The sequence below is a fragment of the Candidatus Thiodiazotropha sp. AKAK2 genome (assembly GCF_058244685.1).
The window spans coordinates 57,672-101,969 of record NZ_JBSYOP010000010.1 but is presented as its reverse complement, the minus strand read 5'-3'; the positions used below and the strand labels follow the sequence as shown (position 1 = coordinate 101,969).

The 44,298-nt window shown below is 54.5% G+C and carries 49 protein-coding genes (1 of these 49 cut by a window edge); 18 read left to right on the top strand and 31 right to left on the bottom strand.

Annotated features, from left to right (window positions below; translation table 11 throughout):
* Positions 1 to 137: 137 nt before the first annotated feature.
* From AC4IE8_RS03320 to AC4IE8_RS03300, 5 genes are all read left to right on the top strand, one after another.
* Entirely contained in the window at positions 138 to 842 is a 705-nt protein-coding gene (locus tag AC4IE8_RS03320; RefSeq protein ID WP_490790312.1) for a cytochrome D1 domain-containing protein, read from the top strand.
* Positions 843 to 985: 143 nt separating this feature from the next.
* Positions 986 to 3,778 carry a NapC/NirT family cytochrome c gene (locus AC4IE8_RS03315; protein ID WP_490790311.1) on the top strand — a complete coding sequence of 931 codons (2,793 nt, stop codon included), beginning with the start codon at positions 986 to 988 and terminating at the stop codon, positions 3,776 to 3,778.
* Between the two features lie 60 nt (positions 3,779 to 3,838).
* Positions 3,839 to 4,174 (top strand): cupredoxin domain-containing protein, encoded by a 336-nt coding sequence (locus AC4IE8_RS03310; protein WP_068987659.1) that lies wholly within the window; start codon positions 3,839 to 3,841, stop codon positions 4,172 to 4,174.
* 100 nt (positions 4,175 to 4,274) lie between these two features.
* Positions 4,275 to 5,120, top strand: a complete 846-nt coding sequence (locus AC4IE8_RS03305) for a cytochrome c (protein ID WP_083225880.1) — start codon at positions 4,275 to 4,277, stop codon at positions 5,118 to 5,120.
* Positions 5,121 to 5,165: 45 nt separating this feature from the next.
* Positions 5,166 to 6,167: a cytochrome-c peroxidase gene (locus AC4IE8_RS03300; protein WP_490790310.1), complete on the top strand. Its 1,002-nt coding sequence runs from the start codon at positions 5,166 to 5,168 to the stop codon at positions 6,165 to 6,167.
* 82 nt (positions 6,168 to 6,249) lie between these two features.
* Here the strand turns inward: AC4IE8_RS03300 and AC4IE8_RS03295 are convergent, their stop codons facing one another.
* The 10 genes from AC4IE8_RS03295 to cobA all read right to left on the bottom strand — a co-directional run bounded on the left by AC4IE8_RS03295 (position 6,250) and on the right by cobA (position 14,129).
* Positions 6,250 to 6,720, bottom strand: a complete 471-nt coding sequence (locus tag AC4IE8_RS03295; protein ID WP_490790309.1) for a thermonuclease family protein — start codon at positions 6,718 to 6,720, stop codon at positions 6,250 to 6,252.
* Positions 6,721 to 6,814: 94 nt separating this feature from the next.
* Positions 6,815 to 8,407 (bottom strand): cytochrome D1 domain-containing protein, encoded by a 1,593-nt coding sequence (locus tag AC4IE8_RS03290; protein ID WP_490790308.1) that lies wholly within the window; start codon positions 8,405 to 8,407, stop codon positions 6,815 to 6,817.
* 4 nt (positions 8,408 to 8,411) lie between these two features.
* Positions 8,412 to 8,597: a hypothetical protein gene (locus AC4IE8_RS03285; protein ID WP_490790307.1), complete on the bottom strand. Its 186-nt coding sequence runs from the start codon at positions 8,595 to 8,597 to the stop codon at positions 8,412 to 8,414.
* Between the two features lie 74 nt (positions 8,598 to 8,671).
* Positions 8,672 to 9,850 carry a heme d1 biosynthesis radical SAM protein NirJ gene (gene nirJ / locus AC4IE8_RS03280; RefSeq protein ID WP_068987661.1) on the bottom strand — a complete coding sequence of 393 codons (1,179 nt, stop codon included), beginning with the start codon at positions 9,848 to 9,850 and terminating at the stop codon, positions 8,672 to 8,674.
* Between the two features lie 9 nt (positions 9,851 to 9,859).
* Positions 9,860 to 10,846 carry a siroheme decarboxylase subunit beta gene (gene ahbB, locus AC4IE8_RS03275; RefSeq protein WP_068987662.1) on the bottom strand — a complete coding sequence of 329 codons (987 nt, stop codon included), beginning with the start codon at positions 10,844 to 10,846 and terminating at the stop codon, positions 9,860 to 9,862.
* A 4-nt stretch (positions 10,847 to 10,850) separates the two neighbouring features.
* Positions 10,851 to 11,402, bottom strand: coding sequence for a siroheme decarboxylase subunit beta (ahbB, locus tag AC4IE8_RS03270; RefSeq protein WP_068988538.1), 552 nt, complete (start codon positions 11,400 to 11,402; stop codon positions 10,851 to 10,853).
* Positions 11,399 to 11,881, bottom strand: coding sequence for an Lrp/AsnC family transcriptional regulator (locus AC4IE8_RS03265; protein WP_490790306.1), 483 nt, complete (start codon positions 11,879 to 11,881; stop codon positions 11,399 to 11,401). Before AC4IE8_RS03265 ends, ahbB (AC4IE8_RS03270) begins: the two co-directional genes overlap by 4 nt.
* 1 nt (position 11,882) lies before the next feature.
* On the bottom strand, positions 11,883 to 13,055 hold the full coding sequence (locus tag AC4IE8_RS03260; protein ID WP_490790305.1) for a cytochrome D1 domain-containing protein: 1,173 nt from the start codon (positions 13,053 to 13,055) through the stop codon (positions 11,883 to 11,885).
* On the bottom strand, positions 13,052 to 13,369 hold the full coding sequence (locus AC4IE8_RS03255; protein WP_068987665.1) for a c-type cytochrome: 318 nt from the start codon (positions 13,367 to 13,369) through the stop codon (positions 13,052 to 13,054). The genes AC4IE8_RS03260 and AC4IE8_RS03255 overlap by 4 nt, the downstream gene beginning before the upstream one ends.
* Positions 13,341 to 14,129 (bottom strand): uroporphyrinogen-III C-methyltransferase, encoded by a 789-nt coding sequence (cobA, locus tag AC4IE8_RS03250; RefSeq protein WP_068987666.1) that lies wholly within the window; start codon positions 14,127 to 14,129, stop codon positions 13,341 to 13,343. The genes AC4IE8_RS03255 and cobA overlap by 29 nt, the downstream gene beginning before the upstream one ends.
* Before the next feature lie 314 nt (positions 14,130 to 14,443).
* Between cobA and AC4IE8_RS03245 the strand changes: the two genes are divergently transcribed.
* Positions 14,444 to 15,163 (top strand): Crp/Fnr family transcriptional regulator, encoded by a 720-nt coding sequence (locus tag AC4IE8_RS03245; RefSeq protein ID WP_068987667.1) that lies wholly within the window; start codon positions 14,444 to 14,446, stop codon positions 15,161 to 15,163.
* Between the two features lie 183 nt (positions 15,164 to 15,346).
* Positions 15,347 to 15,613: an ammonium transporter gene (locus tag AC4IE8_RS03240; protein WP_068987668.1), complete on the top strand. Its 267-nt coding sequence runs from the start codon at positions 15,347 to 15,349 to the stop codon at positions 15,611 to 15,613.
* Between the two features lie 78 nt (positions 15,614 to 15,691).
* Here the strand turns inward: AC4IE8_RS03240 and AC4IE8_RS03235 are convergent, their stop codons facing one another.
* A complete protein-coding gene (locus AC4IE8_RS03235) occupies positions 15,692 to 16,096 on the bottom strand; it encodes a 6-pyruvoyl trahydropterin synthase family protein (protein ID WP_068987669.1) in 405 nt (134 codons plus the stop codon).
* Between the two features lie 151 nt (positions 16,097 to 16,247).
* On the opposite strand from AC4IE8_RS03235, the gene AC4IE8_RS03230 reads away from it, so the two are divergent.
* Positions 16,248 to 16,721 (top strand): hypothetical protein, encoded by a 474-nt coding sequence (locus tag AC4IE8_RS03230; RefSeq protein WP_068987670.1) that lies wholly within the window; start codon positions 16,248 to 16,250, stop codon positions 16,719 to 16,721.
* A gap of 15 nt (positions 16,722 to 16,736) precedes the next feature.
* On the opposite strand, the gene AC4IE8_RS03225 is transcribed toward AC4IE8_RS03230, so the two are convergent.
* Positions 16,737 to 17,387: a 4'-phosphopantetheinyl transferase family protein gene (locus AC4IE8_RS03225; RefSeq protein WP_068987671.1), complete on the bottom strand. Its 651-nt coding sequence runs from the start codon at positions 17,385 to 17,387 to the stop codon at positions 16,737 to 16,739.
* A 595-nt stretch (positions 17,388 to 17,982) separates the two neighbouring features.
* On the opposite strand from AC4IE8_RS03225, the gene AC4IE8_RS03220 reads away from it, so the two are divergent.
* Positions 17,983 to 18,891: a DMT family transporter gene (locus tag AC4IE8_RS03220; protein ID WP_490790304.1), complete on the top strand. Its 909-nt coding sequence runs from the start codon at positions 17,983 to 17,985 to the stop codon at positions 18,889 to 18,891.
* On the opposite strand, the gene AC4IE8_RS03215 is transcribed toward AC4IE8_RS03220, so the two are convergent.
* The 6 genes from AC4IE8_RS03215 to AC4IE8_RS03190 all read right to left on the bottom strand — a co-directional run bounded on the left by AC4IE8_RS03215 (position 18,849) and on the right by AC4IE8_RS03190 (position 23,905).
* Complete coding sequence (locus AC4IE8_RS03215) at positions 18,849 to 20,123, bottom strand: TRAP transporter large permease (RefSeq protein ID WP_068987673.1); 1,275 nt, start codon at positions 20,121 to 20,123, stop codon at positions 18,849 to 18,851. The two genes, AC4IE8_RS03220 and AC4IE8_RS03215, sit on opposite strands and share 43 nt — an antisense overlap.
* Positions 20,120 to 20,611, bottom strand: coding sequence for a TRAP transporter small permease (locus AC4IE8_RS03210; protein WP_068987674.1), 492 nt, complete (start codon positions 20,609 to 20,611; stop codon positions 20,120 to 20,122). Before AC4IE8_RS03210 ends, AC4IE8_RS03215 begins: the two co-directional genes overlap by 4 nt.
* 195 nt (positions 20,612 to 20,806) lie before the next feature.
* Positions 20,807 to 21,118 (bottom strand): cupin domain-containing protein, encoded by a 312-nt coding sequence (locus tag AC4IE8_RS03205; protein ID WP_068987675.1) that lies wholly within the window; start codon positions 21,116 to 21,118, stop codon positions 20,807 to 20,809.
* 246 nt (positions 21,119 to 21,364) lie between these two features.
* The gene (locus tag AC4IE8_RS03200; protein WP_068987676.1) at positions 21,365 to 22,444 is read right to left on the bottom strand and encodes a TRAP transporter substrate-binding protein; all 1,080 of its coding nucleotides are present in this window, start codon (positions 22,442 to 22,444) and stop codon (positions 21,365 to 21,367) included.
* Between the two features lie 221 nt (positions 22,445 to 22,665).
* The gene (locus AC4IE8_RS03195) at positions 22,666 to 23,523 is read right to left on the bottom strand and encodes a TRAP transporter TatT component family protein (RefSeq protein WP_490790303.1); all 858 of its coding nucleotides are present in this window, start codon (positions 23,521 to 23,523) and stop codon (positions 22,666 to 22,668) included.
* 19 nt (positions 23,524 to 23,542) lie between these two features.
* A complete protein-coding gene (locus tag AC4IE8_RS03190; protein WP_068987678.1) occupies positions 23,543 to 23,905 on the bottom strand; it encodes a cell division protein BolA in 363 nt (120 codons plus the stop codon).
* A 225-nt stretch (positions 23,906 to 24,130) separates the two neighbouring features.
* Here AC4IE8_RS03190 and AC4IE8_RS03185 point away from each other — a divergent pair, with 225 nt between their 5' ends.
* A complete protein-coding gene (locus tag AC4IE8_RS03185) occupies positions 24,131 to 25,489 on the top strand; it encodes an alanine/glycine:cation symporter family protein (protein ID WP_068987679.1) in 1,359 nt (452 codons plus the stop codon).
* Between the two features lie 165 nt (positions 25,490 to 25,654).
* Here AC4IE8_RS03185 and AC4IE8_RS03180 read toward each other — a convergent pair whose 3' ends face one another.
* The 5 genes from AC4IE8_RS03180 to arsC are packed head-to-tail and all read right to left on the bottom strand — an operon-like array spanning position 25,655 to position 28,079.
* Positions 25,655 to 26,017, bottom strand: coding sequence for a glutathione S-transferase N-terminal domain-containing protein (locus AC4IE8_RS03180; RefSeq protein WP_068987680.1), 363 nt, complete (start codon positions 26,015 to 26,017; stop codon positions 25,655 to 25,657).
* A gap of 3 nt (positions 26,018 to 26,020) precedes the next feature.
* On the bottom strand, positions 26,021 to 26,344 hold the full coding sequence (locus AC4IE8_RS03175) for a BolA/IbaG family iron-sulfur metabolism protein (RefSeq protein WP_068987681.1): 324 nt from the start codon (positions 26,342 to 26,344) through the stop codon (positions 26,021 to 26,023).
* A 49-nt stretch (positions 26,345 to 26,393) separates the two neighbouring features.
* Positions 26,394 to 27,074 carry a DnaA regulatory inactivator Hda gene (hda, locus tag AC4IE8_RS03170; protein WP_490790302.1) on the bottom strand — a complete coding sequence of 227 codons (681 nt, stop codon included), beginning with the start codon at positions 27,072 to 27,074 and terminating at the stop codon, positions 26,394 to 26,396.
* A 4-nt stretch (positions 27,075 to 27,078) separates the two neighbouring features.
* Positions 27,079 to 27,678, bottom strand: a complete 600-nt coding sequence (gene wrbA / locus AC4IE8_RS03165; RefSeq protein WP_068988540.1) for an NAD(P)H:quinone oxidoreductase — start codon at positions 27,676 to 27,678, stop codon at positions 27,079 to 27,081.
* 53 nt (positions 27,679 to 27,731) lie between these two features.
* The gene (gene arsC / locus AC4IE8_RS03160; RefSeq protein WP_068987683.1) at positions 27,732 to 28,079 is read right to left on the bottom strand and encodes an arsenate reductase (glutaredoxin); all 348 of its coding nucleotides are present in this window, start codon (positions 28,077 to 28,079) and stop codon (positions 27,732 to 27,734) included.
* Positions 28,080 to 28,417: 338 nt separating this feature from the next.
* On the opposite strand from arsC, the gene AC4IE8_RS03155 reads away from it, so the two are divergent.
* Positions 28,418 to 29,674, top strand: coding sequence for a virulence factor BrkB family protein (locus AC4IE8_RS03155; protein ID WP_490790301.1), 1,257 nt, complete (start codon positions 28,418 to 28,420; stop codon positions 29,672 to 29,674).
* Positions 29,675 to 29,696: 22 nt separating this feature from the next.
* On the opposite strand, the gene AC4IE8_RS03150 is transcribed toward AC4IE8_RS03155, so the two are convergent.
* Entirely contained in the window at positions 29,697 to 31,310 is a 1,614-nt protein-coding gene (locus tag AC4IE8_RS03150; RefSeq protein ID WP_068987685.1) for a cyclic-di-GMP receptor FimW-related protein, read from the bottom strand.
* A gap of 456 nt (positions 31,311 to 31,766) precedes the next feature.
* On the opposite strand from AC4IE8_RS03150, the gene AC4IE8_RS03145 reads away from it, so the two are divergent.
* The 5 genes from AC4IE8_RS03145 (at position 31,767) to AC4IE8_RS03125 (ending at position 35,365) form a co-directional block, all read left to right on the top strand.
* On the top strand, positions 31,767 to 32,249 hold the full coding sequence (locus AC4IE8_RS03145; protein ID WP_068987686.1) for a peroxiredoxin family protein: 483 nt from the start codon (positions 31,767 to 31,769) through the stop codon (positions 32,247 to 32,249).
* A gap of 34 nt (positions 32,250 to 32,283) precedes the next feature.
* Complete coding sequence (locus AC4IE8_RS03140; protein WP_068987687.1) at positions 32,284 to 32,817, top strand: thioredoxin family protein; 534 nt, start codon at positions 32,284 to 32,286, stop codon at positions 32,815 to 32,817.
* Positions 32,818 to 32,825: 8 nt separating this feature from the next.
* A complete protein-coding gene (locus AC4IE8_RS03135) occupies positions 32,826 to 34,127 on the top strand; it encodes a TolC family protein (RefSeq protein WP_490790300.1) in 1,302 nt (433 codons plus the stop codon).
* Positions 34,128 to 34,329: 202 nt separating this feature from the next.
* The gene (locus AC4IE8_RS03130; RefSeq protein ID WP_490790299.1) at positions 34,330 to 35,082 is read left to right on the top strand and encodes an efflux RND transporter periplasmic adaptor subunit; all 753 of its coding nucleotides are present in this window, start codon (positions 34,330 to 34,332) and stop codon (positions 35,080 to 35,082) included.
* Positions 35,075 to 35,365, top strand: a complete 291-nt coding sequence (locus AC4IE8_RS03125; protein ID WP_068987690.1) for an acylphosphatase — start codon at positions 35,075 to 35,077, stop codon at positions 35,363 to 35,365. The genes AC4IE8_RS03130 and AC4IE8_RS03125 overlap by 8 nt, the downstream gene beginning before the upstream one ends.
* Positions 35,366 to 35,553: 188 nt before the next feature.
* Here AC4IE8_RS03125 and AC4IE8_RS03120 read toward each other — a convergent pair whose 3' ends face one another.
* Entirely contained in the window at positions 35,554 to 36,219 is a 666-nt protein-coding gene (locus tag AC4IE8_RS03120) for a hypothetical protein (RefSeq protein WP_068987691.1), read from the bottom strand.
* A 157-nt stretch (positions 36,220 to 36,376) separates the two neighbouring features.
* Here AC4IE8_RS03120 and sfsA point away from each other — a divergent pair, with 157 nt between their 5' ends.
* A complete protein-coding gene (gene sfsA / locus AC4IE8_RS03115; protein WP_068987692.1) occupies positions 36,377 to 37,087 on the top strand; it encodes a DNA/RNA nuclease SfsA in 711 nt (236 codons plus the stop codon).
* A 7-nt stretch (positions 37,088 to 37,094) separates the two neighbouring features.
* On the opposite strand, the gene cpdA is transcribed toward sfsA, so the two are convergent.
* Positions 37,095 to 37,934 (bottom strand): 3',5'-cyclic-AMP phosphodiesterase, encoded by an 840-nt coding sequence (gene cpdA, locus AC4IE8_RS03110; RefSeq protein WP_490790298.1) that lies wholly within the window; start codon positions 37,932 to 37,934, stop codon positions 37,095 to 37,097.
* Positions 37,935 to 38,173: 239 nt separating this feature from the next.
* On the opposite strand from cpdA, the gene AC4IE8_RS03105 reads away from it, so the two are divergent.
* The gene (locus AC4IE8_RS03105; protein ID WP_490790297.1) at positions 38,174 to 39,130 is read left to right on the top strand and encodes a hydrogen peroxide-inducible genes activator; all 957 of its coding nucleotides are present in this window, start codon (positions 38,174 to 38,176) and stop codon (positions 39,128 to 39,130) included.
* Between the two features lie 42 nt (positions 39,131 to 39,172).
* Here AC4IE8_RS03105 and AC4IE8_RS03100 read toward each other — a convergent pair whose 3' ends face one another.
* From AC4IE8_RS03100 to AC4IE8_RS03080, 5 genes are all read right to left on the bottom strand, one after another.
* Positions 39,173 to 41,140 carry a bifunctional aldolase/short-chain dehydrogenase gene (locus tag AC4IE8_RS03100; RefSeq protein ID WP_068987695.1) on the bottom strand — a complete coding sequence of 656 codons (1,968 nt, stop codon included), beginning with the start codon at positions 41,138 to 41,140 and terminating at the stop codon, positions 39,173 to 39,175.
* A gap of 125 nt (positions 41,141 to 41,265) precedes the next feature.
* Positions 41,266 to 41,781, bottom strand: a complete 516-nt coding sequence (fabA, locus tag AC4IE8_RS03095; protein WP_068987696.1) for a 3-hydroxyacyl-[acyl-carrier-protein] dehydratase FabA — start codon at positions 41,779 to 41,781, stop codon at positions 41,266 to 41,268.
* Positions 41,782 to 41,892: 111 nt separating this feature from the next.
* Positions 41,893 to 43,617, bottom strand: coding sequence for a proline--tRNA ligase (locus tag AC4IE8_RS03090; protein WP_068988545.1), 1,725 nt, complete (start codon positions 43,615 to 43,617; stop codon positions 41,893 to 41,895).
* Between the two features lie 38 nt (positions 43,618 to 43,655).
* The gene (locus tag AC4IE8_RS03085; RefSeq protein ID WP_490790296.1) at positions 43,656 to 43,904 is read right to left on the bottom strand and encodes a hypothetical protein; all 249 of its coding nucleotides are present in this window, start codon (positions 43,902 to 43,904) and stop codon (positions 43,656 to 43,658) included.
* 76 nt (positions 43,905 to 43,980) lie between these two features.
* Positions 43,981 to 44,298: the final stretch of a cytochrome b/b6 domain-containing protein gene (locus AC4IE8_RS03080; protein ID WP_068987697.1), read on the bottom strand. The gene runs 393 nt beyond the window's last position; only the last 318 of its 711 coding nucleotides appear in the window; its start codon lies beyond the right edge, outside the window; its stop codon occupies positions 43,981 to 43,983.

Genomic DNA, 44,298 nt, shown 5'->3' with positions numbered 1-44,298 from the left:
GTTAGCGCTACGACCTTTGCTTTGAATTCAGTTGTATATTCTACAACTCTTTCTCTACTTAATATCTTTGCCATTTCACACCTACTCTATTGTTCAAGTAGGCGTCTACCTAATGGGGGAAGGTTTCGCTGGGGCAGATGTGGCAGGTCGACTACAGCGACATCGACAATCTGAAGATCACCAAGATGGATACCGCCAAGTTCCTGCATGACGGCTTCTACGATCCGACTGGTCGTTATTTCCAGATTGCTGCCAATGCCTCCAACAAGATGGTTGTTGTGGACACCGAAACCCAGAAGCTCACCAAGCTTATTGACGTAGACAAGCTGCCGCATCCCGGCCCGGGCGCCAACTGGATCGATCCTAAGTGTGGTCCGGTCGGTGGCACCGTGCATCTTGGCGTCGGCAAGGTCACTGCCTGGGGTAACGATCCCAAGGGTCATCCCGATCAGGCATGGAAAGTCTGCTACGAGACCGAGACCGATGGCCCAGGTGTATTCATCCGGACTCATCCCAAGAGCGATTACGTCTGGGCTGATCAGACCAAGCATCCTGAACCTGAAGTTCAGCAGTCGGTCCAGGTCATCGATAAGAAGACCCGCGAGATCATCAAGACCATCCGTTTGACCGATAAGCCCGGCTATGCCGCGGTCCATATGGAGTTCAACGCAGATGGTACTGAGGTCTGGACCTCTGTCTGGAACCGTAAGGACTCGAAGGAGCCAAACGGTGAGATCATCATCTTTGATGCAAAAACTCTCGAAGAGAAGGCGCGTGTCAAGGGTCTGTTCGCACCGACTGGCAAGTTCAACGTGCACAATCGGATCAATCACGTCACCTGATGACCGCGAGGTCTCACGCACGTAGTTGAAACAAGGTGGACATGAGGCCAAGCCTCATGTTCGCCTCGTTCGCCAACTTCTACACCACCCGACTCACCTGTGTGGTGATTAAGCAGACCATTGTGACCTGAACGGGGAAAGCGATGTATCAGCAGTCTTTATTCAAAAGCCTACTTTCACGCAAAGTCGCCTTTGGTGCGACACTGGGTGGTGCTGTCCTATTCATGGTCATCGGCGTCATACTCTGGGGCGGCTTCAATACCGTGATGGAAGCCACCAACACCATGGAATTCTGCATTTCCTGTCACGAGATGGAAGAGAATGTCTATCAGGAGTTCAAAGGCACTGCTCACGACGGTAATCGAAGCGGTGTTGGCGCAAGCTGCCCGGACTGCCACGTTCCCCGGCCCTGGGTGCACAAGATTGTCAGAAAGATCAAAGCCAGTAACGAACTCTGGCACAAAATGTTGGGGACCGTAGATACCCCAGAGAAATTTGAACAACACCGTCTCACCATGGCCCGCCGGGTATGGAAGGCCATGAAGGAGACCGATTCGAGAGAGTGCCGCAACTGCCACGATTGGGACACCATGAATCCCGAAAGGCAGAAACCGCGCGCACGCAATCAGCACGTCTTCGCCATGGAGAATGGCAACACCTGTATCGATTGCCACAAAGGCATTGCGCACAAACCCGTACATAAGGAGATCAGTGAGGAGGAGCTGGAGGAGTGGGCCAAACCCATTGAGGACTATAAGACCGAGATACCTGTATCCTTCAAACAGGGACTGGCCAAAGCTGAAGCTGCGGAAGCAGCTGAAGAGGCGGCACGTCAGGAAGAGTCACGAAAAGAGCGTGAACGCCGCCAGGCGCAGGCATTGGCTGTACAGGAGAAAATTGACGCCGCTGTGGCCCAGGCCCTCGCCGCGGCAAATTCAAAAGACGCTGGAGCCGTTGCCGCACCTGCTGCGATCGCCCATGGCTTTGGTGTCGACTGGAGCGGATCGCCTGAACGCCTGATTACCCTTTTCTATCCCGGTCAGACCTCCATGGAGTGGACCCTGGTGGGTAAATATCACGGTGGCGCCCGGCCTTTCCGCGCCGGTGACCGCTGCACGGTCTGCCACGAGAAGGAACTCGCCGATATGGGCAAAAAGATGGTGACCGGCCAGAAGGCGGAACCGACACCGCCCGAAGGCAAACGCGCTGCCATCCCGGTAACAGTCCAGGCCGCCCATGATGATGAGCACCTCTATCTGCGTTTCCAGTGGGAGGATACGGAACATGTCCCCGTCCCCTTCGTGGACGGCGGAAAGATGGATCCCGCCAATCAGGTGAAACTGGCCCTGATGCTGGCCACCGATGAGCTGGAGTACGCCTCCCAGGCTGGTTGCTGGGGCACCTGTCATGAAGATCTGAGAACCATGCCCGGTCATCCTGATGATGCTGCCGCAGCGGGTCTCAACCTGGATCTCTCCAACGGCGTGACCAAATATATCAAGGAGTCGCGAACCAAGGTTGAGGAGAAGGGTCGGCGCGGCAAGAAGCTTGGCGGATGGGATAAACTGAAAGACGATGCCGCCATCAAGGCAGAGCTTGATGCACACAAGGTCATGGACCTGATCCGTTGGAACAGCAGCGGTAAAACGGAAAGCGGCTATGTACTCGAACAGCGCATCATGGACGATGGTGGCAAGGTGGATGCTCAGGGTTGGCTGGAAGCGGGACTCTGGACTGTGGAAGTGAGACGTCCCTTGAAATCTTCAGGCACGGGTAATATCGCGATAGATCCGGGCACTGTCTATAATGTCGGTTTCGCCATCCATGATGACTACACCAATGCCCGTTTTCACCATGTCTCGCTCGGCTATAAACTGGCGTTGGATAACGACCAGGCCGAAATCAATGCAGTAAAGGCCGAGGTTACAGCCGCTGCCGCTACCACAGTAGCGGCACCACAAAAGGCCGCCTCGCCAGCCGGAGGGGACGTGGGCAACAACGTTGACTGGTCGAAGGCTGGAGAGCGTCAGATCACCCTCTTCTATCCCGGCCAAACCTCCATGGAATGGACCCTGGTGGGTAAATTTCACGGCGGTGCTCGACCCTTCCGCGCCGGTGACCGCTGCACGGTCTGCCACGAGAAGGAGCTCGCCGATATGGGCAAGAAGATGGTGACCGGACAGAAGGCGGAACCGACACCCCCTGAAGGCAAAAGAGCCGCCATTCCGGTGACGGTGCAGGCGACTCACGACAATGAGCATCTCTATCTGCGATTTCAGTGGGAAGGTGCGGAGCATGTGCCTATTTCCTTCGTGGATGGCGGGAAAATGGATCCCGACAATCAGGTGAAGCTGGCCTTCATGTTGGCAACCGATGAGTTGGAGTACGCCTCCCAGGCCGGTTGTTGGGGTACCTGTCACGAAGATCTGCGAACCATGCCTGGCCACCCTGAAGATCCGGCTGCGTCTGGGCTTCCACTCGATTTCAGCCAGGGCGTAACCAAGTACATTAAGGAGTCACGCACCAAGGTCGAGGAGAAGGGCCGGCGTGGTAAAAAACTGGGTGGCTGGGACAAGCTCAAAGACAACGCTGCCCTGCAGGCGAAAATTGACGCCCATGAAATCATGGATCTGGTGCGGATAAGCAGCGGCAGCGGCAGTGTGGAGAATGGATACATCCTTGAGCAACGCGTTATGAAAGGCGGCGAAGCGCTACAGGGTAGTATTAAAGAGGAAGCCGGCTACTGGACCGCCACCTTCAAGCGCAAGTTAAAATCTGAATTATCCGGTGATGTGGAGATCGAAAAAGGCACCGTCTACAATTTCGGATTTGCGATCCACGATGATTACACCAACAGCCGCTTTCATCATGTCTCACTCGGCTACAAATTAGGCCTGGACAATCCAGAGGCGGAGATCAACGCAATATCACAGTAACTGCTCTTTACTCCAGACCAAGGGATCGTCAGTGGCCACCATGAATCGGAGAGAACCATTATGTTTCGATCTAGCATAATTCTGCTGGTGTGGCTGTTTGGCGCACAACAGGCAGTTGCCGGCGGTGACGAAGTAGTCACAGTCATTGCTAAGGACTACAAATTCCAACCTGAAGAGATTACCGTCAAAGTGGGTGCCACCGTACGCTGGGAGAACCACGAAAAGCGCCAGTATCACAGTGCCTGGTTTGAAGTCCTCGGCGAAGAGCCCGGCGACTACTTCTTTCCTGGGGATATCAGGGAACGCACCTTCGAAAAGGCAGGTACTTACCACTATGTCTGCGAGCCTCACCAAGAGAGCCACCAGATGAAAGGTGTGGTGCACGTTGTAGAGTAGGCTGCTGTTGAGTTCTGATTGGTTGCAAGCAACTTCTCAGCTTGGACCGCAAAAGGTTGTCGACTAAACGCCTCCGCCCAGTTGGGATAACGAAGATAACATGATCCATAAAAAACAGTTCTGGCTTGTCGGTGTTACTGCCCTTCTGCTGGCATCTCTGAGCTGTCACTCCGTTGCCGAACAGGAGCGCAGTTTCACACTACTACCCGATTCACTTTCACAGTGGTACAAGCCAGAGAGCAAGAGACAGGTCTGGCTTCACACCATGTTTGCGCTTCGGCGGGAACTACAGGCCGTAGATGAGTATGCCGCTGAAGGAGACCTGGAATTAACCCGCAAGTGGACCAATAAGTTCGCCGTACACTATCGTAAACTCCCGGAAATGGTGCCCGAGTGGCAGGATGAGGTCGAGCTGGAAGAGACCGAACAACTTGAAGCGGCAGCCCAAACAGGGGATTTCAAGCGTGTGGCCAGCGCCGTTTCACGGCTGCAACGCAACTGCCGAAACTGTCATCGGGAGTACCGGGCGCTAACCGCGCTCCGATATCGCTCACCGGATTTTAGCAAGATCGAGATTGATGACGACCTGGGCCAACCGCAGGAATATGGCGATCACATGGAGACCCTCTCCCAAACGGTCAACCGCATCAAGATAGCCAGTGTGGACAATCGATGGAGCCACGCACAGAAAGCTGTTCAGCAGCTCCGCGGGCAACTTCATCGGCTGGCGGAGAGTTGCGACTCCTGTCATAAAGACGAACTGCCCCGTCAACGGATTCTCGGCGATGCAAGCGTAAAAACACTCGATGAACTGGATGAGGCATTGACTCAACAGCAGCCCAAAATGGCCGGCAGAAAACTGGGCGAAGCCGCTGTCGTCATCTGCGCCAGGTGTCACGGCGTACACCGATCGTTGAGCGATACCCGATCCTTTCTGTTTGATTGAAGTTAGGGCTGTGAATAGGCAAATCTCCAGCCCTGGGAGCCAAAAATGAAACCCAAGCTCTGTCTCGTCTTTGTCTTGATGGTGTGCCTGTTCACACCCGGTGTGCAGGCAGATAAAACTGATCGCTTGATCAAAAAAGCCAACCGCTATTTTACTCCACTGCCTCAGATCATGCCCGGCAGTGAGAATGACACACCGGAACGTGTCGAATTGGGGAGAGAACTCTATTTCGACCCCCGCCTCTCTATCAATGACAGCCAATCCTGTGCCAGCTGTCATCCGCTAGGAAACGGCAGGGGCGGTATGGATAGCCGTCCAACATCACCGGGAGCCCGCGGTGAATTCGGAGACCGCAATACCCCGAAGGTACTCAATGCCGGATGGCAGCGTTCCCAGTTTTGGGACGGTCGTGCCAAGGACCTGGCGGATCAGGCACGTCAACCGATACTGAATCCGATAGAGATGGGTATGCCGGATGAAGCGAGCGTGGTGAACAAACTCAGCGCCATTCCCGACTATATGGACGCCTTCGAAAAGGCCTTTCCGGAGGACGCCTCACCCCTCTCCTATGACAATATGGCAGAGGCCATCGCAGCTTTTGAGCGCACACTGCGCAGTGAATCCCGCTTCGATGATTTCATGCGCGGAGATAAAACGGCTTTGAACGTTCAGGAACAGTCAGGGCTGACGCTTTTTATCCGCCATAACTGCGTACGCTGCCATGATGGCCCCATGATCGGCGGTACCCTACTAGAGAAACTCGGGGTGAACGCCGAATTTCATAATACGGAAGACCTCGGGCGTTTTCGGGTGACCGGTGAAGAGGCCGACCGCATGGTTTTCAAAGTAGCCTCTCTTCGTAATGTGGCGATCACCGGTCCCTGGTTTCATGATGGCTCGGGAAAGGAACTCTCCGAGGTAGTAAAAATCATGGCAAGAATTCAGCTTGATACCGAACTTAAAGCTCAGGACGCCGAGGCTATCACCGCCTTTCTTCATGCGTTGACTGGTAAGGACTTTGAAAGCACAGCCGCCGTGAGTCAGTAATCTATTTGGTTGACGGGTTAATAGAAACCTTGATTCACTGCCCTCAAAGGGCGGTAATTCGCTCAAATTAGCTTGCGAAAGTTCAGTCTGAACCGCCAGCCCCTGCCCAAAGGCGAGTTGGTTTCGCCAGCACTCCCCAAAGCCCTCTGCGCTCGCTCTCGGCCTGTCGTTGCAGCGATTGAAGTGTTGACGACGCCCCTGGCAATGCAATGGCGTAGCCCTCTTCCACCATTCGGGCGTTAATCGAGACGCCGGACTGTGTGAACAGTTCCCCTGGCTGCCGTCCATACTTGTCGGGCTTCTCCGATTCCCATCTGAGCTCATAGCTGTACCCTGCGGTGATAAGTTTCTTCAGGTGTCCGGTAGCAATGATGCCTAGTGAGAGTAACGTCTCCTGAGAGAGGCCGGTGCGCTTACTATCAACAGCGAATTTTGGGTTCTCAATATCCTCCGGCGCGTCGATACCGATCAATTGTAGCCGCTTGACCTGGTCTGCCACTGTGATCTTAAGCGTATCACCATCCTCTACCTGGATGGCGTCAACTGAAATCATCAGCGGCTCTGCCCAACTTTTCGTGACCCAAAATAGGAGGCCGACTGCAATGAGTCTGGCAAGGGGTTTCAATTTCATCTCATATTCACCTTGTTCAATGGCTGGTCCCTGAAGAGCGGGTCAACTTGTTGTGTACGTTGTACTTGCCGGACGGCTTCTTCATCGGCAGTCGCTTGACCTCCTCGAGGGTGCGGGCGTCATAGATCACCAAGGCTCCGTCCTGGTCCCAGACACTGACCAGCGCGTAACGTCCATCCTTGGTGAATTCCACATGCGCCGAGGTCTTTCCCGGTGCCGGATAGAGCGTCTTGACCACTTCCAGGCTCTGCTTATCGATCACGTGCATGGCATCCTTGTGCTCACCGAAGAAGACATCCACCCAGGCGTAGGGGCTCTTCTCGTGACTGCGCATGAAGAAACCCGGCCCGAGGGTTGGAATCTCCTTAATCACCTCCCAACTGTCGGTATCGAGCACAGTCACCTTGCCGGCCTTGATATTGGGAGTGGCCATCACACGGCGTTCACCGATACGCCAGGTGATGCCTGAACTGAGATGGGGCATACCGGGAAGGTCCAAGGCCCCGACGGCGCGTCCCAGATCGAGATCCACCACCTGTCCCTTGCCATCGCGTGCGGTGCCGGCAATTTGCGTGTAATCCTGATTGATAAAAAAATCGTCGAGATAGTCCCGGGTCCTGATTCGCCGAACCGGAAAAGGCTCGGTCACTCCCGTTTCCCCCGAATCCGCCCGATAGTCATGAATCCATTGGCCGAATCCTTTCGGCGGAGGAATCTCATAACTGATCTCCCAAACCTGAGGAATATCCTTCAACGCGGCAACGAAGGATGAGCGGGGGTCTGCGGTATAAACTGCGCTGACTCTGGAACTCTTGCCCTTTTCATCTTCCACAGGGATCACCTTCAACGGTGTTAGATCCCTTGTATCCAACACCACCAGAGTGTGGGGCAGATAGTTGGCCACCATGACAAATCGACCGTCATGTGAAACGGCCAGATTGCGTGTATTTATGCCCGCTCTTACCTCTGCCGTGTAGGTGAGGTTGAAGGTGTCGAACTTGCTGATCCAGCCATCACGGGAGGCAAAGTAGACATAGCGCCCTCCCTCTGCATACTTGGGGCCGCCATGAAGGGCGAAACGGGTCTGAAAGCGGTGAATCGGGGTAAAGGTGTCACCATTCAACAGGGTCGCGTGATGATCTCCCAGTTCCACCACCACGAAAAGATTATCGATATCGGCCTCGTAGAGCGGCTTGTCCGGCAGGCTGCCATGAGCATGGTGCTCGATTCGGCTGGCGGCAATCTGTTGCATTTCCCACTCAGGGATATGCTTGAGCGGGGTATAGACATAGTCCACCAGCGCCTGGATCTGATCGGTACTCAGGCGTGTATTGAAGGGAGGCATCTGGGTCGCGGCACGTCCCTCTGCAATGGTTTTCAAGGCTTTTTTTGGGCGCAGCCTGCGAAGGTTCTCGGGCAGTAGGGCGGGGCCCGTTCCCCCCAGCCTGTCCGTGCCGTGGCATTCAGCACAGTGCGTGCGATAGAGTTCATCGACTGACACTTCAGGCAGCCCAGCACTGGCATCGGTAACAGCGATGGCAAGGAGTAGCGGCATCAGATACGAGGTCTTTCTGACGGTCAGTATGATGTTACTTGCTTTCGCCGACATTGAATCACTCCGCCACGCGATCGATACGGTAAGCCGCATGACAACTGACACAGTTGTCCAGTACCTGGGTTAACTGTTGGAGACTCAACTGCATGTCATCCATCTGTCCCGCGTCCAACGCCATCTGATCGAACCGCCAATGGGTCCGGTGTGACATCTCCTTGCAGGATGAATCTGTAAACCAGTCCACCTGATACAACCAGGAGTAGCAAGGCGACAATACAGCAAGTTAAGCGTTGCATAGTCCGGCTAAGCACAATGGGCTCAACAGGCAGCCAGTGTGTTGGGTTCGGATTTCAGATCGATCTCCTCATCGGTTAGATAGCAACCGGGATCCTCTGACCAGGGGTTACCGGTCATTCTCCAGGCCCGGGTCCGGCTGTTACCACCGCAGATGGACTGCCGACCGCAGCCTGCACAACGTCCCTCAAGGGGCCTTTGTGGTTGCTTCAGTCCTGCCATCAGTGGATCTGAGAGGTCCTGCCAGATCTCGGAGAAAGGTCTCTCCTTGACACTACCGAGGGTGTAGTCCCACCACATAGTGTCCGGGTGTACGCGACCCTCGTTGTCGATGTTGGCGATATTGACACCGCTCGCGTTACCGCCCCAACGATTCAGCATCTCCAGCAGACGCTCATAGTGTTGCGGCAGTTGCCTGGCCACCCAATGAAGAAGGTAGACGCCATCGGCATCGTTGTTGCCGGTAACAAATTCACGCTGCCTTCCCTGCTCCACATCCTGCCAACAGGTGGTAAAGAGTAAATCCATCGCCTCTCGCGTCATTTGATGGTGGACATCATCACGACGGTTCTTGTAACCGCGCCCGGCGTAGTTAAGATGAGAAAGATAAAACTTTTCGACCCGCTCTCGCTCCATCAAATTCAGCAGGCCAGGCAGCTCGGCCGCATTGTCTTGTGTGAGCGTAAACCGCAAGCCCACCTTGAGGCCGGCCTCTGTGCAGAGCTTTATGCCTCGGAGTGCCTCATCGAAGGCACCCTGTTTACGCCGGAATTGGTCATGGGTCTCGCGCAAGCCGTCGATGCTGATGCCTACATAGTCGTATCCTATATCCGCAATCCTGCCGATGGAGTCCTCATCGATTAGCGTGCCGTTGGTGGAGAGACCGACATAGAAACCCTGTGATTTGGCGCGTCTCGAGATGTCGTAAATATCCGGACGCATCAGCGGTTCGCCACCGGAGAGAATCAGTACCGGAACATCGAACCCCTTCAGATCATCCATCACATCGAAGACCTGTTGCGTGTCCAACTCCCCCGGGAAGTCCTTGTCGGCGGAAGTGGCGTAACAGTGTTTACAGGTCAGATTGCAGCGGCGTACCAGATTCCAGATCACCACCGGGCCGGTTGGTTTGGCTGGCCGTTGCGGCTTACCGTCACCCGGTGATTTGTGCAATGCATGCAGATAGCGACTGATTCGGAACATGGCTATCTCCTAGAGATTCAATCGCATGCCGGTCTTCTTCAGCACCGCCGAACTGAACAGGACCTCGTGACCCTGATGGTAGGGTTTCAGGACCTGGCCCATCTCAATCAGTTTTTCCTTCACATCGTCCCGGTCCCGACCATGCACCATGGCGAACAGGTTGTAGGGCCAGTCGGGTAGATGGCGAGGCCGGGAGTAGCAGTGGCTGACATAGTCGAGTGAACCTAGTCGCAGTCCCGCTTCGCGTAGCTGTTCATCCGGGATGTTCCAGACGGTCATGCCATTGCCGCGAAAGCCAAGGCGGTAGTGGTTGGGCACCAACCCGGTTCGGCGTATGACCCCCTTTTCCTGCATACCGTTCATACGCTCGATCACCTCGCTGGGCCAGCAACCGACGCGTTCAGCCACCTGTTCGCAGGGATCGTGACTCACCGGAAGACCGGCCTGGGTTTCAGCGATAATACGGCGGTCAAGCTGATCAAGATGGTGACTGCCACAGGATGTACCAGCGGGGATGGAGCGAGTAGTGAATCCGCCATCCTCCCCAATTTCGAACCAAAGGCCGAGATAAAACTCCTCCTGTTTGGGAAAGGCGTATACCCGCAGACTGGTTATCCCTTCGATGTGGCTGATAATGCTGGCCATGCTCTCGTTGGAATCAGTGGCCAGTACAAACCACATATTCAGCCAGTGGTCACGTCGATAGTTGTGAGCCACCTCCGGCAGAGCATTCACCTGCTCCACCACATCGTCAAACACCGCTTCAGGGACAGCCATGGCGGCAAGGGCCAGGCTTCCCCCCAGGCGTTCAGCGTTATAGAGGGGGCCGAATCGTGAAAGCCAGCCGTCGTCCAGCAGACGTTGCACCGCCTCCATCACCTCGGATTCATCCGAGTCGACTAGCCTGGCCATCTGCTGGAAGGGTCTGTCGGACAGGTCGACACCGCCCTGGAAACGGTTGATCAGTTGGCGATCGAGCAATGACAGGCTGGACATGGTGTCACTCCACAGTCAATGAGGTTTGGCAGGGGACAGGGTCTCGACTCTCCTTTTCCGTCACATAACGCGCGCCACACTGCTTGAAGCGACGCCGGCTGAAAAGTACCTCGTGTTCTATTGTCTCGAGACCACATTTTTTGATCAGCGCCTGGAGGTTATTCAGTACGCCTTCGCGGCTGCGGCCGTGGATCATGCAGAAAAGGTTGTAGCGCCAACGTCCAGGGCGACGTGGTCGACGGTAACAGAGGGTTACGCATGATTGACGGCCGATCAGCCGACCAATTTTCGATACTCGCTTGTCATTTACATCCCAGACCACCATGGCATTGGCGCGATAGCCTAACTCCCGATGTCTGACCACGACTCCGAAACGGCGAATGTCGCCAATCTCGAGCAACCGCTCCAGCCGTCGAATTACTTCAGTTTCGCTCGTACCGAGCTGCTCGGCGATCGCTGCATAGGGATTGACCACGAGAGGAAGTCCGCCCTGAACAGCCTGTACAAGCTCCCGATCCAGGGGATCACTGACCAGGCTTTCAGTGTTACCGATCATACCCATTGCAGGGGAAACCCGAGATTGATGTGGAAGTCCTCTATCATGGGCAGGTCGATCACTTCCAGTCCGGTTATATGCTCGATTTCTTGCAGAACACCCTCAAGCATGTCCCGGTTGGCCGCGGTGACGACGAACCACAGATTCAGCCGGTGTTCGCGCTCGTAGTTGTGGTTGACTTCGCCGTATCCATTGACGATATCGGCAACCGCCTGCAGACGATCAAGCGGGATTTCCATCGCCGCCAGGGTGCTGGCACCGACCCGATTGGGGCGAAATACCGGCCCAACACGGCTAATCAACTGATGTGACTGCAACTGTTGCAGGGTGCACATGGCTTCATCCTCCGTACAACCCACGCGTTCCGCAATGGTGTGGAAGGGGCGCGAGGTGAGTGGGAAACCCTCCTGGAAATCGTTAAGCAGCCTGCGCTCAAGCTCATTCAAAGGGCGATCAAGAATAGACTCTTTCTGTGCCATCTCAGAGACCTGTACGATGTGCTCGGGCGCTCAGGAAGATCCCGGATGGTTTTTCCGCCGGTCGATCGGCCAGCATGTTGAAATCGGATGTGTCGTAAACCTGCAGCCGGTCGATATCACGCACTGAGACCCAGACTTCGCCACCCCTGGGCTCGAACTCCATGTGCAACACGCCTTTACCTGGTTTCAATGTCTCGACCAGTTTCAGGTCGCGGGTATCGATGACCTGTATGGTGTCGTTATTCGGGAATGCGAAGTTGACCCAAACCTGACGTCCATCGGGCCTCGCTATGACAAAGACGGGTTGTCCGTGCACGTCGAGCCTGCCGATCTCCTGCCAGTTGTCGGTATCGACCACCAACACCTGATGCTGTCCCACGGCTGGTATGAATAGATGGCGCCCGGCCTTTGCCCAACCCTCCAGGTGCGGCATCTTGTAGACAGGTAGCTTCTGCTCCCCCTTTCCGTAGTCGTTCAGAATCCGCTTAACCCCGCGTTCCGGATACCAGAGATCGAGTAACGCGAGTCCGTCCTCACCATAGAGACCCGCGATGTAGTAGCGACCGTCAGGTGTGATCAAGGCATCGTAGGGATTCTTACCCACGTTAGGGTATTTGGTAATGGCCGGGTTCTCTGGATCGCTCATCCCCACACTCCAGATTTCACCGGCATCCCATAGACTGAAGATGAATCGGTTACCGGGAGCATCCACCAGACCGACGACCTTCGATCGTTGGCCCTCTGCGTAATCCGCAGGGATGTCCGCTACAGGGTCCAGCGTCTCAGCGTCAAAGATACGGACCCCACCCGGTTCATAGTTGGATACCGCAATCAGGCGGCCGTCTTGGGAGATGGCGCCACCGATGCTGTTGCCAGACTGTATGACTCGGGCAACAACTCGACGTTCGAGCACATCGACCTTGGTCAGCCCACCATCTCTGCCGAATACATAGGCGTAGCGCTCGTCTCTGGAGAAGACCACGGAGGCGTGCGATAAATCACCCAGGCCGTCGATTCTCCCCAGCACGCTATTCCCGCTGGTCTCGATCACCTGCAGACTGCCTTTGGCGCGCTCGACCACCACACCCAAATCACCGGTGCCGCGCAACTCGCCGGTCTCTATCGGAACAGCAGAAAACAACATTAACAGCGGGAATATCAGCCAGCGGCTCATTGCACCCCCTCCTTGATACGTTGGGCAAGCCAGTTTGCTTCACCTTCGGACAGGAATGGACGCCATGGAGGCATCGGTGTTCCGCTGCGCCCGTAGAGAATGGTGGCGGTGATATATTCGATCGGCTTTTGCCGTAATACATCTGGAGTCAGCGCAGGGCCCAAGCCCCCCTTCAGGGACAAACCATGACAAGAACCACAATCGTGTTTGAGTAGATTTAAAAGCTCTGATTCCCGCGCCGAAGAGATATCGGAAGCCTGTGCAACTTGTGCACTAGAGATCAGACTAAAGGCGATCAAGGCAGTGCGCTTCATTGCGGCCCTCCTCCGTCACGAACCAGTCGAGTCGATCTGCAAGCGATACGGTCTCACCGACAATAATGATGACAGGAGAGCGGAGCCCTTCTTCCTTGACTGCCTTCTCCAACGTCCCCAGCGAAGCGATCACTCTACGCTGGCGGGGAGTGGTTCCATCCTGAATCGCTGCTGCGGGCGTTGATGCTTCACGCCCTGCTGCGATCAGGCTTTGTGAGATCTTAGCCAGGTTGGAGAGCCCCATGTAGATCACCAGTGTTGCGCTGGGATCGGCAAGCTTCTGCCAGTCGAGTTCCAGGCTATCGCCCTCCTGTAAGTGGCCGGTTATCAACCTGACGCCACGGCACATTGAGCGATGTGTCAAAGGAATGCCAGCGTAGGTGCTGACAGCCGATGCCGCTGTGATTCCCGGAACAACTTCGAATGGGATGCCCCGCGCTTCGAGATGGAGCGCCTCCTCGCTGCCGCGACCGAAGACGAAAGGATCACCACCCTTAAGGCGAACAATATTTCTGGATTTCCGCGCCAGGCTGGCCAGTAACTCATTGATCTCCTGTTGCGGTACACAGTGCAGACCGGGTGCCTTACCCACGGCGATTCGTGATATACCCGGGGGTATGAGATCCATGATCTCGGTCGAGACGAGCCGATCATAGACCACCACATCGGCTGACTGCATCAGTCTCAGCGCCTTTACGGTCAGCAGGTCAGGATCACCGGGTCCCGCGCCAACCAGATAAACAACCCCTTTTGGTTTCATATTTGGCCCGCCTCGCTGGGGAATCAGAATTCGCCTGGCTTGGCGAACTCACCTCTCTCGTTTGATCAAGCACCCTCTGTGAAGGTCTTGTCCTGAGTAATGCCTTGCTTCTTTCTTGTTGACACTTTAAGTCTCCCGCTCGTGCCCTCCTTGACTAAGGTCAAACGACTTTTACTCCAATTAGGACAATATTGCCCACAGATAGCCATACCCATGGCGTTAGCTCCAAGACAAGGCGCGGGATGTGACTGAATTGAGGTGTGATGTGAGAAAAGCCCAGGCTTTGCTAATGCCTATACCCGGAATAGCAAGATATGAACATCGATATCAGATCTGCACATCTGTTTTCATCATTGAATGATCATCAGGTCACGCAAGTGCTTGAAAGCAGCCATATCAGCACACTGATAGATGGCGAATCCCTGTTTGAGACTGGTGACGATGCAAATCGTTTTTTTCTCGTGATTGGCGGTCAGATTAAGCTCTTTCGAGTCTCATCTAATGGTGATCAGAAAATCATCGATATCATCCAGCCCGGTAACACATTCGCTGAAGCTCTGATGTTTATGGAGCATCCGATCTACCCAGTCAGCGCCGAGGCATTAGGACCTGCACGTATAATCTCGTTCGACAGCAAACGCTTCCTTCATATACTGAGTGAATCGATTGAGGTCTGCTTTAGAATTATGGGTACGATGAGTCAGCGCTTGCGCGGCCTGATTAAAGAGATCGATGATCTGACGCTGCAAAGCGCCACGACAAGGATGTGCGCCATGTTGCTAAGACGCATGGATGAAGTTGGAATGTCCAGATTCGCCCTACCGGCTGCCAAAGGAGTGTTGGCCGCCAGGTTATCAATGAAGCCGGAGACATTTTCACGGATTCTGCAAAATCTCTCATCAAAGAATATTTTAAAGCTAAAAGGCAGCGAAATCGAGATCATTGATGTGCCGCTTTTACGCTCTCTCGCCCACGTTGAATCGATCTACGGACTGGAACCAGAGATGCCTTGCAGAGTAAGAAACTCGCTGTGATTCATAAGTCAGTTTGACCCTGTCAGTGGAGATGACCAAGACAGTCGTAGCACTGGTATTGCCATCCAGTCTCGGTCAGATCTTTTGTTCTTGATATGCAAGCCTCTGCTCTAGTGGGTCATTGATTCAGGTATGGGGGAGATCACTCCAGTCTCTGGTTTCGTCTGACCGGCGGGCGTCCTGGTGATCGATCTGCTGGTGGGGATCTTCTCCTCCACCTCACTGGGCATCTTTTCCGGATGCGGCTTTGCGGATCGCATAACCTCCATGAGCGGTCAACTGGGTACAGTTCATCGGGGTGTTGTCACCATCGCCTTTACCGCCATGGTGACCCTGGGCATTTTCATGCTGGTGGATGCGTTGATCGGTCTTCGGATCAACAAGGAAGAGGAGATTGAAGGCCTGGGTATCGTTCTGCACCAAGAGCGCGGTTACAACGAAATCAGTTGATCACCGATATTTGATGGGTGCGACATCGCGTGCTGCATCCATTAATACCCGTTGCGGGTATGGCCATCAACCGCCGAATCAAGGCTTTCGATAACTCGCCAATGCGCTGTCGGTTTCATGCAGCGATACTTCCACCACCGGATAGCCGCCAGCTTCGACATAGTCAAAAATCAGTCGTGCAATATTTTCCGCGGTCGGGTTGCTGGACATCACATAGACCGACTCGCCGGCTTCCTTCAGCAGGGGTAATACCGGATCATCACTGTGCAGCAGCATATTGTGATCCAGGTTCTGATTGATCCATTTTTTGACGTAATCGCCAATCTCCGAGAAATCGCAGACCATCCCCAGCTCATCGAGCTGTGCGGACTCCAGGCGGATCACTGCCGTTGCGTTATGGCCGTGTAGATGGCGGCATTTTCCCTTGTGGTTCAATAGCCTATGGCCGTAGCAGAAGTGGATCTCTTTGGTAACCGTATACATTGTCTGGGTCAGATGAGTAAAAACAGTCGGCAAGTATACGGGGTGGTGGTTAGCTTCGCCAGCTTGAAGCCGTTGGTGTGCCGGCAGGAGGTGGTAAAGGAATTTCCGTGCATGCCGTTAGTAGTATCAGGCCTGTAACTAGCATATTCCCATGAGTGATATTGAAAATTGCGAGTTTTTGGATGCTGCCAGAGAAGCTGTTCAACAGCTGAAGAAGCTGTCCAAGGAGTATCCCCATCTGACCACCCAGCCGGTACGTCATGCCCTGGAGAACTGGAACGAGGATATGTTCCGACGGGGAGAGCTGATCTGGGAAGCCTATCAGAAGGTGCTGGCGGAAAAGAGTGCGGTTGAAACGCGCCTCACAGAGTTGATAGACAGCTATCATGTGGATGATGCAATCGATATCATCAATAGCGAATTCGGTAAGGATATGAACTACTACGATCTGATCGACGTGGTTGGCAAGGATCGCTATATCGCCGCCTTGAATCGTGAAGCGGTTGAGTTGCAGATCAATTGCATCTCCCCGGAACAGACCGCCGATCTGTGGAATGGCAGCGGTAAGCCGACGGTTGGCGGTGAACGGTGGACGGCTACCGCGGTATCCGTACTCATGGGTTGAATCAGCCCAGATCCCTCAGTCGCTCGTCAGATAGCACCCTGTATAAAGATGGCTCTCACTCATCATGAAGCGTCCGTGGAATTTCAGTTCTGCCGGGAAAGGGATGGTGTTTTCTGCTGACGGGATGAATTCAAAGCTCATACTATCCGCATTAATACTCAGAGATACGGATTGAAATCCCATATGTTCCCCGATCAGCGGGTAGTAGCACTTATAGATGCTCTCCTTGGCGCTGAAAATCAAACGCTCCGGCAGTGAGCTGTCTGTTGTCATGGTTGCCTGGTCTTGAGGTGTGTGGATGTATTGGTCGACCCCCTTAGGCAGCGGTTCGAGTGGTTCCACATCGATGCCCAGGCTGGCCAGTTCAGTGGTTTTTGCGCACACCGCCACGCATTCGCCACGGCAGTGACTGATACTGCCGCGAAAACCTGTGGGCCATAAAGGCTGACGTTTTTCATCGCGTAACAGCGGTTCCCAGGGGGCGCTCAACTTTTCCAGGGCCAGGTGGGCAGCATGGCGTCCTGCTCGAAACTCCTGTTGACGCTTCTGCACAGCGGTTTCGATCAGTTTCTCCTCTTCCTCGCACAGCGGGGTAGTCCACATGGCCTGGTCGGCCTTGACCAGTATGGCGCAGGATGGAAACAGCTCGGCAAGTTCAATCTTCATCACGGTGAATCGGTACTTAAAAACTGGATTGTAACAGCTGGATGCGTTTATCCCTGCATATCGGGCTGTGTGTTACAGAATTTACTGCATGTCCCACTCGATTGATCGATAACGGCTTGACCTCAAGCTTCCATCCATGCAATGCTCAACCCATGAATCAGATCAAACCGACCAACAAGATGGTGATTATGCGCCGACTGTTCCTCTGGGCAGTGGGTGATCCGTCTGTGGTCAGAAGATCCGGTTAAACGACAGTTTAAATCTTAGGATTTTTAATAAGGCCGCAGATGGAAACATCTGCGGCCTTTTTCGTTATGGAGGGTATAGGGCCTCCTAAGACTAATCGAATCGGCCCTGTTACCCCTGAAAATGCGCCAATCAAGGCGCGAGGAGAGAAGTTTGGTGATTCCAAATGAACGACGAGCAACGCTGAGTGGCGCTTTTTCAGGGGTAACCCAAAGGGCTGGAGCTATTTTTCCGCCCAGCGGCGATATCATTCGCTCATGTAGATTTACTACACGACGCCCATTCTGCCTTGCTGGACAAAAAAATAGATCCAGCCGGGCCGATTCGATTAGTCTTAGGAGGTCCTAACATGTCTGTGCCAGCAGCCTATGTCGGGGTATTGCTGATTTGGGGTACTACGCCCCTGGCCATTCAATGGAGTGGTCAGGGCGTTGGCTATCTGTTTGGAGTAACGGGGCGTATGGTAATCGGTGTAGTACTGGCCTTGTCCCTGTTGCGTCTGATCGGACTGCGACTGGCATGGCATAAGACGGCGCGACACACCTATATGGCGGCTGGTCTGGGTATCTTCATCGCCATGACCTCAGTCTACTGGTCTGCACAGTACATCCCTTCCGGCTGGATATCGGTGATCTTTGGTCTGTCGCCAATCATTACCGGTCTGATGGCCCGCTATTGGTTGAACGAAAGAGGCATCGACGCTTCGAGACTGATGGCCGTATTGATCTCACTGTCCGGTCTGGTCGCCATCTTCAGTGTTGGCATCAAAGCGGGTCCTGAATTTGCGCTGGGCCTGTGTGGCATGCTGGTCTCGGTGATAACCCACTCCGCCAGTGCCGTCTGGGTAAAACGGATCGATGCTCAACTGCATGGACTGGTGGTGACAGCGGGCGGTTTACTGGTCGCAGTACCCCTGTTTCTGCTGAGTTGGTTCATACAGGGGGAGAGTTGGCCCCAGGTGATTGGAGAGCGGGCCCTGGCATCGATCATCTATCTCGGGATCATCGGCTCAGTGCTTGGGTTTGCCCTCTACTTCTATATTTTGAAGAATGTGGAGACCACCAAGGTTGCACTGATCACGCTGATCACTCCGCTGTTCGCCCTGCTGGCCGGGCAGTGGCTTAACGGTGAACAGATTGATCAGCGGGTCTGGTTGGGTACCGGGTTGATCCTGCTGGGATTGGCGCTATTTGAGTTTTGGGGTAGAGGCTTGCCTCAATTCCGGTTCAGCAGGGCAAGAGAGAGTGAGGGCCAGTAGGTGATCACCAATACCGCGCCGAAAAGGAGCAGAAACCAGGGAAGGGTGGCGCGGTATATCTCGGCGATCGGTTTGCCGAACCGGTAACTGGCGATGAACAGATTCATACCCACTGGGGGTGTGAAATATCCGATCTGCATATTGGCCAGAAAAATGATGCCCAAGTGGATTGGGTCGATACCATACTCCACCGCAACCGGTAGCAGCAGTGGTACCATCAACACCAAAGCGGAAAAGATATCCAGCATGGTGCCGAGTATCAGCAGAAAGATATTCAGCAGGATCAGAAAGGTGAGTGGGTCGTGGACCCGCTCATGCAGCCAATTGAATAGCATCCCAGGTACATCGCTATCGATCATATAGTTGGTGGATGCCAGGGAGAGGCCGAGTATGACCAATATGCCGCCGACCAATAGCATGGCCTCATGCATGATGCGGGGCATCTGATTCAGCGAGATGTCTCTGTGGACCACCAGCTCGACAAACAGTACATAGAGTGCAGTGACTGCGGCGGCCTCAGAGATGGCGAAATATCCGCTATAGATACCGCCAAGCAGGATTACCGGCAAGGGTAGCTCCCAGGCCGCATCCTTTATTGCGCCGCGGGCTTCCACCAAGGAGAACGTGGTGAGTTGCAGGTGGCGACCGGAGTAGAGTCCCCAAGCCATGAGGATGAACAGCATCAGCAGTCCGGGCAGAATGCCGGCGAGAAACATATCGTCCACTGTAATCGATCCACCAATACCCAGCTGTTGGGCTACCACAGCATACAAAATCAATGGCAGTGCCGGTGCGAACAGCAGACCCAGGCTGCCTGAGGTTGTTACCAGACCGAGGCTGAAATTCTTGTTGTAGCCGGCCTCTTTCAATGCCGGATAGAGCAGAGCACCCAGCGCCACGATGGTCACACCGGAAGCACCGGTGAAGGCGGTAAACAGGGCGCAGGCGATCAGGGCGACAAAGGCCATTCCCCCCGGCATCCAGCCGAGCAGGGATTGGGTCAGTCTGACCAGGCGACTGGGGGCATTACCTTCACTCAACAGATAACCTGCAAAAGTGAACAGGGGGATGGCGAGCAGAACGGGGGTCTCCGCCAGTCTGAAAAACTCGATGCCGACTACGGACAGGTCGATTTCAGATTGATAGAAACCCCAGAGGGCGCCTGCACCAATCACCGCAAACAGCGGTGCACCACTCAGTGCCAGCAGGATCAGGCCGATGGTAACGATCATGATGCGGTTTCCCTTTCCATCAGATGCAGCGGGATGTTGACGATGAAACGGATGGTCATGATGGCAAAGCCGATCGGTATGATGATCTCTCCGATCCAGGCCGGCAGTATGGAGAACAGCTGGGTGCCGTCCTGCCACTCGAAGTAGACAAAGCGGGCTGAGTGCCAGGCGATCAAGCCGCAGACCAGGGCACTGAACAGATCATGCACCACGCTCAACAGGGATTGACCGTGTTTTGGGAGTACATGGGATAGCAGGTCAATACGTATATGGCGATTCTCTCTGGTGGCTGCAATGGCGCCCAGCAGGGCGACCCACAAAACCATGATACGTAAGCTGGGGTCTGCCCAGATCAGACCGGAATCAAACAGATTGCGCAGTACGATCTGACTGCCTGCCAACAGTATCATGCCACCCAGCAGTATTGCCGTGAGCAACTCTTCAAACCGATGAATGATCTGGCGAATGGTCTGGAGCAATTTTGTCATGGGGATCGATTATAGCGGCATATCAAGAGAGATAGTTATTCCGGTTTGTAACAGATGCATCACACAGGATGTGTAACCGGCATCTATGTCTTTACGCCCAGTCATTCTAGGTGTGACCGTTTGCGATCGATGTCGATTCCACGCGCTGTTTTTCAGCAATCGGGAATGATGCATTCCGGCAGAGCGGAAATGGGATTAACGTATATGCACCGTAAGCCAGATACAGTGAGGTTGGTGGCTGGTTGTCAGCACACGATGGGGCGTGTTGGCTGGGATCATGACACAATCCCCACGATGAAGATTGTGTTGTGTGTCATCCATTTCCAATTTTGCGCTACCCTGCAGAATGCTGATCCACTCGTCATGTGGCTGCTGCAGAATCTCAGTAACACTATTCGGCGGACTCAGGATACGCTCGATCGTGACGTTTTTCCTGCTCAGCAGTGTTTCCAGAGCCTCCTTCTCTCCATCAGCCCTATCTGGTTTAAACAGATTCATTTCCGGCATGGCTTGCGATACCTGCAGTGTGAGTGATTGGTTTAAGGATATCGGCTGTTATCTACCGATGATCAAATCCATCGGTCCTCAGTTGGATATCCTTTGCAACGATACTCAGTTGCAGGGAGAGTGACATTCTCGCTGCATCGGTTATCCACTGCAAGCCTCACCTTGAGTGAAATACCAGACAGTTTGTCGATAATGTGCTCGATGTTGGTCAGGTTGGGCTACCGCCGGTGCCAGTCCCACCTCTTACTAAAGTGAGTGGGTCTCATTTAAACTCGATTTGAGTGCGGTATCGCGACGATTGATCATTATGTCTTCAGTCTGTTTTGTGACTGGATTCGAATCGCGCTGCTGCCTGATCAGATTCTGCATCTCTTCCAATAGTTCGATTGAGACGACACCATCATTGCGCAAGCTCTTCAGCGTTACGTTGGCATGCTGCTCCCAAGCCTGTTGCTGTTGTTCAGTCGGGCTGATGAACTCTATGCCCTGTTTTTTGAGGGCAGAGAGGGCGGCGATATTGTCTTTACGATTCTGTTGGTTGAGTTTGATGAAGGTGGATTGGAGAGTCTGTTTCACCAGCTCCCGGTCAGCTTCAGTGAGTTTGTTGAACGCCTTCTCCTTGATCACCAACGTGGCATAGAGATAGGCGAGCGGAACCTGAGTCAGATAGTTGACCCGGGTATGCCACTGCAGTGCTATCGCACCGATGGGGGCACTGGCGATGGTATCGATCAAGCCGGTTTGAAGGCCGGTCAGTACATCGGTCAACGGCAGGGGGATCGGCGAAATACCCAGTTTACTGAAGATCTCCGCGTTCACCGTGTCGCCTTCCGGTATCCAGATCTTGAGGCCTTTCATGTTATCGGTGGTCTTAACCGGGGAGTTGGAGAGCAGGTAGGCGAATCCTCCTTCACTCAGGCCGAAGCTGATGAAGCCCTTCTTTTGCAAGCCATCGATGATCCGTTTATCCATCACCTCACGTACCGCATCCACCTCTTCAAGGTTGCGGAACTGGAACGGCAGTGTGTAGATCTGTGCGTCTGAGTAGATGCTGCTCAAGCCACCACCGGTGATGGCGCCACCCTGCAGCTGGCCGATACGGATTTTGCGCAGCACGCTGTTGTCGTTCCCCATCACCCCGCCGGGGTAGAAGCGGATTTTCACCCGTCCTTCACTCTTTGCATGAATCTCTTTCGCTGCCGCCCGCATCTGTTTCATCCAGCTGGTGCCATCCGGCGCCAGAGTGGCGATTTTCAAAGTGGTCGTGGCATGACTGACTGGGACCAGTATAAGTGTCATGATGAGTATGGCCAGAAGGCGGAGCATGTGTGTAATCCTCAAAGGTGAACGAGTGAAGTTGGTATTAAAGCTCTGTAGTTGATACGTGAGACTGATCCGATTGGACTCATCCAGGTTGTATGTCATTGGGATTTTTGGGGTTAATGCTCATTTACCCCAAGGCGCTATCCACTTTGCGGTGCACTCAGTTGATCCAACTACCGTAGTATAGATGCTCACTGTTTACAAGATGTTGCGCTTTATGGATTCTAAAAATAATCTTCTTTAATCAATGACTTGGCTTGTTGCTGTGCCATGATGTTACTTAATGTCAGGCCGTTTATCACCGGGTCGGCCTGCAACACCTCATTAAGTAGCCTGTCATGTAGAGTTTTATCAAAAACCAAACGGGCATAGTGTCGAGCGTATTCCAGTTTCACCATCAGGTCCTGGCCTTCGGAGTAGTTCAAGGCCGACTCAAAATGTTGCTTGCCAAGTTCCGGTTTGCCGCCCAGCGCAGGAGGAATCTGACTGCGTATAACGCCCAGATAGAGCTGGGCGCGACCCTGTTCATAGCCCGGTTCCTGTTCGACCACCCGTAGCAGCAGGGACTCGGCTTTGGCCAGATCGGCAACCGCATTCCAGTCATCACTGTGTGCCTGAATCCAGCCTGCCCAGGTAGCGCCATAGAGATAGAGGTCCTCCAGCTCGGGCGCTTCAGTCCTGGCCAGGGTGGCGGCAAACTGCTCATATGGCTTGCTGCTGTCACGGCAGATTTCCGGTTCAGCTTCACAGAATCCTGTGGTGGCGTAGTCCATTGCTTTTTGGCTGAGGTTTTTCTGCCGCTCTGGATCTTTGACCAGTCCACCTGCGTAAGCACCGTAGAGCCTGGCACCAGCGTAGAGCAGATCACGATCGTTCGGGCTCTCCGCAATGAATGAGTCGAGCAGCAGCAGATAGGCCGGTGCACCATGCCGCACCAGCTCAGGATCCGTTTGATTGAGCATGGCATTGGAGAGGTTGGTTGCCAGGCGACTGGTTGACAGTGAGCTGCAGCCGCTATCCAGGAGTAGTGCGGCTGCGCAGAGCAGTGAGACAGTGATAAGGCGACGACGGTTCTTGATCATCCGCCGATTGTGACAGATTTCAGCGATGTTTTCTGCCGACCTGTTCCATGTGATGCAGCCAGCTTGTGAACAGGTTGCCGACAGAGCCGCTACCCGATCTGCGCCCTTTGAAAGTATGGAAGCATCCCTCCTCCTCCTCTTCAAATCGGGCCGCGCCAATGTTGAGGAACAGAAAGATCAGGAACAGATCCAGAATCAGTGCCCCAACCACCACAGGAACATGGATCACCGCATCGGTTTTCATCCAGCTGATGACTTCGGAATGGTTGCTGACCACCAGATAGAGCGTACCGAACAGCAGTGCAACCGCCAATAAAGAAAACAGATCTGCTACACGCTCATGTTTTCGGGAGTATCCCTTAAGACTTTTACAGACAGACATGGATTCATTCACCAAATTTATTTGGATGCAATCAGTATCAGGTTAGTCTTCAACGACAATAATCTCAAGCAAAATGGGTGATTTGGGATTTTTACCGCAAACTTGTGAGTGTGTATAGTAGGTTGCGGAAGTATCGTGTGAGATCCCGCAAGGTGCATGGCGATTCACTTCGAAAATGTCCTAATTACCTGCCATGCAACATAAAAACATATAAGGGGGTATGCAGTGGAACTAATCAAAGAACTGATCGGCGGGCTGAACAGCATTGTCTGGGGACCTGTCATGCTGGTGCTGATTCTGGGTACCGGGCTTTTCCTGATGATCGGCTTGAAGCTGATGCCATTGGCACGGCTCAAATATGGATTTCAAATGCTCTGGGGAGGCCGCGAAGGCCGTGGGGAAGGGGAGATCACCCCGTTCAATGCCCTGATGACCTCGCTCTCCGCAACCATCGGCACGGGTAATATCGCCGGGGTTGCCACCGCCATCGCTCTGGGTGGCCCTGGGGCTCTGTTCTGGATGTGGTGTACCGCGCTGGTCGGTATGGCCACCAAGTACGCGGAAGCGGTACTGGCTGTCCGTTACCGGGAAGTGGATGAGAACGGCAACCACGTCGGTGGTCCCATGTACTACATCAAGAATGGACTGGGCAGCAAGTGGGCCTGGCTGGGTACCCTGTTTGCCGTCTTCGGTGCATTGGCCGGGTTTGGTATCGGTAATACCGTACAGGCCAATTCGGTTGCTCAGGCACTGCTGAAAAATGAGAGTCTCGGTATCGATCCGGCCGTTACCGGTGGGGTGATGGCGGTGCTGGCCGCGCTGGTGCTGATCGGCGGTATCCGTCGGATCGCGGAAGTGGCCGGTAAACTGGTGCCCCTGATGGCAATCGCCTATCTGTTGGCCGGGGGTGTGATCATCATTCTCAATATTTCCGAGATTCCGGCGGCTATCGGTCAGATCATAGAGTATGCCTTTACCCCGGTTGCCGCCACGGGTGGATTTGCCGGTGCTGCGGTTTGGGCTGCAATTCGCTTTGGTGTGGCCAGGGGGGTCTTCTCCAATGAGGCTGGACTTGGTAGTGCGCCAATCGCACACGCCGCTGCGGCAACCGACAGTCCGGTGCGCCAGGGCACGGTTGCGATGCTGGGAACCTTTATCGATACCCTGATCGTCTGTTCGGTCACCGGCCTGGCGATCGTTGTCACCGGGGTCTGGACCACGGGCGAGACCGGGGCGGCACTCTCTTCTGCCGCTTTTGAGATGGCGCTGCCTGGTGTTGGCGGTCTGGTTGTCAGTGTGGGTCTGGCGGTGTTTGCCTTCACTACCATTCTGGGCTGGAGTGTCTACAGTGAACGTTGCGTTGAGTACCTTGCGGGTATTAAGGCGATTGTTCCATTTCGCGTACTTTGGATCATCATGATCCCGGTTGGCGCGCTGGCGCAGGACTATCTTAACTTTGTCTGGCTGGTGGCGGATACGCTGAATGCCCTGATGGCCATTCCGAATCTAGTTGCGCTGCTGATGCTCAGTCCGGTGGTTTTCAAATTGACTCGGGAATATTTTGAGCAGAATTCATTGAAGTAGGCGGTTGTTGGAGTTTCATCCGGCTCCCCCATTGCGGGGGAGCCTCTCATTGTCTGCACCGACAACGCTGCAACACGGCCCCTGTTCTGTTTGGGTGGCTCACTCGGGAACAGGATTGTTGTTAACCATGGTTGCTGCTGAGGATCGATTGCGCTCCTGGTTGATTCAAGCGGTGTGATCTTTCACAACGTCATCCGGGGTTGCAAAATTCTGTCTGAGATAGCGGATGATGTCATCCGATTCATAGAGCCAGCGGTCACCATCCTGTTGCTGAATTTTCAAGCAGGGTGTTTGCAACTTTCCACCAAAGTGCTGCAGCTCGCCAGCCCAGTTCGAATCGCTGGCTGCATTCCGTTGTTCGATCTTCAGGTTTAACTTGCGTATGACTCGGTTGACTTTGATGCAGAATGGGCAGAGGGGGAAGTGGTAGAGTGCCAAGCGACTGGTCTCTTGATCAACCTGTCGCTGGCGCGCCGGATCGCGCTGCAGTGGTTTGGAGATGAGACTGGTGAGCCAGTGCAACATCATTCGCTAGCTCTGTTTTGAACCACCCAGACACTCAGGTGAAGCGGGTACGGTGCCGCCATGGTTGAACCAATCCTCCGGCGTCAGGGTATGCAGTGCCAGGGCGTGAACACCTCCCTCGCTCAACTCTTCCGCCAAAACCTTGTTGACCCTACGGTGGCGTTGGATCAGCTTCTCCCCTGCAAAAGCCTCACTGACCAGTACCACCTTAAAATGGGATTCTGCCCCATCCGGTACACTATGATTATGGCTCTCATCGATCACTTCCAGGTGGAGCGGCTTGAAGGATTCCTGCAGCTTTTTTTCGATGATCTTTTGTGTGGTTGTCATATCACTACCTAGTTTGAGTATTTACATACCCTTGGATCAGGGTTCTGTGTCATAGTTTCAGCGCTTCCCGGACAAAGGGTATAGTGAGTTTACGCTGGGCTGCAAGTGAAGCCTGGTCGAGTCGATCCAGCAGAATGGTCAGGAAGTGGATATCTCTGGGGGTTCTCTGTAACAGAAATTGAGCGGTTTCAACGCTCATCGACAGCCCCCGCAGTTCTGCATTACTCATCAGCAGCTCGAGTCGCTCCTCATCATTCAGTGGAAACAGATGGTAACAGGGTCCCCAGGTCAGCCTGGAGGCCAGATCGGCCAGATGCAGGGAGAGTTGCCCAGGCGGGCGGTCGCAGGCGACGATCAGTTTGGCGCCACGCTCCTGCAGTAGGTTGTAGAGATTGAAGATTGCCAATTCCCAGGCCCGCTCCCCGGCGAGTACCTGAAGATCATCCAGACAGACCAGGGAGAAACCATCCAGTCCTTCCAGCATCTCCGGTTGCAGGCCGTGTTCCGATTTGAATGGCAGATAGGCCGGCTGCTCTCCGTTGGACTGGGAGTGCTGACAGGCTGCCTGCAACAGGTGGCTTTTGCCTGAACCCGAGTCTCCCCAGAGGTAGATATAGGGATCCTGTTCGCTACGCAGGCGGGAGACCGCTTCACCGTTTCTGCCGATCACGAAATGGGCGAAATCGATCCGCGGTCTGATGCTCAGGCCGAGAGGCAGCTGGATGGGCATGGGATCAGGTCCGTTTTTCCAGCCGCAAAACGGTTTCCGCCATGCGTCTGCCCTGGGTGATGCAGATGCGTCTCTCCTCGTCGGTGATGGGTAGCTTGCTGTCACTCCCCGCCGTATGGCTGGCCCCATAGGGGGTGCCGCCACTCTGAGTGCTCAGCAGGGCGGTCTCGCTGTAGGGGATGCCCATCAGCAGCATGCCATGGTGCATCAGCGGTAGCATCATCGATAGCAGGGTACTCTCCTGCCCACCATGCAGGCTGGAGGTGGAGGTGAAGACCGAGGCGGGTTTGCCGATCATGGCGCCACTCATCCACAGCGAGCTGGTGGAGTCGAGACTGTACTTCATCGCTGCGGCCATGTTGCCGAAGCGGGTCGGGCTGCCGAGAATCAGACCACCGCAATCCCTGAAATCGGACTCGGCAACATAAGGGGCGCCCTGCTCAGGAATGGTGTCTTCAGTGGCTTCACACACCGTAGAGACTTCCGGGACAGTACGTAATTTGGCCTCCACGCCGGCGATCTCCTCAACCCCACGGGCTATCAGACGTGCCATTTCTGCGGTGGCACCGTGTCGGCTGTAGTATAAGATTAGGACTTGCGCCATAGGATTTGCTTCCATATGTGTTAGTGCTAACAGGCCCTATGGCCTGCCCGGGATCAGAGGATCTCCAGAACCTTTTCCGGTGGTCGACCGATGGCCGCCTTGCCGTTTTTGATGACAATCGGTCGTTCGATCAGCTTGGGATGAGCGACCATCGCCTCGATTAACTGCTTGCGGGTCAACTCAGGATTGTCGAGCTGATTCTGTTTGTACTCCGGCTCTTTGCGACGCATCAGTTCGCGTGGTTCCAGGCCGAGCATGTCGAGAATTGTCTCCAGGGTCTTACTGTCCGGCGGGGTTTTCAGGTATTCAACAATCTCTGGTTCCACGCCCTGGTCCTCCAGCAACTGCAGGGTCTGTCTCGACTTGCTGCAGCGCGGATTGTGATAGATCTCTGTGGTCATTCTGATTTCCTGTTTTATGTTGTTTGATGTTCATTGTATCCGGATGGTGATGGTCGCTCCATAATAATCCAGCGAGCAAGCGATCCATCCCTATCAAAATGGCGGCTTAATCGCATGTGGCCCACTAGTGGCCATAAACCTGCATTGGATGGTGTTATTGTCCTGCCGGGAAATGCCTGGGCTGGCAATCTTTCGTGATCTTTATCCCCTTCATGGTTTAATAGTGAGCAGGGTCTGTTGTAAATGCGGGATACCGAATCAGCCGGTTTATCACGCGAATCCAAACGGCCCTGTTGCCCTGAATAAGCGCCAACCATGACGCGAGAAGGAAACCAGTAATGAATCTACAGGACGCCAAACAGACCCTCTCTTCGAGCCTACGGCATGTTCGCGCCTTTCTGCGCCTGGTGTTCCACCATTTCGCGACCGATGGGGGGATACAGCATGTTGCCGCGCTGACCTATACCACGCTGCTCTCTCTGGTGCCGCTGATGACGGTGGTGCTGGCCCTGTTTTCGGTTTTTCCGGCCTCCGAGCGAATGTCGGAGCAGATCGAGAATTTTCTGTTTCAGAATTTTGTCCCGGCAGCCGGTGAGGCTGTGCAGGAGCATCTGAGGAATTTCAGTCAGAAAGCGGCCAAGCTGACCGGTGTGGGGTTTGTCTTTCTGGTGCTTGTCGCCCTGTTGTTGATGAGTAATATCGATAAGGCCTTCAATACCATCTGGCATGTCAGGAAGCCGCGTCCACCCCTGGCAAAGTTCACCGTCTACTGGGCAATCCTCTCGCTCGGACCAATCCTGATCGTGGTCAGCGTCGGTGTCACCTCCTACCTGGTCTCCATACCGTTACTCGAACAGGCCCAGGCCGTGGTGATGGTAAGATCGAAGCTGTTCAGTATGATGCCGGTACTGATTTCCGCCCTGGCTTTCAGTCTGCTCTATGCGCTGGTACCCAATCGATCTGTTCCCATGCGCCACGCCTTGCTGGGTGGCCTGCTGGCAGCCCTGCTGTTTGAGCTGTCAAAGCGGGGATTTGCTCTCTATGTGACCACCTTTCCAACCTATGAAGCGATCTACGGCGCACTTGCCGTGGTACCGATCTTTCTCATCTGGATCTATCTCTCCTGGCTGGTAACCCTGCTTGGGGCTGAGTTCACTTACTGTCTGGGTATCTATCGTGAGGATTGGCAGGAGCATGCACAGCAGCGGGGCGGTCCCTTTCTGTTGGCGCTGCGACTGCTTGGCCAATTAAGGGATGCTCAGCGGCAGGGTCTCTCCATGACCACCCGTCAGCTTCAGAGCCGCATCGCTGGTACTACGGAAGAGCGCATCGAAGCGTCACTGAGCAGTCTCTACAATGCCCACCTGGTACTCAAAGCGGATGAGAAAGGCTGGGCTTTGGCCCGAGACCTGAGGCAGGTGATGCTGAAGGATCTCTACCAGTCGGCCGCCTATGTGATCCCCGACAGGGATGAGCTGGCCGACATACCCATGGCCCTCGAGGAGCTGCTTGAGAGCTTGAACCTGACCCTTGAGCAGACCATGGACCGTCCGTTGGAGGCGTTACTGGACGAGCAGCACGGGTCAGCGGATTAAATTTAACCGGGTGACCAAATCGTTACACACTCTTGATTCGAAAGCGCTCGAAATGAGCTGTGGTTTCAAGTTGTTGCAGTGGGCTGATACTCGGGGAGGGGATCATCTCCTCGATTCGATACTCCTGACCGATGACGAAGAAATGTTTGGGCACGATGAGTGAGCTGCGGTTGTTGTGGCCCTGATCGATGAATATCCCGCCGTGATCTGGATTTGAGTCTTCTTCAGTCTGTTTATTGGCGAGTCGTAGGGTAATGGGTTCCAACTTACCTGCGACAAACTGTACACCGACTTCCAGCAGGCTGTCGCCACAGTTCATGGCCCGTTTGACGACACCCAGTTTCCAATCACTGCCCTGTTTGGTCTCATGGGTTGAGATCAGAATCAATTGTCCGATCAGTTCATTCGATACAGCCTGTCGCGGTATGCGCAAAGCGACGCCGGAACGACTTTGATTGCTGCGCAGTGCGAGAATTCTGTTGCTGCCGATGCTGTCGGCCGAATCTCGCATGCCAACCGGTTGAGTCATGGTGATCTCCTCATCACCAGGCTCTTTATTGGCGGTCTGTCCGAGCAGATATTGATAGGCGTTCTGTACCCCGATCCATACCATGATCTGGCCAGAGGTGTTATGTCTTTCACTGTCTCGCTTGAGTCGTATGTGCCAGGATTTGAGCATCCGGGCCAATAGATTGTTGGCCTCTTTGGTGGTTAGTCGATTCATGCAGGCCGGTTTGCTCTGTTCCGACTGTTCCATCCGGCGTAGCTGTTGGTGCAGCACTTTACTGACGGGACTCAGGTCGAACAGGGTAAACCTGGGCAGCGGCAGGTTTTCCAGGCAGTCTGGATGGTAGAGGTAGGGTGGCACCTCACCCAGCCGATCGATTACGTAGCGACCGGTAGCATCCTCATCCTTATCCGGTGCGATGACGTTGGCTTCATCGGCGAGTTCGTTCAGATAGTCAAAGCAGATTCTGGGTTCCCCCTCCTGCAGATGGCAAGGGTCCAACAGCAGCAGCAGGAGAAAACGGCTGTACTGATGGGATATCGTCGCCTGATGGGGTTCGCTCAGGTCATGATCCTCCATCTCCAGCAGATGCAGATTCTGTTCCCAGGCGTAGGTCATCAACCTTGAGGTATGCTGATAGGGGGAGACGCAACGGCAATCAAAATCCTCACAGGCCAACAGGTATTCGAGAACGAAATATTTGTTTGCGTCGTAGATTGCCTGCCCGAGTCGCTGCGCTGTTTTTTTATTCTGCTTACCGCTGATGCTCTGATTGACGATATGGCAATACCCATAAGCCATCTCCAGCATAACCCGTCGCACCAGGCTGATCGGTGCCTGTTGTTTGCGCTGGGACATGCCGTGTGCCAGCCGTATGGCCGGGGTGACATAGATCTGCATCAGCTCATCGCGTTTTTTTACCTGGCCGGGATAGCGGTTCAGGCGGCTCAGGCTGGTGATCACGTTTTCAGCTAGCTGCTGAGGGTTGGCGAAGGGAAGCGCGGTTGCCCACTGGGCTAATTGGTGCGGATCGGTCTCAACCAACGGATTTTCAAATGGGTCGGCCTTGGGCACAAAGAACTGAGGTTGCTTTGGTACAGGGGTCCGCTGGCTGAAAAAATCAAACATGGTGTGGTGTCGGTCCGTTTCCTTTATGCGGGTGACTAGGGCCTGTTAACAGGCCCTGGCGGAAACTATATCATTATTGGCTGCTGCAGGGATGATTAATCATCAACGCAGCATTGTCCCGCAATAGGTCTTTTTGTCAGTGGTTTATTTGATCGTAGTACAGATGAAGTATAATTCATGCGCCCTCTGAAAGGCCCCTGTTTTTTAGACAAAGTTATTGTATTTTAGTAGGTTAATTCTTGAATGTACCTGTATTGACATCTGCCATGGATAGCCTGGGATCCTCCCGCGCTTTGCTCAAGCTCTGATCCGTTTCAGGTTGTCGATTATGGTTTACCTCAATTGAACTTATCGGAATTAAGCATGAAAATGGCGGTCTGAAAGATCGTCCAAACCAGGGCTGATTGAATGAGTGACAACAGGCCCTAGACGAATACCGATCCACTGGAGAGATCTATGCATTGCAACAATCCCCTGAGCCGTATCCTGTTGATCTGTGGATTGTGGCTGTTTATCCAACCGGTCGTAGCCGAGCCGGTGGATTTTGAACTGCCGGGCCTGGATGGCAAAAATTACCGCCTTTCCGACTATCGCGGGAAATGGGTCCTGGTCAACTACTGGGCTACCTGGTGTCCTCCGTGTCGCGAGGAGCTGCCGGAACTGGAGGTGTTCCACAACAATCACAAAGATAAGGATGCGGTGGTATTGGGTGTGGCCATGGAGCGTATCGATCCGCACCGCTTGAAGACCTTCGTCGACGAACAGTTTCTCAGCTATCCGATCCTGTTGACCAAGCCGGCGGCACGTACCGAGCTGGGGCGGGTACCCGGTCTGCCAACCTCATTTCTGGTTAATCCTCAAGGTGAGTTGGTTGCCCGTCAGGTTGGACCGGTCACCCTGGAGGATCTGGAGACTTTCATAAATGAAGAGACCAACTAGGGACAAGTGATTTGCAAGCCCTAAGGAGCGATAGATGATACGAACCATCCTGATGCTGGTTTTGTTCTGCCTGACGCTTGCCGAGGCATCTGCTGCAACCCGGGATCCGGGGGAGCACTTTTTCAATCAATCTCTAGGGGATTTCAGTGAAGAGCTGATGGTCGCCAGGGAGGAGGGGAAAAAGGGTGTATTGATCATGTTTGAAATGGATGAGTGTCCCTTTTGTCACCGTATGAAGAGCCGTGTGCTCAACCAGGTGGCGGTACAGGACTACTTTCAGCAGCATTTCCAGATCTATACCGTGGATATCGAAGGTGATGTGGAGATTTCCGACTTCAAAGGAAATCCGATTAAAGAGAAGGATTTTGCCTTCAGACACTTCAAGGTAAGAGCAACTCCGGTGTTCGCATTTTTTGATCTCGATGGCAAATTGCTGACCCGTTTTACTGGCGCGACCAATAGCGCCGATGAGTTTATGTGGCTGGGTGAGTTCGTTGTGGACGGCCACTACAAGTCGACCAACTTTTCCCGGTACAAAAGAGCCAAGAAAAAGGAAATGCGCAAGTAGTGGTTAGGTTGTCGAACAGAGCCTGTTGCTGGCGATTGCTGCTGTTTCTGCTGAGCACGATTTGCGGCTGGGCAATGGCGGTGGAGCCCCTGCCTTCCCCGCTGACGCTGGAGTATGCCCTGAGTCTGGCCGATGCGGAACATCCGGATCGCACACTGGCTGATGCAGACCTGGCCCAGGCTGAAGCCGCCAGACACCAGGCCGATTCACAAGATGATCTGCGTGTCGACCTGAGTGCCGAACTGCGTGCCATCGAGCCCTCGGAAATCGCCGTCTATCAGACCCACAACGACAGCCTGGCAAGGCTCAAAATCAGTAAACAGCTGTACGATTTTGGACGCACCGCGCACGCCCTGGAAGCTGCGGATGCGGATCTGGAGTCCCGTCGCTGGCAGCTTATGGCGGTACGTCAGCAGCGCAGGCTCGATGTCATGGCCCGCTACTTCAATGTGCTGCTGGCCGATCTGGAGAATGCCCGCGACACCGAGGCTCTGTCGATCGACTACATCCGCTTCGATCGGGCTAGAACCAAAAATGAGCTCGGCAGGGTCTCCGACGTGGAGATGCTTGAGCTTGAAAGCCGCTACCAGCAAAGCAGAAGAAAGGTGACGTTGAGCGGTAACCGTCAGCGTATCACCCGCTCCCAGTTGGCAATCAGTCTGAACCGTCCCCTCGATCTTCCCGCTGAGCTGGAAATGCCCAATTTCGAAGCGCAGGACGAAGTAGGGGATGTTGATGAATTGGTGGCCTTGGCGTTGACCGGTAATCCGGGGATGCAGAAACTGAGAGCGGAGCTTCAGGCGGCACAAAAGCAGCTGCAGGCGAGTGAATCGGAAAGCAATCCAGTGATTCGTGCCCAGCTGGAGGCGGCGGCCTATGAGCGGAAACTTGGTGGACGGAATCCGCTGACCGCAGCGCTGGTGTTTGAAGTGCCTCTCTATCAGGGTAGTCGTGTGGACGCGGATACCGCCAGACAGCGGGCCAGAGTGCAACAGAAGCAGGCTGAGCTGGCGGCTTATGAGCTTGCCCTTCGACAGCAGGTTCTGGACTATTGGATGGAACTCAATCAACTGCGCGTGGCCGGAGAGGAGATCAGTGTCACCGGGGATTACAGGGATCTCTACCTGGATCGCAGTCGCACCCTGTATGAGCTCGATCTCTCTTCAGATTTGGGTGACTCGATGACCCAGATTGCCGATATCCAGTTCCAGCAGGCGAAGAATACTTATCAAATACAGTTGGCGTTGGCCCACCTCAAGGCATTGACGGGTGGCTTGCTGGAACAGCAAACCGGTACCGGGAAGCCTTAGGGCCTGAGCGTAAAGGCCTGTACCGGCCTTGAACAGGACGGCAGTTTAGTCAACCATTGACTTGCCACAGTTGAGTGGTTTTTTCAGCCGCAACAGAGATTCTGTTATCCCAGTAAGTTTGTCGTGGCTGACGAGTGGTGGCCTGGCTGGGTAAGTGGATAAAATCTAATAAGTGTAAGGGGGGGTAGTCATGAGGGTGCTGATGATAATCTGTCTGTTGTTCAGTGGACAGTCTGTGGCCCTGGAACTGGAAGCGGTGACCAACTGGTATCAGCAGGTTGAGCTGAGTACTACAGTGGATGGCATGGTCAGTCGTGTGAATGTCGGGGTGGGCGAGAAGGTCAGTCGCGGAACCATACTGATCGAACTGGACCAGCGGGTCTATACAAGCCGCCTGGCAGCCGCCGAGTCGAGACTGGAGGCGGCTACGCAGCAGAATGCGGAGGCTAAAAGAGAGTTGGATCGCTCGCTTGAACTCTACGATCGAACACTGCTGTCCGACCATGAGCGTAAGCAGGCTGAGATCGAAGCGGCAGAGTCTGATGCGGCTTTTCGGGAGGCGGATGCGCAACTGGCCAAGGTTCGATTGCATATCGATTACAGCCGTATCACCGCGCCGTTTGATGGTATTGTAGAGGAGATCCACGTCCAGCCCGGCCAGGCGGTAGTAAACCGCCAGCAGGCACAGTCGCTGCTCAATCTTTGTCACACCGGGCGAATGAAGGTCACTACTGATGTCACTGTTCAGCAGGCTGATGCCCTGAAGCCGGGCATTAGCGTGCAGATCGGCGTGCGAGGTCAATGGTTGAACGGTGAGATTTCCAGAGTGGGTCTGAAGCCGGTAGCTGAAGATGCGAATGGTGCCCGATATCGGCTTGAAGCGACTTTTCAACCGCCCGAGTCGGTGGTGATCCGGGCTGGTGAGAAGGCTGTATTGAGGATAGCAGATGAGTGATCGAAACAGCACCGGAGAGATCTGTGTGCGGTGTTTTGTTGGTGGTCGGGTGCAGGGAGTCTTCTATCGGGCTTCCGCCAGGCATGAAGCCCAGCGATTGGGGATTACCGGGTTTGCCAAGAACCTGAGTGACGGGCGTGTGGAAGTCGTTGCCTGTGGCCGTGCTGATGCCTTGGATGAACTCAAGGATTGGCTGCGTAAGGGGCCTTCAGGCGCCAGCGTTTCCGGAGTCTCCTGTGAGGTGCTCGATCAGCATAACTATGGTGACTTCACCATAGGTTAATTTGTGCTAACAGGTCCTAGCGTCTCCTAAATGGACACTAAGGCCAGCAGACAAGCTTCCGGATCAATAGGAATTCAAAGTTGCGCCTTGATCCCTGCCAGCGCTCATTGATGGCAGGCTGTGATGCCGCGTGATTCGGCCGGCCGTTAGCTTCGTTGGGTCAGTTTTTTCCAGCTGACCGGTAGCCACTATTGAGAGTAACCGGGTTGGTCCAGGGGTCTGAACTTCATGGTTGGATCAACGGGAACCTGGGTTTGTTGCTGGTATCCCTGGGCGGCAGATGGTGCAGGGTTGCCGTAGTAAGCTGAGCCACCTTGAGGTTCGGCAATCTGAGGTTGAGCATAGGTGGGGGTGGTTGGCTGAGCCAAACTCTGCATCGTCGATGGTTGATCCATGGGTCGGAACTGGAACTGCTCCTGGGGCGCGTTGGCGTAGGGGGTTGCCTGTGGCATCGCCGGTTGTGGCTGTTGATAGACGGGAGCGGCCTGCTGCTGGTAGGCGGGAGTCTGCGGTGCTGGTTGGCTGGGCTGCTGATAAGCGGGGTTGGCTGGATACTGGGTTGATGGCGCTGCATAACCAGCCGGAGCCTGAGGGTAGCTTGTGCCTGGATAGGCGCCATATCCCTGGGGGTAGTAGGGATAGGCCTGGGGGGCATAGTAGGGTGCGTCGTAGTTGTCGTAATAACCTCCCTGGTTTCTGTCATAGCCACCGAACATGTTGCGCATCGGGTTCATCATGCCACCCATCATGTTGCCTGGATTGACATTGAACTGCCGGGTATCCCCTTCAGCATGAAGATCCGTAGATCCCAGGATGATCAGTGTGCAAAGTGAAAGCCATTTCAAACGTCTCATGTTGTGATACCTCTGGTGGGGTGGTCGTTTTATCGGCATGTGGTACTTATTGTTTTTTACGATATTACTACCACATCTTATTCCTACATGATAATACACCAAGCGGATTGGCGATAAACCCGGCATAGTCCGAATTATTTACCCTGGAGATTGAGAAATGCGCCTGCCGCCTTTGACCGATGGCCATATCATCAAACGATACAAACGATTTCTGGCCGATGTGGAACTCTCGGGTGGTGAGGTGATTACCGTGCACTGCCCAAATACCGGCAGTATGTCGGGATGTTGGGAACCGGGGGCAGCGGTACAGATCAGTCACAGCGACAACCCTCGCCGAAAACTCCCCTGGACCCTGGAACGGGTGGATATGGGGCAGGGTTGGATCGGGGTCCATACCGGTCGAACCAATCCGGTCATCGAGGAGGCGCTTCGGTCTGGGGCGTTGGCGCCGTTCTCTGATTATCCCGAGGTCAGACGTGAAGTCGCTCATCAGAGTCAGGGAGTACGCTCCAGATTTGATTTTATGCTGCCGGGTGGAGAGAGGCAGGATGTCTGGATTGAAGTGAAAAACGTCACCTTATGGGAGCAGGATTGCCTCTGTTTTCCTGATGCGGTGACAACCCGCGGACGCAAACATCTGCAGCAACTGGCCCAGTTATGCGATGCGGGACAGCGGGGTGTGATGATCTATGCACTGAATCGCCCTGAAGGTGACTGTTTCAAACCGGCGGACCATATTGATCCGGAGTATGGTCAGTTGTTGCGGCAGGTGGTGCAAAAGTCTGGGGTGGAGCTGATGGCGCTACGTATTGGCCATAGCGATGAGGCGATGAAGGTTACAGGTGAGGTGCCTATCAGGCTGGATTGAAGTGGTTTCAGTAACCCATGGAAGCCAGATCGAGTCCCGAGGGGATCTCCGGGAGGGCATTCAGACCGCTGACGACTTCACCATCAGCCTGCAGACTCAACCAGCGATACCCGGGGGGAGCCGGATCGATGGCAAAGTCATCTTCACCGGCGGTGAATTGTACGCAGGTCGAGGGGCTGCCGAGAATTTTCAGACCCCGGTAGGTGGTTTCAAAATTCTGATGGATATGACCGCAGAGTATACCCTTCACCTGGGGGTGCTTCTGCAGCAAATCAAAGAAGGCCTGAGGTTGCTCCAATACCATGGTATCCATCCAGCGGCTGCCCACTGGCAGTGGGTGGTGGTGCATGGAGATCAGGGTGTGTTTGTCCGGATGTTGTTCGAGAAGTTGTTTCAGCAGGGCCATCTGCTTCTTATCGATGCGGCCGCCGTCACTGCCCGGAATGGTGGAATCGAGAAACACCAGCGACCAGCCTTTGGACTGCACACTGGGGATACAGTGAACATTGTCCTGGTTCAGCAGCTGAGTCATTTTTCCTGGCTGGTCATGATTACCGGGCAGACAGTAGGTTGGGATTTCGGTCAGTTTGAATCTGCCGAGCAACCTTTTGTAGCCACTGTCGGAGGCGTCATGCACCAGGTCGCCGGTGGCCATGATCAGGTCGGGTCTGCCCGCCTCCCGCAATGCCTGTTCCAGGATCTGGTCGAATGTTTCAAGGGTATTGATACCCAGCAGACAGCGTGAAGGGTCCGCATAGAGATGACAATCCGTGATCTGAAGTACGTTCAATCCATCAGCAGGCATTTGCCGGAATATTTCTGGCTTGTTGTCGGGATGGCTACTCATAGAGCGTTTCATCTTTATGTTTTTCAAGCTGACGAGCAATTTGATTCTCCAGGCCCCAGCAGGATGATCATTATTATATTGTCATAATATTAGATCAGGAATCATCAAATCTAAAACTGATATTTTGCTTCAATGTCCTAAACTTAGGAATTGTTCCACATTCTGCGTCGAATTCTGTTGATAGGTTAACAGTTTTACGCCAATTAATTTTTTCTATTGCCTCGTCTACAATATAGATTATGACGCTTAATGAACTACGATACATCGTTGCTGTGGCCCAGAAACGACACTTTGGCCACGCGGCCGAGGCTTGTTACGTCAGCCAGCCTACACTCAGCGTAGCAGTTAAGAAGCTGGAAGAGGAGTTGGGAGTCGGGCTATTTGAACGGGGGCAGGGTGAGGTCTCACTGACGGCAGCGGGAGAGCGCATTGTGGCCCAGGCCCAGCGGGTATTGGAAGAGGCCGGAACCATCCGGCAACTCGCCAGCCAGAGCGTGGATCAGCTGGATGGCCCCCTGCGGGTCGGCGCCATCTACACCGTCGGCCCCTATCTGTTTCCCAAACTGATACCTGTTCTGAATTCCCGTGCAGGGCATATGAGCCTGATTATCAAAGAGAATTTTACTGCGAATCTAACTGAGCAGCTGAAGCAGGGAGAGCTCGATGTGGTGGTGATCTCGCAACCCTATGAGGAGCCCGGGATCGTCACCAGACCACTCTATGAGGAGTCCTTCTCTGTGCTGATGCGGGTCAATCATCCGCTGGCCGCACACGAAACCATCTCAGTGGACCAGTTGGAGCAGGAGTCGGTATTGATTCTCGGTGAAGGCCACTGCTTCCGGGAGCAGGTGAAAGCGATCTGTCCCGGATGTCTGCAACACACCAACGGAGAAGTCAGTCTGCAGAAGAGTCTTGAAGGCGGATCGCTGGAGACCATCCGTTACATGGTGGCCAGCGGCATCGGGATCTCGATCCTGCCCGATTCCGCCATTGGCGGGGAGTCGCTGCGCTGGGATCTGTTGACTACCCGTCCATTGACTCAGGAATCGCCCAAACGCTGTATCGCCATGGCCTGGCGCAAGAGCTTTCCCAGACCCCGGGCTGTTGAACTGCTGGGGAAATCGATCAGGGCCAGTGATCTGAATGGGGTCACTCTGGTGGAGGGAGAGCCGACCGTGGAGTTGGCTGTCGGCTGAGTCCTCACCACCCGGCCACTGACTGAGCGATCAAAAACAAACTCAGATGACCCGGTCATTTCCTCCGTCGATGGGAATCTGGGCGCCAGTGGTTTTACTGAATCGCAGATCACAGAGTTCCGCTACCAACTCAGCCACATCATGGCTGGTTATCTCACACCCCAGCAGATTGCGTTTTTTATACGCTTCCACCGACAGGTCATAGTGTTTGGCTCGGATCTCCAGTACCTCAGGTGTCCAGATACCGGTGTCGAAGACCGCATCAGGATGCAGGCTGTTGATTCGGATATTGTCCCTGGCCCACTCCATGGCAATGATTCTGGCCAGCTGGTTGAGTGCTGCCTTGGAGGCGGAGTAGGCTGCCGCACCTTGTCCGGGCGCAGGAACATTCTTTGAGCCAATGACCACCACCCGTCCCTGCCTGGCGGCGGATTTGAGATAGGGGTGTGACTCCCGCAACAGGGCCAGATTGGCATCCAGGTTGACCTGCATTACCTGACGCCAGTTGGCATCTTCAAGTTCGGCAATATCACAGCCGGACGGGAAGATACCCGCATTCAGCACCAGCATGTCGAGGCCGCCGAATTTCAAGCAGGTGTCTGAAAGTGCCTGTTGCAGTGCCAGGGTATCGGTAACATCGCATTGAATGCCGAGAAAGGCCTGCTCGGAAAACAGCTGAGTGATCGCCGGATTCCGGTCGAGTCCCACCACCGCAGCACCCCGTTGTAACATGGAGGCTGCGCAGGCTTTGCCGATGCCGGATGCAGCACCGGTGATCAGTGCCACTTCACCCTGGAAAGCGGGCGCACTACCGGCCTTGCGCAGCTTGGCCTGCTCCAGTTCCCAGTACTCCACATCAAAAATGTCCTGGCTCGACAGGGCTTGCCATTGATCCAACATCTCCGCCCGTTGAATGATGCTCATGGTATGCCGATAGATATCAGCCACGATGCTTGCCTGAGCACTGTTTTTTCCAACGCTGAGCATGCCTAGATCGGGATCAAGCACCACCCTCGGCGCCGGATCGAGCATCTCCACCGGGGTGCGGGCAAGTGGTGCATGTTGTTCGAAATAGCGTTGATAGTTGCCAACATAGTCGATCACTTCACAGCCGATCATCGGCAGTTGTTTGGTGCGCAGCACATGATCCGGAGTGGCCGGCCCACGGCTGGCGATCTGCTCAAGGTCGGCGCGCTGGCAGAAGCTGAGCACCTGCTCTGTGCGGTGGCTCTGCAGGATCATCGGGGTGCCGGCGACATCGGAGATCTCCTTGCGCAAGCGGGCCAGGCGTTGCGGCTGGACTTCGCTCTGCTGCAGCTGTGGGGAGATCTCCCAGGCACTGTTTTTTTGCAGGTATTGTTCTGCTTCGTCGACCAGCTGGATCATCCTTTCATAGGATTGTCTGGCGTCATCGCCAAAGCTGAAAATGCCATGATTCATCAACACCATACCCAGGGTCTGATCGTTCGCCTGCTGGGAAAATTGCTCGGCCACCGTACGCGCCAGATCAAAGCCCGGCATCACATAGGGGATGACGACGACCCGTTGCTGATAGAGCTCTCTGATGCGCTGCTCGCCCTGAGGGGTATTGGTCAGGGTGATGATTGCATCCGCATGGGTGTGATCCACATATTTGTAAGGCAACACGGCATGCAGAATGGCTTCAACCGAGGGGGTAGGTGCGCTCGCCAGGGTCTGATGGGTCTTCAGCTGGTTGACCATCTCACTGTCACTGAGGGACTCAAGCTGAGCAAGGCGTAACAGGTGATCCATACGCACCGGGGTGAACCCAGGCGCTTCGATGCTGGCCAGATCCCAGCCACTGCCTTTGACGTAGAGGATCTGCTGATCCTCTCCGAACAGGTCCGGCTCCACGATCTTGACGGAGGTGTTACCGCCACCATGAAGTACCAGCGTGGGATCTGAACCGAGTAAGCGGGAGGTGTAGACCCGTAGCGACAACTCATTTTCGCAGGCCGCCGCTTCAGTTGGGTTCCATTGGCTCTTCATCGCGCCTCTCGCTGATTGGTACAGTTTATATGTTACACCGCACTAGGCTTCGAGGCGTGTTTGATACTCTGACGGATCGTTACACCTTATGCCGTGGAATTTTAGCTGGGAAGAGGTGGCTAACACTAAAAATTGTCGGTCGAGGTGAACAGCCCGACCCGCAGATCCTTGGCGGTATAGATCTCCCGGCCATCGACCTTCATGACACCGTCGGCCACACCAAGTACCAGCTTCCGGGTAATGACCCGTTTGACGTCGATCTGGTAGGTGACTGACTTGGCTGAGGGCAATACCTGACCGGTAAACTTAACCTCGCCTACGCCCAATGCCCGACCGTGGCCCGGATTGCCGATCCAGGCAAGAAAGAAACCGACCAGCTGCCACATGGCATCCAGGCCCAGACAGCCAGGCATTACCGGGTCTCCGGGGAAATGGCAATCAAAAAACCATAAATCGGGATTGATATCCAGCTCCGCCTGGATCTCCCCCTTGCCGAACTCACCACCCTGATCTGCAATCTTGGTGACGCGATCCATCATCAGCATATTCGGGGTAGGCAGTTGTGCATTGCCCGGGCCAAACATATCGCCGCTGCCGCAACTCAACAACTCATCGCGGTTAAAAGAACTCTGTTTGGTCATTCTGCTCATGCCTCTCAATTTAGCGATCCACCCGGCCGGGGCGGAAAAACCCCGTAGTGTCCTAGTTCGGATAGGGTTGTGTCAATCGCTCTGATGTAATTGTTGTTCAAATTATCTATTCATTAACACTGAGCTTATGTGATTGACGATGTCCGTCACAGGAATGAACTGGTTTTCCGAATCACCGCGCCCCCGATATTCCACCTGGCCCTGGTCGAGGGATTTGTCGCCAACCACGATTCGATGGGGTATGCCGATCAGTTCCATATCGGCAAACATAAAGCCGGGTCTGACGTCACGATCATCCAGCAACACCTCAATGCCGACAGCATTCAGCTGCTCATAGAGTTTTTCCACCGTCTTCTTGACCCGTTCAGACTTACTCATTTTCATTGGGCAGAGCGCCACCTGAAACGGGGCCAGTGAGGTCGGCCAGCTTATACCCCGGTCGTCATGATGCTGTTCGATCGCGGCGGCCACCACCCGGGTGACGCCGATACCGTAACACCCCATGGTCATCACCACGGCCTTGCCGTTCTCGTCCAGCACTGTGGCATTCAGCGCCTGGCTGTATTTGTCCCCGAGCTGGAAGATATGGCCGACCTCGATGCCCCGGGCAATGGTCAGTGTGCCCTGACCATCCGGACTCGGATCCCCTGCCTGGACATTACGCAGGTCGGCAACCCTGGCAGGTTGTTCGAGGTCCCGTCCCCACTGGATGTGAAACAGATGTTTGCCATCCTGATTGGCGCCGGCGCTGAAGTCTTTCATCTGTGCCACACTGCGATCCACAATGATGGGTATCGGCAGATTGACCGGACCCAGTGATCCGGGGCCGGCTCCCAGGCTTTCGCGGATCTCCTCCTCGGTGGCGAAACAGAGGGGTGTGGCGACCTCTTCAAGCTTTTCCGCCTTGATCTCATTCAGTTCGTGGTCTCCTCTGACCAGCAGGGCGATCAAGCTCGAATCACTCTCCTCGGCCGCTTTGACGACCAGGGTTTTCACCGTGTGGTCGATCGCTTGGTCGAACTGCTCCACCAGCTCTTGAATGGTTTTCGCATCTGGCGTATCCACCAGAGACATCGGCTGATCCCCGTCGCTGTTTGCCTGCGCCACCGCGACCGCTTCCGCCAGCTCAATATTTGCCGCATAGTCACTGCCACTGGAAAATGCGATCGCATCCTCTCCGGACTCGGCCAGTACATGAAACTCGTGGGAGGCGTTGCCACCGATGCTGCCGGTGTCAGCGGCCACCGGACGGAAATCGAGTCCGCAGCGGGAGAAGATACGGCTGTAGGCCTGATGCATCTGATCGTAGGTCTGTTGCAGTGACGACTGATCGAGATGGAAGGAGTAGGCATCCTTCATGAGAAATTCCCGGGCACGCATGACACCGAACCTGGGACGGACCTCATCGCGAAATTTGGTCTGGATCTGATAGAAGTTGACCGGTAGCTGTTTATAGCTGCGCAGTTCATTGCGCGCCAGGTCGGTAATGATCTCTTCATGGGTGGGGCCATAGCAGAAATCCCGCTGATGGCGATCATGAAGACGCAGTAACTCCGGGCCATACTGTTCCCAACGGCCCGACTCCTGCCACAGCTCTGCAGGTTGAATCGTCGGCATCAACACCTCGAGGGCGCCCGCCCGGTTCATCTCCTGGCGAACGATCCGTTCAACTTTACGCAGCACCCGTAAGCCCAGGGGCAGCCAAGTGTAGAGTCCGGATGCCAGTTTTCTGATCAGACCGGCACGCAGCATCAACTGGTGGCTGGCGGTTTCGGCATCCGCCGGGGTCTCCTTGACGGTGTGGAGTGGAAACTGGGAAGTACGCATGAGTAGCATTCAGCCTTAAGTGTGAAAAAAGCGTGATTCTATCCCGCATTGTCTGGCGGGTCACCATTAGACTCTGTTGCGGGTGTTGAAAGGGAGACTTTTTTGGCTTGTCGGTCGGTGATCGGCCGGTAAGCTTCGATGGTATTCCAGCATCCGGGCATAGTGGCTATCTGACCCTGCAGACGCTGCTTGACCCGACTGGCGGCAACAAAGGCACTCTGTCCTCTCGAGTCGATTGATTGCGCAGGGCAAGTGACGCGCTCAACCCTTAGGCCGACAGCCGTCAATGAGTGTCTGGCTCTGCAGCCTGAAGCACTCTGCCCTCCTTGGCCTCAGCCAGTGGCCGTTCTACGGCCCGTCAGGCTATGGTTCATCCTTCATGGCAATTGCATGAGTCTCTTCGATGTAGGCGATCTCGGCTTCGGTCAACTCGATGTTGTCGTAACCGGTCATCATGGTCTTGATGTAGTGGGTGGGTGTCTTGCCGGTTGTGGTCATGTAGATATGGATGATCACAAAGGTACCCATCAGGAATGCCGCCGCGGTATGGATGAAGGCGATCAGAGTCAAGCCATCAGCCGACCAGCTATGGCCGCTCCACAGGTCGTACACCAGGTAGATGATGCCGGAGGCCCAGAGGGCGGGACCGATCAGCACCATGAACGCCATATAGGCCATCGA

What these genes read in the sequence shown, in the direction of transcription:
- AC4IE8_RS03195 (WP_490790303.1), bottom strand. Translation starts at nt 23,523, where the DNA reads ATGATCAAGAACCGTCGTCGCCTTATCACTGTCTCACTGCTCTGCGCA.
- AC4IE8_RS03145 (WP_068987686.1), top strand. Translation starts at nt 31,767, where the DNA reads ATGCATTGCAACAATCCCCTGAGCCGTATCCTGTTGATCTGTGGATTG.
- AC4IE8_RS03130 (WP_490790299.1), top strand. Translation starts at nt 34,330, where the DNA reads ATGATAATCTGTCTGTTGTTCAGTGGACAGTCTGTGGCCCTGGAACTG.
- AC4IE8_RS03225 (WP_068987671.1), bottom strand. Translation starts at nt 17,387, where the DNA reads ATGAAGATTGAACTTGCCGAGCTGTTTCCATCCTGCGCCATACTGGTC.
- ahbB (WP_068987662.1), bottom strand. Translation starts at nt 10,846, where the DNA reads ATGTCCAGCCTGTCATTGCTCGATCGCCAACTGATCAACCGTTTCCAG.
- AC4IE8_RS03245 (WP_068987667.1), top strand. Translation starts at nt 14,444, where the DNA reads ATGAACATCGATATCAGATCTGCACATCTGTTTTCATCATTGAATGAT.
- AC4IE8_RS03150 (WP_068987685.1), bottom strand. Translation starts at nt 31,310, where the DNA reads ATGTTTGATTTTTTCAGCCAGCGGACCCCTGTACCAAAGCAACCTCAG.
- fabA (WP_068987696.1), bottom strand. Translation starts at nt 41,781, where the DNA reads ATGACCAAACAGAGTTCTTTTAACCGCGATGAGTTGTTGAGTTGCGGC.
- AC4IE8_RS03120 (WP_068987691.1), bottom strand. Translation starts at nt 36,219, where the DNA reads ATGAGACGTTTGAAATGGCTTTCACTTTGCACACTGATCATCCTGGGA.
- sfsA (WP_068987692.1), top strand. Translation starts at nt 36,377, where the DNA reads ATGCGCCTGCCGCCTTTGACCGATGGCCATATCATCAAACGATACAAA.
- AC4IE8_RS03320 (WP_490790312.1), top strand. Translation starts at nt 138, where the DNA reads ATGTGGCAGGTCGACTACAGCGACATCGACAATCTGAAGATCACCAAG.
- AC4IE8_RS03100 (WP_068987695.1), bottom strand. Translation starts at nt 41,140, where the DNA reads ATGAAGAGCCAATGGAACCCAACTGAAGCGGCGGCCTGCGAAAATGAG.
- AC4IE8_RS03215 (WP_068987673.1), bottom strand. Translation starts at nt 20,123, where the DNA reads ATGATCGTTACCATCGGCCTGATCCTGCTGGCACTGAGTGGTGCACCG.
- AC4IE8_RS03125 (WP_068987690.1), top strand. Translation starts at nt 35,075, where the DNA reads ATGAGTGATCGAAACAGCACCGGAGAGATCTGTGTGCGGTGTTTTGTT.
- AC4IE8_RS03180 (WP_068987680.1), bottom strand. Translation starts at nt 26,017, where the DNA reads ATGATGTTGCACTGGCTCACCAGTCTCATCTCCAAACCACTGCAGCGC.
- AC4IE8_RS03210 (WP_068987674.1), bottom strand. Translation starts at nt 20,611, where the DNA reads ATGACAAAATTGCTCCAGACCATTCGCCAGATCATTCATCGGTTTGAA.
- AC4IE8_RS03105 (WP_490790297.1), top strand. Translation starts at nt 38,174, where the DNA reads ATGACGCTTAATGAACTACGATACATCGTTGCTGTGGCCCAGAAACGA.
- AC4IE8_RS03315 (WP_490790311.1), top strand. Translation starts at nt 986, where the DNA reads ATGTATCAGCAGTCTTTATTCAAAAGCCTACTTTCACGCAAAGTCGCC.
- AC4IE8_RS03300 (WP_490790310.1), top strand. Translation starts at nt 5,166, where the DNA reads ATGAAACCCAAGCTCTGTCTCGTCTTTGTCTTGATGGTGTGCCTGTTC.
- AC4IE8_RS03200 (WP_068987676.1), bottom strand. Translation starts at nt 22,444, where the DNA reads ATGCTCCGCCTTCTGGCCATACTCATCATGACACTTATACTGGTCCCA.
- AC4IE8_RS03310 (WP_068987659.1), top strand. Translation starts at nt 3,839, where the DNA reads ATGTTTCGATCTAGCATAATTCTGCTGGTGTGGCTGTTTGGCGCACAA.
- cobA (WP_068987666.1), bottom strand. Translation starts at nt 14,129, where the DNA reads ATGAAACCAAAAGGGGTTGTTTATCTGGTTGGCGCGGGACCCGGTGAT.
- AC4IE8_RS03155 (WP_490790301.1), top strand. Translation starts at nt 28,418, where the DNA reads ATGAATCTACAGGACGCCAAACAGACCCTCTCTTCGAGCCTACGGCAT.
- AC4IE8_RS03260 (WP_490790305.1), bottom strand. Translation starts at nt 13,055, where the DNA reads ATGAGCCGCTGGCTGATATTCCCGCTGTTAATGTTGTTTTCTGCTGTT.
- AC4IE8_RS03235 (WP_068987669.1), bottom strand. Translation starts at nt 16,096, where the DNA reads ATGTATACGGTTACCAAAGAGATCCACTTCTGCTACGGCCATAGGCTA.
- cpdA (WP_490790298.1), bottom strand. Translation starts at nt 37,934, where the DNA reads ATGAGTAGCCATCCCGACAACAAGCCAGAAATATTCCGGCAAATGCCT.
- hda (WP_490790302.1), bottom strand. Translation starts at nt 27,074, where the DNA reads ATGCCCATCCAGCTGCCTCTCGGCCTGAGCATCAGACCGCGGATCGAT.
- ahbB (WP_068988538.1), bottom strand. Translation starts at nt 11,402, where the DNA reads ATGATCGGTAACACTGAAAGCCTGGTCAGTGATCCCCTGGATCGGGAG.
- AC4IE8_RS03190 (WP_068987678.1), bottom strand. Translation starts at nt 23,905, where the DNA reads ATGTCTGTCTGTAAAAGTCTTAAGGGATACTCCCGAAAACATGAGCGT.
- wrbA (WP_068988540.1), bottom strand. Translation starts at nt 27,678, where the DNA reads ATGGCGCAAGTCCTAATCTTATACTACAGCCGACACGGTGCCACCGCA.
- AC4IE8_RS03205 (WP_068987675.1), bottom strand. Translation starts at nt 21,118, where the DNA reads ATGCCGGAAATGAATCTGTTTAAACCAGATAGGGCTGATGGAGAGAAG.
- AC4IE8_RS03090 (WP_068988545.1), bottom strand. Translation starts at nt 43,617, where the DNA reads ATGCGTACTTCCCAGTTTCCACTCCACACCGTCAAGGAGACCCCGGCG.
- AC4IE8_RS03290 (WP_490790308.1), bottom strand. Translation starts at nt 8,407, where the DNA reads ATGTCGGCGAAAGCAAGTAACATCATACTGACCGTCAGAAAGACCTCG.
- AC4IE8_RS03265 (WP_490790306.1), bottom strand. Translation starts at nt 11,881, where the DNA reads ATGGCACAGAAAGAGTCTATTCTTGATCGCCCTTTGAATGAGCTTGAG.
- AC4IE8_RS03175 (WP_068987681.1), bottom strand. Translation starts at nt 26,344, where the DNA reads ATGACAACCACACAAAAGATCATCGAAAAAAAGCTGCAGGAATCCTTC.
- AC4IE8_RS03220 (WP_490790304.1), top strand. Translation starts at nt 17,983, where the DNA reads ATGTCTGTGCCAGCAGCCTATGTCGGGGTATTGCTGATTTGGGGTACT.
- nirJ (WP_068987661.1), bottom strand. Translation starts at nt 9,850, where the DNA reads ATGTTCCGAATCAGTCGCTATCTGCATGCATTGCACAAATCACCGGGT.
- AC4IE8_RS03305 (WP_083225880.1), top strand. Translation starts at nt 4,275, where the DNA reads ATGATCCATAAAAAACAGTTCTGGCTTGTCGGTGTTACTGCCCTTCTG.
- AC4IE8_RS03230 (WP_068987670.1), top strand. Translation starts at nt 16,248, where the DNA reads ATGAGTGATATTGAAAATTGCGAGTTTTTGGATGCTGCCAGAGAAGCT.
- AC4IE8_RS03140 (WP_068987687.1), top strand. Translation starts at nt 32,284, where the DNA reads ATGATACGAACCATCCTGATGCTGGTTTTGTTCTGCCTGACGCTTGCC.
- AC4IE8_RS03255 (WP_068987665.1), bottom strand. Translation starts at nt 13,369, where the DNA reads ATGAAGCGCACTGCCTTGATCGCCTTTAGTCTGATCTCTAGTGCACAA.
- arsC (WP_068987683.1), bottom strand. Translation starts at nt 28,079, where the DNA reads ATGACCACAGAGATCTATCACAATCCGCGCTGCAGCAAGTCGAGACAG.
- AC4IE8_RS03295 (WP_490790309.1), bottom strand. Translation starts at nt 6,720, where the DNA reads ATGATTTCAGTTGACGCCATCCAGGTAGAGGATGGTGATACGCTTAAG.